The sequence below is a fragment of the Herbidospora sakaeratensis genome, from assembly GCF_001570525.1.
Classification (GTDB): domain Bacteria; phylum Actinomycetota; class Actinomycetes; order Streptosporangiales; family Streptosporangiaceae; genus Herbidospora; species Herbidospora sakaeratensis.
Window position 1 is genome coordinate 113,026 of the sequence record NZ_BBXC01000019.1, and the last position, 54,087, is coordinate 167,112.

Sequence of the window (54,087 nt, forward strand, 5' to 3'; positions counted from 1 at the left end):
TCAGGTCGGGGTCGATGCCCTCGGAGAGGAGGGCGAGGCCGGCGTTGGCGTCGACCAGGTTCCAGCGCTGGTCGACGACGACCGCCGGGTGGGGCTCGTGGCCGGTGAGGACCTGCCGGATGGCCGCCTGAATGGCGGCCATCCGGGGGTTGGAGAGAGAGGTCTCGCCGTAGACCGGGGCGAAACCGGCGGACAGCAGCAGCCGGTTGCGTTCCCGGAGCGGCAGGTCGAGGCAGTCGGCGATGCGGAGGATCATCTCGCGGCTGGGACGGGCCCGGCCGGTCTCCAGGAAGCTGATGTGCCGGGTGGAGACGTCGGCGGCGACGGACAGGTCGAGCTGGCTGAGCCGGCGGTTCTCACGCCATCCGCGGAGCAGGGGGCCGACTGAGGTCATCGTCACGTCTCCGAACCTAAGCACTGACAGGTCATCTGGGCGATTACCCGGCGGGTAATCACGACCAGCGGAAGAACCGGACGGCCACGATCGCCGCGACCACGCCCCATGCGGCCATCACGACGATGTGCAGCCACTCGGTGCTGCCGGTGGACAGCACCTCGACCAGCGCGGCGCCGAAGGCCCCCGACGGGGTGAACTCGGAGATGGTCCGCAGCACGCCGGGCATCAGAGCGTGGGGCACCCACATGCCGGCGAAGAAGAGCGAGGGGAAGAACACCGCCATGCCGAGCCCCTGGACGATCCGTGAGGTGGGCGCGAGTCCGGCCAGCAGCAGCCCGATGGCGAACGACGACACCATGCCCAGCAGGAGCACTCCGGCGAAGGTGAGGGGCGCCTTGGGGAACGGGACGTCGTACACGAGATTGGCCAGGACGAGGATGAGCACGGTGGTCAGCACGGCCATGGCGACGTTGAGCACCAGTTGCACGCCGAGCACGGTGGCGGGGCTGACCGGCGTGGTCGACATCCGCTTCAGGATGCCGCGCTCCCGGTAGGTCACCAGCACGGTCGGCAGCAGCGAGAACGCGCAGGTCAGGACCGACAGGATGATCATTACTCCGGGGAGGTGGGTGTCGATCGGCCGCAGGCCGCCGAGAGCCGGGTCGGGGTCCATGAAGTCGGGGATCGTGCCGCCGAGGATCAGCGTCAGGGCGATGGGCAGGCCGACCGCGAAGAAGATGACGGCGGGTTCGCGCAGGTAGAGCTTGGTCTCGACCGAGGTCAGGCGGCGGACCTGGGGGGCGGTGATGGCCATGTCGGGCAGAGCTCCTTCGGTGGTGGGGATGGTCATTCGCCGGTGAGGGCGAGGAAGGCGTCGTCCATCGAGCTGGTCTCGGTCTTGAGGTTGGAGATCGCCGAGTCGGGCAGGGCCGTGACGATCGCCCGGAGCACGTTCTGGTCTCCGGTCACGGTCACGTGGCCGGCCTCGACGGTCACCGAGTGCACCTCGGGCAGCGACTTGAGGCTCTCCACCGGCGCGGTCGTCCGGAAGGTGATGCGCTGCACGCCGCCCGTCCGCGAGATGAGCCCGGCCGGGGTGTCGACGGCGAGGACCGTGCCGTCGGCGATGACCGCGACCCGGTCGCAGAGGCGTTCGACCTCTTCCATGAAGTGGCTGACCAGCAGCACGGTCACGCCGCGCTCGCGGATCCGGCTGATCAGCTCCCAGGTCTCACGCCGGGCCTGCGGGTCGAGGCCGGTCGTCAGCTCGTCCAGGATCGCGATCTTGGGGTTGCCGACCAGGGCCAGCGCGATCGACAGGCGCTGCCGCTGGCCGCCCGACAGTTTGGCGAAGCCCACCTTGGGGTCCAGCCCGACCTCGTCGAGCAGCTCGGTCACCGAGGCGGGGTTGGCGTAGAAGGAGGCGTACAGGTCGAGGGCCTCGCCGACGCGGAGCTTGTCGGGCATGATGCTCTCCTGGAGCTGCACCCCGACCTGCTGCTTGAGGTCGGCCGCGACGTGGATGGCGCCGCCGTCGGGCTTGCGCAGCCCTGCCACGCACTCGACGGTCGTGGTCTTGCCGGCGCCGTTGCGGCCGACGATCCCGTAGATCTCGCCCTCTTCCACGGAGAACGAGACGTCCTTGACGGCGACCTTGGCGCCGTACTGCTTGCGCAGGTTCTGAACCGTGATGATTGCCATGCCGAGAACGCTAGAAATCCGCGAGCTCGGAGGTAATGCGTCTGGTGACCCATCCGGGGTGGAGGAAACCCCACCCCCCCTCGGGCGGCTTCGTCCACTCCCCTCCGAGGCTGCGCGCGGTCACACTGAAACGCATGAAGCAGGTCAGATCGCTCGGTTACGGGCTCGCGCTGTCGGCGTTGGTGGTCGTCCAGATCCCGGTCGCGCTGGTGTCGATCCTCGGGGTGCTGGTGTCGACCGTCCTGGGCATGGTGTTCCTGCTCGAACCGTCGGTACGGCTGATCCGCTTCATGGCCGGCATCGACCGGCACCTGATGCGCCGCTGGGTGGGGGTGGAGATCCCCACCCCCTACCGCCCCAAGCCGCCCGCGCTGGTGCGGGCCCGCGACGGCTACTACCACCACAAGGGCAAGCGCTACCGCACGGCGACCTCGCCGCACATCGACCGCATGCTGGCCTGGGTGATCACCGACCCGGCGACCTGGCGTGAGCTGGTGTGGATCATCCTCGACCCGTGGACCCGGTCGGTGCTGGCCCTGGGCCCGACGTTCGTCATCGGCTGGGGCATCTGGCTGACCCTGTCGGAGGGCCTGTACTGGGGCCTGGCCCTCTCCGTCGCCGCCTTCTTCCTCGCCCCCGCGGCGCTGAAGAACTATGGCCTGTACGCCCTGGCCCTGCTCGGCCCCACGGCCAACACCCAGCTCGTCGGGCAGGTCAACAGGCTCAACCAGGTCAGGGCCGACCAGCTCGACCTCCAGGCCGCCGAGCTCCGCAGGATCGAACGCGACCTCCACGACGGCGCCCAGGCGCGCATGGTGGCCGTCGGCATGACGATCGGCGCGGCCGAACAACTCGTCGACAACGACCCGAACGCGGCGAAGGCGCTGCTGGCGAAGGCCCGGGAGTCGTCGGCGACCGCCCTGCAGGAGCTCCGGCAGCTCGTCCGGGGCATCCACCCGCCCGTGCTGGCCGAACGGGGGCTCGGCGACGCCATCCGGGCGCTCGCCCTCGACAGCCCGCTCAAGGTCAAGGTCCACGCCGACCTGCTGGAACGGCCCGAGTCGCCGGTCGAGTCGGCGGTCTACTTCGCCGTCAGCGAGTTGCTGACCAACGCGTCGCGGTACGAGGCGTCCAAGGTCACCATCGACATCAGCCGGCGTGGCCGGGCGCTGCGGGTGACGGTGACCGACGACGGGCCGGGTGGGGCGAAGGCCACGCCGGGAGGGGGACTGGCCGGCATCGAGCGGCGGCTGGCGGCCTTCGACGGGGTGCTGGCCCTGTCGAGCCCGCCCGGCGGCGGCACCACCGCGACCATCGAGGTGCTCGACGCGCTCCCCGGTGACGAGGAGCTCGAACCGGTCAACGCGCTGCCGAAGGGCTGGCGCGGCCTGGTCTACGCACTGTGCTGGAGCCTGTGCTGGTTGCCGCTGTTCCCCCAGGGCCTGGTGGCGACGTTCATGTTGATCTTCCAGCCGGACGAGCGGTCGTGGTTCCTGGCCCTGTACATGCCGCCTCCCTACCAGTGGCCCACGGTCGCGTTCATGATCGCGCTCGGCGCCACGATGCTGGCGACCGGTATCCGGCTGAACCCGACGCCGGGCAAGAGTCCGGGCGTATGCTGACCGATCATGAAGGTCGTACTCGCCGAAGACCTCCACCTGCTCCGCGAGGGCCTCGTCCACCTGCTCCGCGCCCATGAGTTCGACGTGGTCGCCGCGGTCGAATCAGGCCCCGAACTCCTGACGGCCCTGGTCACCCACCGCCCCGACGTCGCCGTCGTCGATGTACGGCTGCCGCCCACCTTCACCGACGAAGGGCTGCAGGCCGCGCTGGCCGCCCGCAAACAGGTCCCCGGATTACCGGTGCTGGTGCTCTCGCAGCACGTCCAGCAACTCTACGCCCGCGAACTGCTCGCCGACGGCACCGGCGGCATCGGCTACCTGCTGAAAGACCGTGTCTTCAACACCGAGCAGTTCATCGACGCGGTGCGGCGGGTGGCCGGCGGCGGCACCGCGATGGACCCCGACGTGATCGCCAAGCTCATGGTCAGCAACGCCCGCAACGAGCCGATCGCCCGCCTCACCCCACGCGAACGCGAGGTCTTGGAGCTGATGGCCGAAGGACGCTCGAACGCCGCGATCGGCCAGCGCCTGTTCCTCAGCGAGAGCGCCGTGGGCAAACACACGGCCAGCATCTTCGGCAAACTCGATCTGGCCCCGAGTGACGACGACAATCGGCGGGTATTGGCCGTTCTGGCGTATTTGAACGGGCGGTGATGGTCGGGTTTTGTCGGTAGTGATGGGTAGCGTGTCGTCACTGCCAGTGGTGAGGTCGGAGGTCAACGGTGAAAGTCCAGGTCAACCGCGATGTGCTGGCTGAGGCCGTGGGCTGGTGCGCCCGCATCCTGCCGACCCGTCCGGCGCTGCCGGTGCTGACGGGCCTGCTCCTCGACGCCTCCGGCGACCTGCGCATCTCCGCTTTCGACTACGACGTGTCGGCCAGGGCCGACGTCGACGCCGCGGTCGCCGAGCCGGGCCAGGTGCTGCTGCCCGGCCGGGTGCTCGCCGAGATCGTCCGCAGCCTGCCCGGTGACGTGGTCGACATCACCACCAGCGGCAACGAAGCGGTGCTGACCTGCGGCAGCGCCGAGTTCGGGCTGCTGACCATGCCGGCCGACGACTTCCCCACCCTGCCGCCGATGCCGGCCAAGGTCGGCGCGGTCGGCGGCGCGTTGTTCGCCTCGGCCGTGGCCCAGGTCGCCGTGGCCGCCAGCCGCGACAACACGCTGCCGATGCTGACCGCGATCAGGGTCGACACCGACGGCGTCAACATGACGATGGCGGCGACCGACCGCTACCGCATCGCCGCCCGCGACTTCCTCTGGCACCCCGAGACCGAAGGCACGTCCCACGGCGCGATGATCCCGGCGAAGGTCCTGGTCGACGTCGCCAAGTCGTTGCGCGTCGGCGAGGTGAGCGTCTGCCTCGGCGGCAACGTGGCCGGCTTCGAAAGCGCCGGCAAGTCGACGACGGTCCGGCTGCTCGACGAGCAGTTCATCGACTACCGGTCGAGGCTCGACGGGAACTGGGGCATCAAGGCCACGGTCAGCGTCCAGCCGTTCCTCGAGGCGATCCGCCGCGTGGCCCTGGTCGCCGGGGCCCATTCGGCCGTACGTCTGTCGTTCTCCCAGGGCCAGGTGCTGATCCAGGCCGCGGGCGACGAGATCGGCCGGGGCGCCGAGGCGATGCAGGCCGACCTCGACGGCGACGACATCCTCATCGCCTTCCAGCCGCACTTCCTGCTCGAAGGGCTGGCCGGGGTCGAGACCGAGCAGGCGGTGATCCACCTCGACTCGCCCACCCGCCCGGCGCTGATCACCGACGCGGGCGACGACCCCGCCTTCCGCTACCTCGTGATGTCGTTGCGGATCAACTAGTCGAGCTCGCCCGTCTCGGTGAGGGCGATCAGGATGTGCTCCATGCACGCGTGCCCCGCGTGCTCGGCCGCCGTGGCGTCGCCCGAGGCGATCGCGCGCAGAATGCCGTCGTGGGGGATGTAGTTCTGCTCCAGCGACCCGCCGGCCGCCGCGATGCTGGTGCGCAGCGCCGCGGAGAAGTCGACGTAGAGGTCGATCAGCACCCGGTTGTGGGTGGCCTGCACGACCGCGACGTGGAAGGCCAGGTCGGCCTCGACGAACGCGTCGACGTCGCCGGAGGCCCAGGCCTGCTCGCGCCGGGTCAGCGCCGCCTGGATGTTGACGATGTCGGCGTCACTGCGCCGGGTCGCCGCCAGCCGGGCCGCCTCGACCTCAAGGGCCCGCCTGACTTCGAGGATCTCCAGCTGCTCGGCCGCCCGCAGCCGCCGCGCCATCGCGCCGGACAGCTCACTGATGGCCCTGACATACGTGCCGTCGCCCTGACGGCAGTCGAGCAGCCCTGCGTGGGTCAGCGCCCGCACGGCTTCACGAACCGTGTTACGCCCCACGCCGAGCTGCTCGGCCAATACGGTCTCGGTCGGGATCTTGGCGTTCAGCTTCCACGAGCCCGAAGTGATCTGCTCTTTGAGCTGGTCGATCACCTGGTCCACGAGAGACGCCCGCTGCGCCGTACGCAGACTCACAACAGTCCGCCTCCTAAGGGGAAACCAGTCATCCCATGAGTCAATGACTGGTCGACCCTAATTATTCCAGAGCTTCGGACACAAATCCGAAGCTCTGGGAGGCTTATCGCGTCAGTACCGCAGGTGTGACGATGCCGGGCATGTTCGCGTGCACGCCCACCGCTTCGAGCGCTCTGCGGTATGCCTTCGACTGGTCTTCGCGAGATCCGGCCTGACCCCACAGATCGCCCAGTTCACGCCAGGTGCGGGCCGCCTCGCGGTCGGGCGCGGGCCCGGTCGCGGAGAGCAGGTCCTGCGCCTTGCGCAGCTCGGCGGTCGCGCTTTGGGACCGTGCCAAATGGACTTCCGCCAGTACGAGGTAGGCAGTCGCGGGAATCGTGCCCCGGATGCCGACCAACTGGTCGAGAGCGCGGTTGGCCAGTTCGGCGGCGCCTTCGGTGTCACCCGAGCGCAGCCGCACCGACGACATCACGATCAGGCTGCGCGCATGGTCGAGGTGTTCGGCCGGGAAGGCGCCCAGCACCGAACCGGCGGACGCCGCGAGGGCGTTGGCGCGGTCCAGATCGGCGTCTTCGGGGTGGGTGGCTGTGATCTTCGCCCAGGTCATCGCGATGCGGGCCATCCGGACCGCCATGCGCGACGGCCGACCGGCCGCGATCGCGTCCTCCGCGAGCTGCACCGCGAGCGCCGAGTCCTCCCCTTCTGCGGCGGTCACGCTGGCCTGCCAGAGCGCGAGGATCTCGGTCGTTCGGTCTTCGACCTGCGGCAGCCCATTGGCCACAAGGACGCGGTCGACGAACGGAAGTCCGGTCTCGGTCTCGGCGAGCGCCGCGGCGAGTTCCACGGCGAGTTCGCCCTGGGTCACCCCGAGCGCCTCGACGCGGCTCAACGCGTGTGCACCCAGGTCGCGGGCGCGGGCGAGGTCGCCGGCCCGGTGGTAACACCGGCAGAGGGCGACGGTCAGGGGCAGTGCGGCCAGGCGCTCGGGGTGGGCGCCGGCCTCCCGCCGCAGTCGTTCGTAAGCCTCGACGGCCCGGCCGATGCGGCCCTGCGCCTCAAGCGCGCGGGCCCGGCCGAGACGGGCGTGGGCGGCGAGCATGGCGTTGTCCTCGCCGGCCGCCTTGACGATGTCGCTGAATCGGTCGGCCGCCATGGCCGGGTCGCCGTGGTGCAGCTCGAGTTCGGCGTGCCGGAGGCCAAGCTCGGTGTCGATCCGCTGACGCGGCTCTATTCCATGAAGGAGGAACTCCGTCGTGCAGCCGAGTCGCTCGGCGAGAAGGCGGGCGACGACGGGCGTCGGCGTTCGCTTCCCCGATTCGATGAGAGAGACGTAGCTGTCGGACAGATCGGGCCCAGCGAGCTGGGCCTGGGACATGCGCCTGCTCAGTCGCAGCGCTCGGACGCGGTCGCCTATGGTTCCCTGACTCGGCATCTGTTCTCTCAGGGCAGGGGATTGGTCAATGGTCCCGCCATGATGGCACGAAGCTGTCGAATCGGGTAACCCTCCCGTCAAGAATCCCGAGGGCGAACTATGTTCGCGCCTCGGGAATCCTCGCTGGAAAGCGGCATAACGGACGTTAGTCGTCCGAGTCGTCCTTGTTCGGGAAGATCATCTGGCAGACCTCGAGGTATAGCGTCTCGGGATACGGAATGTAAGGGACCGTCCGCAACGCCTGGTCTTGACCGGCCGATTCCATGACGAATTCCCCGTAGCCGAGAATCCTGCCCATGAGGTCACGCTGGAAGCTCATGTCGGTGACCTTGCCGAGGGGCATCATGGCCACCTTGCGGGTGATCAGCCCGGTGGCCAGCATCATGCGCTGAGAGGTGACGACGAAGTAGTCGACCGACCACTCCGCCACCTTCCACACGAAGCGGATCAGCAGCAGGAGCCAGGCCCACCAGATGATGACAAGGGCCTGGCCGCCGCTTGCGGGGCCGAGCCACTGGCTGGCGAGCCCGGCGATGATCAGGCCGCCGAAGATCTCGGCGACCGGTCGGAGCAGCACGGCCGGATGGCGGCGAACCATGATGACCTGATGCTCGTGGGGAAGTAAGTAGCGGTTGACGGAGGACGGGGCGGAGTCCCCGTGGGTGACTAGTCTCATGACAGTCGCGCGAAGAATTGGGCGACTGAGTTGGCGCCGTTGACGACCCCGGTGACCGCGCCGGTCACGGTGTCGGCGGCGTCATGCGGCCGCGACAACAGGTAGAAAGCCACCAGAGCAACAGCTCCCCACTTGAGAATCTTCTTGACCTGCACTGCGGTCACCACTCCCACTGAGTCATAGATTACCCAGGCACCTGGTTCGGTAAAGCGCTTAAAGCCGGAACTACCGGCCTCGCTATGACTCCGTCGCGGTAGCGAGAACCTGGAGGTGCCGGCGCGCGATGCGCTCCACCAGCCCGGGATAGGCGTGACCCGTCACTTCCACGGCCCCATGGTGGGCGGCCTGAATACAGCGCGTGACAGTGGAGGCCGGGTGAATTCCGGCGAACTCGTCACGGAGCATGGCCTCGACCTGCTCATACTGACTCATGGCTCTCCCTGGTGCGCGCCCCACGTAACACCGAGTGACGCTAAAGAGACGTCGTCACTACTGTACGTACCCGAGCAGTCACCAAGTGTAACTAATCAGGCGACACCGTAGAGCCGGTCTCCGGCGTCGCCGAGGCCGGGGAGGATGTAGCCCTGGTCGTTGAGCCGCTCGTCGAGGCCCGCGGTGACGAGCTTGATGGGGTGGCCGGAGTCCTTGAAGACCGCGTCGAGGTGGGCGATGCCCTCCGGGGCGGCCAGGAGACAGAGCGCGGTCACGTCGACGGCGCCCCGGGCGAAGAGGAACTGGATCGCGGCGGCCAGGGTGCCGCCGGTCGCGAGCATCGGGTCGAGCACGAAGCACTGCCGGCCCGACAGGTCGTCGGGCAGCCGGGTGGCGTAGGTGGAGGCTTCGAGGGTCTGCTCGTTGCGGATCATGCCGAGGAAGCCGACCTCGGCCGTGGGGAGCAGCCGCATCATCCCGTCGAGCATGCCGAGGCCCGCCCGCAGGATCGGCACTACCAAAGGTGTGGGACGAGACAGACGTACACCCTGAGTGGGAGTGAGCGGCGTCTCCACGGTCACCTCGGTGACGCGCACGTCCCGGGTCGCCTCGTAGGCGAGGAGGGTCACCAGTTCGTCGGCCAGCCGCCGGAAGGTCGGCGAGTCGGTCCGCACGTCACGAAGGGTCGTGAGCTTGTGCGACACGAGCGGGTGGTCAACGACATGGGTCTCCATGGGACAAAAGGTACCGTCAACCGGAACAGACATCCGAACCCGCCCGGCGGTTTTGATCACAATTTGCGCGACAACCGGACGGGGGTGTCGCGCGTCTGAAACCATTACGGCCGTGATGACCGCGTCGGTGGAGATCAGATGACAGACGAAGACGTACTTGACTTCGCCATCGTGGTCTACCGCGAAGACGACCAGTGGGAAGCCGAAATGCTCCCGGTGGCGCTCACCTCTGACCTCCGGGGCCTGCTCCAGGCGCTGCGCCAGCAGCCCAGCAACGCCGGAACGATTGGCCTGGTCGCCGTTGGGGATGACTTCTTCGTGGCATTACGGGTCTTCGGCGAGCGGGTGAGCGTCTTCCTGTCAGACATCACCGCGTCGTGGGAGTGGCCGCTGGCGCGGCAGGTGCTCGACTTCATCGACGTCCCGGTGCCCGAGGAGGAGGAGCTCGACAGCGTGTTGCCCGCGGGCGACCTGTCGGTCTTCGCCGACCTCGGCCTCGACGAGATGGAGCTGGGGGCCCTGTCGGGCGACCGCGACCTCTACCCCGACGAGGTGCTGTTCAGCATCGCCGCCCGACTCGGATTCCGCGACCCCTTCGAACGCGCCGTCGACGCCATCATCGGCTAAAAACCTCGGGACCTCGCCATGCCCACGCGAACCAATCTCTTCGCCGCCGCTTTCCTGCGCACCAACGGCCGATGGTCGGGGGCCGAGGTCGACCTGTCCGAGGCCGAGATCGCCGACGACGTCGGCGACGCCGTGAGCGAGGCCCTCGCCCTGTCGGGTGAGGAGCTCGTGCTGCTCTGCGTCGAGGTCGAAGACGAGTGGTTCGCCCTCGTGCGCTACGAGGGCGACCTCGACCCCCGGGTGTTCCTGTCCGACGCCCAGGCCGGGGCGACCGACCCGCTCGGCGAGTTGTTCGCCGAGCTGGCCGGCATCGCGGTCGACAAGGAGACGCCCGACCTCGGGGTCCGCCCCGGCGGCGACTTCGAGCTGCTGGCCGACTTCGGGCTGCGCGCCGAGGAACTGCTGGAGCTGAGCGTCGAGGAGGGCATGCTGCCCGCCGACGTCCTGTCGGTCGTCGCCGAGCGCCTGGCCTTCGGCGAAGAGCTCGACCGGCTCAGGTGATCTTCTCTGTACGACCAGGTGATGGGCCTGGCCCTCGCCGAAGCCGTGGAGGCTTCGCAGCGGGGTGAGGTGCCCGTGGGCGCCGTCGTCGTGTCCGGCGACCGGGTGCTGGCGCGGGCCTCGAACGCGCGGGAGTCGTCCGGCGATCCGACCGCGCACGCCGAGATCCTGGCGCTCCGGGCCGCGGCCGCGGCGCTGGGGGAATGGCGGCTGACCGGGTGCACCCTCGTCGTGACGCTGGAGCCCTGCACGATGTGCGCCGGGGCCGCCGTGTTGTCCAGGGTCGACCGGATCGTCTACGGGGCCGTCGACGAGAAGGGCGGCGCCGTCGGGTCGTTGTGGGACGTGGTGCGCGACCGGCGGCTCAACCATCGGCCCGAGGTGGTCATGGGCGTCCGCGAAGAGGAATGTTCTGGGTTGCTTTCGGCCTTCTTCGCCGCGAGGCGCGAGCAGTGACCATTCTCCGGTAAGCTGCTCTGCGGTGGTGTCTCCTAGTGGCCGATGGAGCGCGCCTCGAAAGCGCGTGTAGGGCAACCTACCGTGGGTTCAAATCCCACCACCACCGCCACGCATACGAAGACCCGGTGTGATCATCACACCGGGTCTTTTGTTTCCGTCTCAGAGTTCGAGCACCCGCGCGTGCAGCACCGAGCGCTGGTGCAGCGCCGCGCGCAGGGCCCGGTGGAGCCCGTCTTCCAGGTAGAGCTCGCCCTCCCACTGCACGACGTGTGGGAAGAGGTCGCCGTAGAAGGTGGAGTCCTTGGCCAGCAGCGAGTGCAGGTCGAGGTTGGCCTTGGTGGTGATGAGCGCGTCCAGTCTGACCTGGCGGGGCGGAATCTGCGCCCACTCGCGATGTCCGAGACCGTGCTCGGGATAAGGGCGTTCGTCGCCGACCAACTTAAAGATCACGCTATGTAGTTTATGAGACGAAGGTGGCCAGGGTCAGATCGACCCGGAGAACGTGTCACATCGTGCGGGATCCCCTGATTTGTAGCCGTTCGTGAACCAGGTGACCCGCTGCTCCGAGGTGCCGTGGGTGAACGCGTCGGGGTTCACCTGACCGCCGCTCTTCTTCTGGATGGAGTCGTCGCCGACCGCCGCGGCGGCGTCGAGCGCCTCCTGGATGTCCTTGTCGGTGAACGCGTTGGCGAAGAAGCCGGTGTCGACGGCGTTCTTGGCCCAGACGCCCGCGTAGCAGTCGGCCTGGAGCTCCACCCGGACCGACCCGCTGTCGGCCCCCTCGCCGCCGCTCTGCTCCAGGGTGCCGGTGAGGTTCTGGACGTGGTGGCCGTACTCGTGGGCGATCACATACGACTGGGCGAACGGGGTGTTCGCCGCGCCCAGTTGGGATTCCAGTTGGTTGAAGAAGCTCAGGTCCAGATAGACGTACCGGTCGACCGGGCAGTAGAAGGGCCCCACGGCCGAGTCGGCCGCGCCGCACTCGGTCTGCACGCCCTGCTCGAAGAGCGCCGTCTTGGCCTTCTGGTAACCGTCGACCTGCGTGGCCCAGTAGTCCTGCAGGCTGTTGACGACGCCGACGACCCGGCACTGCTCGTCCTGGTCGGCGTCCGCGCCGGTCTTGCACTTCGCACCGAGATCACTTGACGGCTGGACGCCGGGGTTCTCCGCGCCTCCCCCACCGGTGATGTCACCGGGGTTGATGCCGAAGACGAGGGCGACGATCAACGCGATGATGCCGGCCGCGCCACCGCCGATCGCAAGCCCGCCACCGGGGATCCCGCCCCGGCCACGGTTCTCGACCTGAGACGAGTCGAGTTGCGCTTGGTCATCGAAATCCATGGGCGCGCTACTGCCCTCTTGGCGGCCGATCATGCGGGCCGTCGCGGCCCTGGTGAGCGCGGCCGGTTGGCGCCGGGTGCGGTGATCAGCCGAGGGCGGTGGGCGGTGCCGGCCGGGCGGAGCCGTAACGGAGAAAGAAGAAGGAGCAGGTCGGTTGTGACCTGCTCCTTCTGGTGGCGGAGGATAGGGGATTTGAACCCCTGATCGGTTTCCCGAAACACGATTTCCAATCGTGCGCCCTAGGCCAACTAGGCGAATCCTCCGCCGAGAAGTTTACATGACTTGGCGCATGCGCCGTCCTTCCATTCGGAGGGCTGGGCACAGGTGGTTCGGCTGGCGGCTAGACTGTCCTCGGACCCCTCGCGCGGCGTCATCCTGTGAACCTCCCCAGGGCCGGAAGGCAGCAAGGATAAGCGGGCTCTGGCGGGTGTGCGGGGGGTTCTTTGCTTCCGGTTCTGCTCTCCCCGAGGAGACCGTTCATGAGTCTCGCGCTCTACCGCAAATACCGTCCTGGGACGTTTGCAGAGGTCAAAGGGCAGGAGCACGTCACCGACCCGCTCCGCCAGGCCCTCAGAAGCGGGCGCGTGAACCATGCCTACCTCTTCAGCGGTCCTCGCGGGTGCGGCAAGACGTCGAGCGCGCGGATCCTCGCCCGGAGCCTCAACTGCGAGCAGGGGCCGACGCCCGATCCCTGTGGCGTGTGTGAGTCGTGTGTCGCGCTGGCCCCTACCGGGCCCGGGCACCTCGACGTGATCGAGATCGACGCCGCTTCTCACGGTGGTGTCGACGACGCGCGTGACCTGCGCGAACGTGCCTTCTTCGCGCCCGTGTCGGCGCGGTTCAAGATCTACATCATCGACGAGGCGCACATGGTGACCCGCGAGGGTTTCAACGCGCTGCTGAAACTCGTCGAGGAGCCTCCTCCCCACCTGAAGTTCGTCTTCGCGACGACCGAGCCCGAGAAAGTCATCGGGACGATCAAGTCGCGCACCCACCACTACCCGTTCCGGCTGATGCCTCCGGCGACGCTGAAGGCGTTGATGGAGGAGATCCTCGCGTCGGAGTCGGTGCCCTACGAGCCTGCCGCGCTGCCTCTGGTGGTCCGCGCGGGGGCCGGCTCGGCCCGCGACTCGTTGTCGATCCTCGACCAGCTTCTGGCCGGCGCCGACGAGAACGGGATCACCTACGCGCGGGCGGTGTCCCTGCTCGGTTACACCGACGGCGACCTGCTCGACGAGATCGTCGGCGCCTTCGCGCGGCGTGACGGCGGGCAGGTGTTCCAGGCGGTCAACCGGGTGATCGAGGGTGGTCACGACCCGCGCCGCTTCGCGACCGACCTGCTGGAGCGGTTCCGCGACCTGGTGATCCTGGCGAACGTGCCCGAGGCGGCGGCCAACGGCCTGCTCGACCGGCCCGCCGACGAGCTGGAGCGCCTGCAGGGGCAGGCGGCCGCGATGGGGCCCGCCGAGCTGACGCGGGCGGGGGAGATCTTCAACGCGGGGCTGACGGAGATGCGGGGGGCGGCGTCGCCCCGGCTTCTCCTGGAGCTGATGTGCGCCCGCATCCTGCTGCCGGCGGCCGAGGGCGGCGAGGCGGCGATGCTGACCCGCTTGGAGCGGCTGGAGCGTGACGGGGTCGCGGGCCATCCGGCGGCGGTGAGCTATGCGGCCGGGCCGTCGGCGGCCCACGGCGGCACCGGCCATCATGGCCAGGCTTCGCAGGCGGGGGTGTATCAAGGTCAGACGCCGCCGGCAGGGACGTATCAGGGGCAGACCGCGCCGTCTGGGGCGCAGGCTTCGCAGCCCGGCGCTCACCAGAACCAGGCGGCTCCACAAAACGCCACCAACCCGGCCCAGGCGCCGCACTCTGGCGCTGACCTGGGCCACGCGTCGCAGCAGGAGGCTCATCAAGGCCGGCCTGGCGCGCAGCAGGACCATGGCTCGGCTCAGCCGACTGGGGCATCGCACGGTCAGGTCGGCTCGTCCGAGGCCCAGCCCGGGGCAGGGCAGGTCAACGGACAACCCCGAGCGGCCGCAGGTGGCTCGCAGGCCGCCGACGAGTGGCCCGAGACGGTCAAGCCCGGTTCGGGCGGACCCTCGGCTCAGGCCGCCGCTCCCCCGGCCGACGACTGGCCCGCGGCCGTCAAGCCCGGTTCCGGTGGCCGGCCCGCTGACGTTCCCTCCTCGCCGCCGCAGGCCGAGGCTCCGCAGGCCCCGCAGGCGACCGCCGGGGCGGGTGCTGTGGCGCAGGTGTGGCCGCAGGTGCTGGAGGCGGTCAAGAACCGGCAGCGGGTCGCCTGGATGATCCTCAACGCCCAGGGGCGCCTCCTCGGGGCCGAGGGCAACGTGGTGACGGTCGGGTTCGAGAAGCCGGGCGACGTTCAGGGCTTCCTGAAGGGCAAGCGCGACGAGGTCGTCGCCGCGGCTCTCGGCGATGTGCTCGGGGGGCGCTGGCGGGTCGACGTCGTCGTGGGCGGCACCGGGGGCGGGCAGGCCGCGCGTCCGGCCCAGCCGTCTCCGCCGCCGGCCCCGCCGGTCCAGCCCGCGCAGCCGGTGCAGCAGGCTCCGGCCGCCCAGCCGGCGCCGACCCCCCCTCCTGCCCGGGAGGCCGCCCCGGCGCGCAAGCAGCCCGAGAAGGCCGCCACCGACGAGTCGTGGCCCGACGCGCCGACCGACGAGTTCGAGCGTCCGGCTCCGCAGGCCGACTACGAGGCCCCGCCGCCCAGAGCGGCGGCGCCCCGGAAGGCGGAAACCACCGCGCCCGCCCGGCAGGCCTGGCCCGACGCGGTGCCGTCGCGGGCGAAGAAGTCGGAGGTGGACGACGTCGACCCCGACAACGACGCCGACGTCGACACCGACGGCCTATCGGGCCTGGCGCTGCTCCAGAAGGAACTGGGCGGCCGGGTCATCCAGGAGATCGACCACTCCTAGCCGCTGATCCCCCGTACGACGTCCATCAGGTCGTCGGCGGTCAGCGGGTTCTCGGTGATGCGTACCGTCAGCGCGACCCCGGGTGAGTCGAGCCAGAAGGCCTCGGTCTCGGTCGCCAGGCCGGGGGTGCCGTCTTTCGAGAACTCCTTCAGGTTCCAGCCCTCGCGCTCGTCGTATTCGGTCAGGAACTCGCGCAACGACGGCAGGTCGGTCAGGGCCTCGCCGCGCAGCACGGCGACGCGGAGGTCGGCCTGGTGGCCGTCGGGTGTCTCGCGTTCCCAGACGCGGGTCGCGAAGGTCACGTCTTCCCATTCGGACTCGAAGTCGCTCACCGAGGAACCGGCCGCCGCCGGGACGTGGGTGATCGCGAAGCCGTCGAGGACGCCGCCGTCGCGGCCAGCGGAGCCGCCGGCGGGCGCCGACAGCATGAGGAGGCCGGCCATCAGGAGCGTGCCGATCATCGAAGGTTCTCCCTAGAAGGAGTGGGTGAGGCGGACCGACGCAGCCGCGTGGCGGTGGTCGTCCGCCGGGACGATCGACATGATGCGCTCCAGGATCGCGACGTCGTCGTGGCCTCCGCTGGTCTGTGCATAACTCCAGAGGTGCGTCGCGGATCCCTTGCCCAGGATCTCGGACCTCACGCGGGCTTCCAGTTCGTTCCTTTCGCGGCGGATCTCGAAGGACTCGGACCGGGGCAGCAGCGGGCCCTGGTAGTGATTGACGACCGTGTCGAGGTCGCCTGTGGACAACGCCCTGCGGACCGTCTGGAGGTCGGTGTCGACCTCGCCGACCAGGCGATACGGCTTGGCGGCCACGGCACCAGGGAGTTGTGCGCGGAGCCGGTGGATCTCCGCCCGGATGGTCACGGGGTTGCCGTCGTCGCCGTACAGGAAGAAGGAGAGCTGTTCGGCCGTCAGGCCGCGCGGGTGGGTGGCCAGGAGGGTCAGGATCTCGGCGTGGCGCAGGGAGAGGGGCACGCGCCGGCCGCTGTATTCGGCGAAGGGGGTGCCGCCGAGGAGGGTCAGCGACAGCGGGGGCGGGGCGCCGCGGCGGCAGTCGACCAGGTAGGAGTCGCCGAGGAACTCCAGATCGCCCACGCGGCCGTCGGGCAGCACGACCCGGCCGCCCTCGGACGGCAGTGAAACACGTTCCCCCTGGAACCGTCCTCCGGCGATGACCCGGCCGCTGCACGAGACGAGCAGGCCCGAGCGGGTGGCGTGGCGGGTGCGGATGCGCTCGTCGTTCTCCCGCATGCGCAGGGCGAGGTGGCTCTCGGCGAGCTGGGCGGCCGCGCCGACCAGGGCGACCGTGGCCGGGGGCAGGGAACTGGCGATGCCGCTGATGTCGACGCAGCCCAGCACCGTGCCCGTGTCGGGGTCGACGATCGGGGCGCCGACGCACGACCAGCCGTGGAGGACCTCGATGTGGTGCTGCTCGCCGTAGACGCTCGTCGGGACGCCGGCCGCCAGCGCGGTGCCGATGCCGTTGGTGCCGACGGCCGACTCGGCCCAGGCGAACCCGTCGGTCAGGCCGATGCGGTCGCCCTGGCGGAGGACCTCGTGGTGGCCGTCGCGCCAGAGGATGTTCCCCTCGGCGTCGGTGACCACCATGATGTGGGCCGCCTCGTCGGCGATCTGCAACAGCGTGTGGCGGAGGAGGGGCATCAGCTCACGCAGCGGATGGGCGGCGCGGGCGGCCGAGATGTCGGTGCGGTCGTAGACCAGTGGGGCCGCAAGGACGCCGGGGTCGACCCCGGCGGCGAGTGAACGCCGCCATGACGCCGAGATGATCGTCTCGCGTGATCTCACAGGCCCCAACCCTCCCGGATGCTGATCCACAATCTCCAGGAGTAACCGATTGATCGCAACCTGCATGCAACGTTCCGGTGACTACGTTTGGTTCCGCCACTCCGGGCCGCGGCCGACCCGGGGCGGTAAGGCCGGGTCTCGGACGCTTGGAGGGGGGCCGGGACCCGGCCAGGGCCGCACCAATGAACACGCTCGGTGCTCCGGTGTCAGATGAGCGGCAAACACCGTAGGCTCGGTCGGGACGAACTACGTCGCCGGTCGCTGAGGAGCGCACGATTGTGAACCCAGAAGTCAACCTGCAGCAGTTGCTGGAGCAGGCTCAGCTGATGCAGCAGCAGCTCGTCTCGGCGCAGCAGGAGCTCAACGACGCCGAGGTTCAGGGGAGCGCGGGCGGGGGCCTGGTCGTGGCGACCGTCAACGGCAGTGGCGAGCTGCTCGAACTGAAGATCAGCCCGAAGGTCATCGACTCCGGTGACGCCGCCGAGACGGCCGAGACCGTCGCCGATCTGGTCATCGCGGCCGTGCGCGACGCCGTCCGCGCCGCCGGCGAGCTCCAGCAGGAGAAGCTCGGCCCGCTGTCGCAAGGCCTCGGTCAGCTCCCAGGTTTCTGAATATGTACGAAGGCGTCGTCCAGAACCTGATCGACGAGCTGGGCCTGCTGCCCGGCGTCGGTCCCAAGAGCGCGCAGCGCATCGCGTTCCACCTGCTGTCGGCCGATCCGGCCGACGTCAAACGGCTGGCCCACGCCCTTCTCGAGGTCAAGGAGAAGGTGCGGTTCTGCCGCGTGTGCGGCAACGTGGCCTCCGAGGAGGAGTGCCGGATCTGCCGCGACCAGCGTCGCGACCCCCACGTCATCTGCGTGGTCGAAGAGTCGAAAGACGTCGTGGCGATCGAGAAGACGCGCGAGTTCCGGGGGCGCTACCACGTGCTGGGGGGCGCGATCAGTCCCATCGACGGGGTCGGTCCCGACGATCTGCGGGTCCGCGAGCTGATGACCCGGCTCGCCGACGGCGAGGTGACCGAGCTCATCCTCGCCACCGACCCCAACCTCGAGGGCGAGGCCACGGCCACCTATCTGGCCCGGCTCGTCAAACCGATGGGTTTAAAGGTCACTCGGCTGGCCAGCGGTCTGCCCGTCGGCGGCGACTTGGAGTACGCCGACGAGGTCACGTTGGGCCGCGCTTTCGAAGGACGGAGACTGCTGGATGTTTGACGACGAGTGGAAGGACCTGGCCGACCGGGTCGCCGGGCACGCCCAGAACTACCTCGACGGCCTGACCAGGCTGGCGGGCGGCGAGGGCGGCAACGCCATCCTCCCGCTGCTGCTCGTGGAGGTCGCCCAGGTCAGCCTGGCCGGTTCCCAGCTCGCCGCGGTGCACGACGTGATCCTGCAGGGCAACGTCGAGCCCGCCCTCAGCGAAGATCCCGACATCGATCCGCTGCGGGTGGCGCTGGCGGCCCGGCTGGGCCCCGTCGACGACTACGCCGAGGTGTTCGACCCCTACAAGGACACCACGGTGACCCCCTACCGGCTCTCCGACGACCTGACGGCGGTGGCGGCCGACCTGATCCACGGCCTGCGCCACTACAAGGCCGGCCGGCCGCTCGAGGCCATCTGGTGGTGGCAGTACTCCTACTTCAACACCTGGGGCAACCACGCCGGCGCGGCCCTGCGGGCCCTGCAGGCGCTGGTGGCCCACACGCGGCTCGACGTGGCAGAAGAGGTCACTGCGGTCTGAGGTTGTCCACATGCTGGGCTAACTCAGTTGGCCCTCTGGGGTGCGTAGCTAAACTGTGAACTCCACGTCCTGATTCGTTCGGAGAGATCCAGTGGCGCTCGTTGTCCAGAAGTACGGTGGTTCGTCCGTCGCCGATGCCACGAGCATCAAGCGTGTCGCGCAGCGGATCGTCGCCACGAAAAAGGCGGGCAACGAGGTCGTGGTCGTCGTCTCCGCGATGGGCGACACGACCGACGAGCTCCTCGACCTCGCCCAGCAGGTGTCGCCGCTGCCTCCGGGCCGCGAGCTCGACATGCTGCTGACCTCGGGCGAGCGCATCTCGATGGCGCTGCTCGCGATGGCGATCGCCAACCTGGGTCAGGAGGCGCGCAGCTTCACCGGGTCGCAGGCCGGTGTGATCACCGACTCGATCCACGGCAAGGCGCGCATCATCGACGTGTCGCCCGGCCGCCTGCGCGACGCCCTCGACAAGGGCCACATCGCGATCGTGGCCGGGTTCCAGGGTGTCTCGCAGGACACGAAGGACATCACGACGCTCGGGCGCGGTGGTTCCGACACGACCGCCGTCGCCCTCGCCGCGGCCCTCGGGGCCGACGTGTGCGAGATCTACACCGACGTCGACGGCATCTTCACCGCCGACCCCCGGGTCGCCGCGAAGGCGCGCAAGATCCCGCGCATCTCGTACGAGGAGACCCTCGAGATGGCGGCGTGCGGCGCGAAGATCCTGCACCTGCGCTGCGTGGAATACGCGCGGAGGTTCAACCTCCCCATCCACGTCAGGAGCTCGTTCAGCACCAAGGAAGGCACCTGGGTCACCTCCGACCCCGCGACCGAAGGAACCGAAGTGGAGCAGCCCATCATCTCCGGCGTGGCACACGACCGGAGCGAGGCCAAGATCACCGTTGTCGGCGTGCCCGACAAGGTCGGAGAGGCTGCCGCCATCTTCCGCACGCTGGCCGACGCCGAGATCAACATCGACATGATCGTGCAGAACGTGTCGGCGGCGGCGACGGGCCGGACCGACATCTCCTTCACGCTGCCGACCAGCGACGCCCCCACGGCGCTCACGGCCCTGAAGAAGATGCAGGACCAGGTGGTCTTCGAGACGCTCCTGTTCGACGACCAGATCGGCAAGGTCTCGCTGATCGGCGCGGGCATGCGCTCCCACCCGGGCGTCACCGCCAAGTTCTTCGGCGCGCTCGCCGACGCGGGCGTCAACATCGGGATGATCTCCACCTCGGAGATCCGCATCTCGGTCATCGTCGACCAGGACCAGGTCGACGCGGCGGTCAACGCCGCACACTCGGCGTTCAATCTCGACGCCGACCAGGTTGAAGCTGTGGTTTACGGAGGAACCGGCCGATGAGCACCAAGCCCACCCTCGCCCTCGTCGGCGCGACCGGCGCCGTCGGCACCGTCATGCGCGAGATCATCTCCGGGCGTGACGACGTCTACGGCGAGATCCGCCTGGTCGCCTCGGCCCGTTCGGCCGGCAAGGTCCTCCAGGTCCGCGGCGAGGACGTCGTCGTCCAGGCGCTGACCCCCGAGGTCTTCGACGGCGTCGACATCGCGATCTTCGACGTGCCCGACGAGGTGTCGGCCACCTGGGTGCCGATCGCGGCCGAGCGTGGCGCGACCGTCATCGACAAGTCGGGCACCTTCCGCATGAACCCGCAGGTCCCGCTGGTGGTCCCCGAGGTCAACCCGGGCGACGCCGCCAACCGGCCGCTGGGCATCGTCTCGACCCCCAACTGCACCACCCTGTCGATGATGGCCGCCATGGGCGCCCTCCACGAGGAGTTCGGGCTCAAGGAGCTCGTCGTGGCGTCCTACCAGGCCGTCTCGGGCGCGGGGGTCGCCGGTTCCGCTCGTCTGTACGACGAGGTCGAGGCCCTGGCCGGAGACCGCACCGTCGGCACCACCGCCGGTGACGTGCGCAAGGTCCTGCAGAACAAGCTCGGCGACGGCGACGACACCTTCCCGGCGCCGGTCGCGTTCAACGTCGTGCCGTGGGCGGGCTCGCTCAAGGAAGACGGCTGGGCGTCCGAGGAGCTCAAGCTGCGCAACGAGTCGCGCAAGATCCTCGGCATCCCCGAGCTGAAGGTCTCCGCCACCTGCGTGCGCGTGCCGGTGATCACCACCCACTCGCTCGCGGTCCACGCGACCTTCGAGCGCGAGATCACCGTGGCCGACGCCCACCGGATCCTGGAGGCGGCGCCGACCGTCGTGCTGGTCGACGACCCGGCCAACGGGCTCTACCCGATGCCGATCGACGTCGTGGGCACCGACCCGACCTACGTCGGCCGGGTGCGGCAGGCCCTCGACTTCCCCAACACGCTCGACCTGTTCGTGTGTGGCGACAACCTGCGCAAGGGCGCGGCCCTGAACGCGGCCGAGATCGCCGAGCTGATCGTCGCCACCGAATACACCGCCTAGCGGAACAGGATGTCCCAGTGGTCGCTCTCCCGGGCGAACAGGTCCTGCTCGGGAGAGACGTACAGCTGGGAGCCGTCGCCGCGTTTGCCGTTCGGTTCGAGCTTGCGGGTGATGTAGCGGTCGAGGCAGCGGCTGGGAGCCAGATCGATCTTCCAGCCGTTGCCGTGGCTGTAGGTGCCGACCGCGTGCCCGGTCTCGGTGCCGCCCGTCACGATCAGCCGGCAGCCCGACATGCGCTTCAGCTCGATCGTCTTCAGCAGGGTGCCGAGCCTGACGGTGTGCAGCGACGTACACGTCGGGCGGTTCTTGTCGACGCAGTTGCCGGTCGAACGCCAGCCGAGGCCCGCCTTCCGTATTCGGTTCATCGCGTAGTTGTGGTGAAGGCGGGTGTTCATCGCGCGGCGCCAGGTCCAGTAACGGACTTTCAGCACTCCCGTACGGAATGCGGTGCGCACCCCCTGAGGCGCTTCGACGGGGCGGAAGGTCAGCTCCGGTCTGGCGCGTTGGGCGTCGGCGGCGGCCGTCTGGCCGGGGAGGGTGACCAAGGCGAGAACGGTCAACCCGGTGACACTCCAGCCGGTCGTGCGTTGGGTCATTCTACTTCCCCCATTACTCTCCGTAGCGCGGTGGGGGAGCTTGATCAATGGCTTAACTCCCACGCCCGGGGGTGAGCCACCCTCGGAGAGGCGGAGTGTTTGGGGTAACTCGGCCATCATCTGGTGGGTTCATGACCTGACGGGGGCTGGAGACGTACAGTGACCGATGTGCCCAGGTCGAGCAGGGATCTCATCGTGGAGACCGCGCTGCGGCTTTTCCGCGAACGGGGGTACGACGCGACGACGATGCGCGCGATCGCGGCCGAGGCGGGGGTTTCCGTCGGCAGCGCCTATTACTACTTCGCCTCCAAAGAGCAGCTGATCCAGGCCTACTACGACCAGGCCCAGTCGGCCCACGAGGCGGCCAGCCGGGAGATCCTCGCCCGGGAAAGGGCCTTCGCACCCCGGCTGCACGGCGTGCTCGGCGCGTGGGTACGGGTTTCCGAGCCCTACCACGCGTTCGCGGTGAAATTCTTCAAGCACGCGGCCGAGCCCGACAATCCGCTGAGCCCTTTCAGCGCGGAATCGGCTCCGGCGCGCGATTCCTCGGTGGCGCTCTATCGCGAGGTGGTCGAGGGCTGCGCCGACCGAATGGACCCGGAATTGCGGGCCGAACTGCCCGAACTCCTGTGGTTGTTGTCGATGGGAGTGGTGCTTTTCTGGGTGCACGACACCTCGCCCGGATGCGAACGCACCTATCGGCTCATCGACCGCAGCGTGCCCTTGGTCGATCGTTTGGTCGCGCTTTCCTACCTGCCGGGTTTGCGTGGTGTGACACGAGATTTCATCGAGGTGGTCCGCGAATTGCGGGAATGATCTGATTACTCTCAGTCACATGGTATGGGTCTTCGGGTTTGTGGCGATTGTCGTGGTGGCCCTGTTCGCGGTGCTGACGTGGCTGCGCCGCAGCGGACGTTCCGACGAGGAGGGCGGCGCCGGGCCCATCGACTTCGCGGTCAACCTGGCCCTGGCGGTGTTCCTGGTGGTCGTGGCCTACGCCGTGGTGCTGTGCCGCGACGCCATCTCGGCGTCGGGGGCCGACGTGCGGGCCGAGTCGGAGAGCCTGGTCGAGCTCTACTGGGCGGTGGCCCCGTTGCCGCAGTCGGCTGAGGTGCGGGACTTGGTGCGGGCGTACACGACCCAGACCGTGGAACTCGACTGGCCCCGCATGCGCGAGGCGTCGCTCGACGCGCGGACCGGGGTGACGCTCGACTCGCTGCGGACGGCGATGCTGAAGTTGCCCGCGACCGACTCCGAACTGCGCGCGGAGGCGCTGGCGCGCGCGGCGGAGGTGTCGCACGCGCGGACGGTCCGGGCTGACAACGCGACGTCGGGCCTCGAATCGGTGTTCATGGTGTCGATGGTCGTGTCGGGGTTGCTGGTGATCGCCCTGCCGTGGGCGCTGCGCCGCCGACCGACTCTGCCGTCGGTGATCGCCGACGTGGTGCGGGTCGCGACGGTGGTGACCGGGATCGTGGTGATCCACCTGATCTCGCAGCCATACGGGATCGAGGGCGCGGTGGACCCCGGGCCCCTCAAGGAGGCCCAGGTCCGTTTCGACGAGATCGACCGCCTGCTCCCTAGCGGCGGCGCCGCCTGAGCACCCCTCCGGCCGCGACGGCGATCACGGCGGTGAAGAGGACGACCACGACCGACTGTCGGTCGGTCGGGCGATGCGTGCTCGCCGCCTGACCGATCCGCTTCCGCGCCCGCGCGATCGCACCGTCGGCCAGCGGGACGGAGTTGATCTGCACCGGCGCGGGGGGTGCCGGCGCTTGGGCGGGGGGAACGGCTGGGCCAGGCGGAGCAGCCGGGTCCGATGCCGAACTGGCCGCCGGACCTTCGGCGGCGTCGGCGGCAGGGCCGGCCGGCGGGTCGGCACCGGGATCCGCGGCGGGATTAGCGCCGGGATCCTGAGCAGGGGCGGGCGGGGGCTTGGCGGCAGGGTTGGAAGCCGGTTTGTGGGTAGTTCCGGCCGGAGGTCCAACAGCTGGGTTGGTTGCGGGTTCGGGGACAGGCGCGGGAGCGGTCGGGTTGCCCGGTGCCGGCGCTTCGGCGGGTGGGTTGTCGCTGGACGAGTTCTGCGCAGGCGGATTCGCCGGTTCCGCAGGGCGATTCGAGGACTCCCCGGAGCTCGGCCTATTGGGGGCCTGCAGTTCCTTTGCCTGTACGGGCTGGGCAAGCGCCTTTTGATTCATGGGGTGGCTGGGTGCGCGATCGGGCGCGCTGGCTTGGCCTTGGGGCGATGCCTTCTGCACAGGAACTTCGGTGGACGCTCCTTCCGCAGTATCCACAGCCGGTCTGTCCACAGCCGGCTTGTCCACAGCGGGGTTGTGGGCAGTTGGCTTATGCACAGGCGGCGTGGCCGCAGCGGATGAGGTCGTGTTCGAGATGTTCGCCACTGGGTTGTGTGCGGCACTTCGATCCACGTCCGGTACATCCACAGCAGTTGTACCTGTGGCCTCTGTATCCACAGGCGGCCTATCCAGCGGGGCGGTATCCACAGCTGACTTGTGCACAGCAGGCTTGTCCACACCGGGCTTTTCCACAACAGGCTTGTGCGGGGTGGGCTTTTCCACAAGCGGCCTGTTCGCGGCGGGCCTATTCACCATGGGGTTGTTCAAGGTGGGCCTGTCCACAACTGGACCGGTCAGAAGAGGCTTCTCCAAAGGTGGCTTGTGCACGGCTGGCCTGTCCACGCTGGGGATATCCACGCTGGGGATATCCACGCTGGGGATATCCCCAGTGGGGGCTTCCCCGGTGTGGTTTTCCACAGCACCCGTGTCCACAGCGCCATTTTCCACAGGGGTTGTCTCCACGAGGTGCGCCATGAACACGGCGATCGGGATCTTGATAGCCAGCGGCTTCGCAGGCGGGATCCGGATGACGACAGGCAGGAGAGTCGTAGGAGCCAAGGTGGCAGGAAGGTACACGAGTGTGTTCGCCGGCACCCGGACCAAGGCGAGCGGTCTGACCAGCACCGGAATCGTCACCGGAACCGCCAGGAACGTAGTCGTCGGCTTGCGGACCACCGGGAGCCAGACCCACCGGGAATCCCTGGTCGACGGCGGTCGGGTCGGCGGCAGGACCGCTCGGGGCAGCCGGATGGTTTCGCTTCGTTCGCAGGTCACCTCGGCCCAAGGGCCGCGCACTTCCGCGTGACAGGACGTTCTCACTTCCACCGGGATATCTGCCATTTCTTCGTTCTAGCAGGTCAGAGGGCATTTACCTGACGTACCGAACGGTTGGTATGCTCGTGCCCTCAAACCGAAGAGCCGGGAGGGCACTGTGGCGCGCTGGGGAATCACCATCCCGTTCGCGGGGAGCGGTCTCGATCGGGAGCTGATCGCCGAGTTGCCTTCCCTCGGTTACACCGACGCCTGGTCGGCCGAGGTCAACGGGAACGACGGATTCACGCCGCTGGCTCTGGCCGCCGAATGGGCTCCGGAGTTGAGGCTCGGCACGGCCATCGTCCCGGTCTCCACTCGGGGGCCCGGGCTGCTGGCCATGACGGCGGCGACGGTCGCCGATCGGGCGCCGGGGCGGTTTCTGCTCGGGATCGGGGCGTCGTCGCCGGCGATCGTCGAGCGGTGGAACGCCGGGGAGTTCGTGAAGCCGTTCGCGCGCACTCGTGACACATTGCGGTTCCTCCGGGCGGCGCTCAACGGGGAGAAGGTCAGCGAGACCTACGAGACGTTCGCCGTCAAGGGGTTCAAGCTGGAGCAGGCGCCGAAGACGCCGCCGAAGATCGTGCTGGCGGCGCTTCGGCCGCGCATGCTTCGGCTCGCCGCCGCCGAGGCCGATGGGGCGATCACCAACTGGTTGTCTCCGGGTGACGTACAGAAGGTTCGGGGAGAGATCCGCGACGAGACCGAGCTGATCGCGCGGCTCTTCGTCATCGTGAGCGACGACGCCGATCGGGTCAGGGCCGTCGGGCGCCGGATGATCGCGGGTTATCTCACGGTGCCGGTGTACGCGGCGTTCCACGACTGGCTCGGGCGGGGTGAGGTGCTGCGGCCGATGCACGAGGCGTGGGCGGCGGGTGATCGGGCGGGGGCGTTGAAGGCCATTCCCGACGAGGTGGTCGACGATCTGATCATCCACGGCACGGCGGAGCAGTGCCGGGCGCGGGTGAACGAGTACGTTCGGAACGGCCTCTCCACGCCGGTTCTGGCACCGCTTGACCTCGGTGACCAGCCGATGGACCAAACGGTTAGGAATCTGGCCCCGCAGTAACGGAACCAACGCCGCAAAGTCCTCCGTTATCGGGGCAAATGGCCGGGCAGGGAGGCAATCATGGTCAAGGCACGACGGGCGGCGCAGGCGTACAAGGCCTACCAGGACATCTCCAGGCCCGGCAGCCCCGGGCTGGGCGCCCGCATCCGCGCCCTGCCCCGCATGCTGGCCGGCGCGATGCGCGGCGACTACCGCGAGCTCGGCAAGGGCAAGCTGGCCCTGATGGGTGCGGCGATCCTCTACATCGTCAGCCCGGTCGACGTGGTTCCGGAGGCGCTGTTCCTGGCGCTCGGCGTGGTCGACGACTTCGGTGTCTTCCTCTGGCTCGCGACCTCACTGCTGGGCGAGAGCGGCCGCTACGTGGACTGGGAGCGCAGGAACCTCGCCCTGGCCCCCGAACCGGGAGCCGACCGCCGCCGCCGAATCTAGGGAAGCCGACGCGTCATCTCCCGACCGGGCCGATGTGACCAGACGGCCGGTCCTAGGAAGCCGGTGCGCATTCTCCGAGCGGGCCGACGTGACCAAATGTCGCCGGTCCTAGCAGAAGTCGCTGCGCCGTCTTCTCGACGCGGCCGACGTGACCAGAAGAAGCCGGTGCGCCATCTCCCGACCGAGCGGACGTGACAAGGTGCCACGGAAGGCCAGACCGTGCCAGTCTTTGATCCGGTTGATGCAGGGTTCGGAGGCGGTGCGTTGCCAGATCCGGATCGTGAGCATTGGGGCGGCCGCCGCGTGAGCCGCGATTCTTTGCGGTGGGCCGCCTGGTCCTTCTTCTCCGGGCGCCAGGAGAAGTCGGTGCCCGTGACGCTTCTCCCCTGCGCCCGAGTCCCTGGAGGGGTTGCTAGATCTCTTCCATGCGCAGCCACGCCCGAGACGGCAGCGGATGCCCGAACAGCCGGGCCGCGTTCCCGTAAGCCACCCGTGCGATGTCCGCAGGAGGCAGATTGCCCAGCCGTCTCGCGACCGAGTGTTGCGTGTCGGGCCACGACGACTCGGCGCGCGGGTAGCCGCTCTCCAGGAGGACGTGTTCCATCCCCACGGCCATGCGCACCCCGCTCAGCGCGGTGTCGTCCAAGGTGCCGAAGAAGAAGTTGCGGCGGAGGACCTCGCTCGGGCGGAGGCCGCCGTCCCAGGCCGATTCGCTCGACACCGGGTGGTCGAGGGCGTAGTCGGCGCGTTCGGCCAGCATGGGGAGCCAGCCCACCCCGCCCTCGACGATGAGGATGCGCAGGCCGGGGAAGCGCAGGGGGATGCCCGACCACAACCAGTCGGCGCAGGCGAACATCGCCGTCGACGGCATCAGGGTGGTGATCGCCTCTATGGGGGTGTCGGGGGAGGGCACGGGGGCCCATGACGACGCGCCGGTGTGGAGGCAGACGACGGTGCCGGTCTCTTCGCAGGCGGCCAGGAACGGGTCCCAGTGGCCGCTGTGGATCGACGGGAGGCGCAGGCGGGTGGGGAACTCGGGGAACACGACGGCCTTGAAGCCGCGGGCCGCGTTGGCCTTGATCTCCTTGGCGGCGACCTCGGGGTCGGGCAGCCACGGGAGCTGGAGGGCGATCACGCGTTCGGGGTAGGTGCCGGCCCACACGTCGACGTGCCAGTCGTTCCAGGCCTTGACCAGGGCTAAGCCGAGGTCTTGGTCGCGGGTGCGGGCGAAGGCGACGCCCGCCTGGGTGGCCAGCATGCCGGGGAAGTTCAGGGCCGCCCAGATTCCGGCACGGTCCATATCCTCGATGCGCGCGTCGACGTCGTAGCAGCCGGGGCGCATGTCGTCGAAGCGGACCGGGTCGAGGGTCCACGCCTCGCGGGGGCGGCCGGCGCCGACGTCGATGCCGGCGGCGGGGTAGGTCGCGCCGCCGTAGCGCCACACCTGGTGGCCGCTGTCGGTGTCGACGACTCTGGGGGCCGCGTCGTGGTATTTGGACGCGAGGCGGTTCTCGAAGAGGTCGGGCGGCTCGATCACGTGATCATCGACTGAGATGATCACAAAATCCCGCCGCCTCGGCTCAGGGTCGGGAAGCAGCGGGGTACTCACAGCATTCAACGTTAGGGCCAAGGAATAACGCCAAACAAGCTGGCAGGTCTCCGGTTGGTATCCGTTGGTTCAGGTCGCGGCGTGGCTCGTCGCCTCAGCCGCCCCACCATTATCAGTACTTTCACGCCGGTCGTGAAGCTCTCGCCGGATCAGGAGGATCCAGCCGCCGATCGCCACCCCGATGAACAGCCACCACTGCACTCCGTAGGCCAGATTGAGCCCTCCGCCACCACCCGATTCCGGGGCGGGCACGGGTTCGGGGGCCTTTTCCGCGATCGGCTGCTGTTCGATGAGGTCGACGTAGCCGCCGTAGAGCGGTGAGCCGACCAGGCCGGCGATGGGGCGGTCGTCGATCAGCAGGACCTGGCCCGCCGGAAGGCCCTTGCGGTCGATGATGCCGGTCGTCTCGGTGGTCTCGGCGGGGCGCAGCCGGCCCGTCAATGTCACCTCGCCGCCAGGGGGCGGCGGCACGTCGGGCAGGGTGTCGATGGTCGCGCCGGCCTTGACCCAGCCTCGGTTGACCAGCACGGCGCCGTCGGCGGTCTTGAACGGGGTGAGGACGTAGAAGCCGACCTGGCTGTTCTGGGTGCGCCTGCGGACCAGCAGCTCGTGGGCAGGGTCGTAGGCGCCGGTGGCGGTGACCCTGCGGAACTTGTCTTTTTCCGGTACGGCCCCGCCCACGCTCGTCAGCGCCCCGACCGGCACCGGAGGCGCGGCCAGATTCACGGCGTTGCGGTCTTCGGCGGCCGAGCGGTCTTCCCACCGGCCGAACTGCCACCGGCCGAGGAAGACGAAGGCCGGGATCACCAGCAGCACGACGACGTGAAGCGCCAGCCAGCGAGGGGTCAGCAGGAACCGGTACACGCCCTAAAGACTAGGGACCCTAGGCGGTGCCCTTGACGCGGGATCCCGGTCCGGGCAGCGCGACGGTCTCGCGGGGGCCGCTCACGTGGTGCCCGTCGGCGCAGCGCAGCTCCAGCGTGACGGGGGCGCCGCAGTCGCGGTGGGTGACCAGGAGCGACGGGCCCTCGGGGTCGGCCAGGTAGCGGTCGCCCCAGTGGAGCAGCGCGACCAGGATCGGGAAGAGCTCGCGGCCCTTGTCGGTCAGCCGGTATTCGTCGCGCTGGCGCTGGCCGGGCTCCTGGTAGGGGACCTTGCGCAGGGTGCCCTCTTCGATGAGCTTGGCCAGCCGGGCGCTCAGCACCTGACGGGGGGCGCCCGTGTTGGCCTGGATGTCGGCGAAGCGGCGCACGCCGCCGAAGGCCTCCCGCAGCACCAGGAAGGTCCACTTCTCGCCGAGCACCGAGAGGGTGCGTTCGATGGAGCAGTTGTCCAGCCGGAAGGCGCTTCGCGGCGGATCGGTCATGGCACGCATCGTAAATCATCACTTCCTCGTTCCATCTGAGTCTACTTGACATACCCAGCTCGGCAAGAAACCCTGAGTCCATGCAGAGAACTCAGGTGGACGTCCGCCCCGCGGGGCCGGGCGACGCGGACGGGGTGCGGAAGTTCCTGCTCGACCTCTCGCTGCACACGCAGACGCATCGCTTCTTCGCCGGGCTCACCCGGCCGACGAACACGCTGATCGGGGCCATGCTGGCCAGGGACGAGCGCCGCGACGCCTTACTCGCCACCGTCGACTCGATGGTGATCGGGCACGCGATGGCGTACCGGAAGGGCGACGAGGCCGAGATCGCGGTGGTGGTGGCGGACGCCTGGCAGAACCAGGGTGTCGGCTCCCGCTTGATCAGGGAGCTGGTCGCCCGCGGGGTGGGGATCCGGTGGCTGACCATGGACGTCATGGGGGAGAACCGGCGGGTGCTGGCCATGATCAACAGGGCCTGGCCGGAGGCCGAGATGGCCGTCGAACACGGGTCGGTTCAGGTCAGAGCGAGCCTCGCATTTGCAGAACAAAGCTCTGTTGGGCCACCATTGACGGTGTGAAGAGCGCGAAGATCGGTCGAGACGGGCGAACCAGAATCATGGACGGCGCCCTGCGCCGGTTCAGCCAGGACGGCGTCTCCGCCACCACGCTCGCCAGCCTCCGCGAGGAGAGCGGCGTGAGCGTAGGTAGTTTCTATCACCATTTCGCCAGCAAAGAGCACGTGTTCGGGGTGCTCTACGCCGAAACGCTGGCGATGTACCAGGAAGCGTTCATCACCCGGCTTCTCGCCAACGACGACGCCCGCGCCGGCATCGAGGCGATCGTCGCCTTCCACATGGAGTGGTGCGGCGAACACCCCGAGCGGGCCCGGCTGCTGATCAGCGAACGGCCGCCCCGGCGTGAGGAGCCCGGCGGCGACGAGGTCGCCGAGACGCGGCGGGCCTTCTTCCGCCAGGTCGCCGACTGGTGGAAGCCCCACATGAAGTCGGGCACGCTCAAGACGGTCCAGTCGACCATGTGTTACGTGTTGTGGCTCGGCCCGGCCCAGGAGATGTGCCGCCTGTGGTTCGCCGGCGCCCACCAGCCGTCCGACGAGGAGATCCGGTCGCTGGCCGAGGCCGCCTGGGCCAGCCTCAGCGGCTGAGCACCCGCCAGGTGCGCTTGTCGAGGGAGATCTCCAGCCGCAGGTCGTGCCGCTGGCGGCGCATGCCCGGCACCGCGATCGTGCGGTTCACCGCGTAGCGGCCCCGGGCCGGGTAGCCGAAGCCCAGTTCCCCCGGCAGCACCCGCAGGTCGTCGCGGTTCCCGCAGGCCGGGCACGTCCACGAGACCAGGTCGCGGCCGCGGTTGTAGTCGTGGCAGGCGCCGAAGTAGTCGTCGGGCCGGAACCGCGAGCCGCACGCCAGGCACGGTATAAGCATGGCAAACTCCCCGAAGAGGTTGTCCGGGTCATACGCCCGCCTGCTTGACCGCTGCTTGCAAAGCGCTTACGGCGCTAGATTGCTCTGTGTGGACGCACCATCTGACCTGCTCATACGGCTTCGCGATCGATTCCTGGAGATCGGCTACACGATCGACGGCGTACGCGAGAGGCTCGGCGACACGGCGGCCTCGGCGCTGGCCCGTGAGGAGCTCGTGCCGGCCCTGCGCGCGACGCGTGACGGCGACTCGCTGGGCACCCTGATCCGCCTGTGGTGGCTGGGGGTGCCGGTCAGCACGGCCGCCGCCGATCTGCCGCTCCAGGAGCTGCTGCGCAGCGGGCTGCTGATCAAGGTGGGCGACACCGTCCAGGCGAACGTGCACATCCAGCCCTGGGAGACCGGCGGCTACGTGGTGTCCGACCGCAAGGTCCGGCCCGGCGACCCGGCGCTGCGGCGTGACCACGTGGTCGGGGCGGGCGGGGCGTCGGCGAACCTCGCGCAACTTGTTTCACGTGAATCCGTCGACCGGGCGCTCGACCTCGGGACCGGGTGCGGGGTGCAGGTGCTCCATCTCGCCGAGCGGGCCCGCGAGATCACCGCGACCGACGTGAACGCCCGCGCGCTGCACCTCGCCCGGCTGAGCTGGGGGTTGTCCGGCGTCGCCGACGTCGAGACGCGCAAGGGCTCGATGTTCGACCCGGTCGGCGGTGAGCGCTACGACCTCATCGTGTCCAACCCCCCGTTCGTGATCTCCCCGGCCGGGCGGCTGACCTACCGCGAGACCGGCTACCGGGGCGACGAGTTCTGCCGCGACCTCGTCCGGCTCGCGCCCGCCCATCTGGCCGCCGGTGGCACCTGCCACCTGCTGGCCAACTGGCTGCACGTGCGCGGCGAAGACTGGCGCGACCGCGTCGGCGGCTGGCTCTCGGCGACCGGCTGCGACGGCTGGGTGGTGCAGCGCGACGTGCAAGATCCGGCCGAATACGTGGAGTTGTGGCTGCGCGACGCGGCCGAGCAGGGCACCCCGGCCTACCGCGACCGCTACGACGAGTGGCTGGAGTGGTTCGAGGAGCAGGAGGTCGAGGGCATCGGGTTCGGCTGGATCACCCTCAACGACTCGGGTTCCCTCGATCCGGTCGTACGAATAGAGCAGCTCACCCACCAGGTCGAGCTCCCCGTGGGGGCCTACGTCGGCAGGGTGCTCGACGCGATCACCACCGCCCACCGGCTGAGCGACGACGACCTGCGCGACGTCGCGCTGACCCTGGCCGAGGGCGTCATCGAGGAGCGGGTCGGCCCGCCCGGCGCCGACGACCCGTCGGTGATCCGGCTCCGCCAGACCCGGGGCCTGCGCCGGACCGCCGACGTCGGCACCGTCGAGGCGGCGCTGGCCGGGGTCGTCGACGGCGAGCTGAAGACCGGCCCGCTGCTGGCCGCCATCGGCGAGCTCACCGGCATACCGGGCTTGGCCGACACCGAGAGCGTGCGCCGTCTGGTGGCCGAGGGGTTCTTCGCAATCGGGCGTTGATCGATCGTCAAGCGCCGCGTAAGAGAGTGAAACCGGGCGGGGAACCCGGGGGTAGGGACCCCGCCCGGCCCGGCCGGTCGTTTTCAGAGAGGCGGCTGGCGATCACCCGAGGCGCACCGTGTGGATCCCACCGGGCCCCCTAACGCGCCGGGTGAGAGCGGCGACCGGCCGGGCGCGTCCACGTTCTACGCGAGAGGAAACCCCAGGTGATCAATCACGTCCGGATGACCAGGCTCGATGACGAACTAGGTCTCGACGCGATCGGCGAGCAACTTCCGGACGTCGTCCGCCTCGGCCGAACCGAGCCGGATGAAAAGGTCGAGGGCCTTCTCTAGCGCGTCGCGGCTGCGCGTGCGGCTGCCGAGCCCGCGCAGCGCCTTGCCCAGCGCGGTCAGCGACTGGGCCTCCCCGTAGGGATGGGTGATCTCCCGGCTGACCTGGAGGGCCTGCTCGGCGTGCCGGGCGGCCTCCTGGAAACGTTCGGCCTTGGTGAGGGTGGTGGCGAGCCGGTTGCAGACGCGCTGCTCCCAGACCTTCTGGTTGCTGGCGCGGAAGAACTCCAGGCATTCGGCGTGGTGGACGACGGCCTCGTTCAGGCGGCCGACGTACGACAACACCACGCCCAGGTGGTAGCGGGCCCTGGCCACGCCGGGGCCGCTGCCGATCTCGCCGAAGATCTGCAGACCCTGCTCCGAGACGGCGACCGCGTCGGCGGCCCGGCCGAGCAGCAGCAGGTCGCGGGCCGAGTAGCTGAGCACCAGCGCCTCGCCGGCCAGGTTGCCCAGTTCGCGGTAGACCTTGGCGGCCCGGCCGAACCAGTCGAGCGCCTCCGGGTGCCTGCCGAGCCGGCCGGTCACCACGCCGAGCGCGTTGTAGGTCTCGCCGAGCAGCGCGTGGTCGCCGGTGCGTTCGGCGATCTCCAGCGAGTCGCGGAACTCCTGGTCGGCCTCGGCCAGCCGGTTCACCCCGAACAACATCCGGCCGCGCACGTAGCGGGCGCGCAGCCGGGCCGGGTCGCCGCCGGCCTCGATCAGGGCGCGGGTGCGCAGGTCGAACTCGCGGGCGAACGCGCCGGCCTCCAGCAGCGGTTCCATCGCGACCAGCAGGTCGGCGGCCGCGGGCACGTCGGCGCGCTCCTCAGCGACCTGCCCGAGCAGGGCGAACAGGTCGTCGGCCTCGGCGGCCAGCCACGCCACCGACTCGTCGGCCGACCCGAACGTGTGCCCCCGGACGCCGATGACCGTGAGGTTGTCGGCGACCTTGCTGCCCTCGTACGCCAGCCGGTGGGCCGCGCGGGCCGAGCCGAGGTAGAAGCCGAGCAGCCGGCGCAGCGCCTCGCGGCGGGCCTCGGGGGTCTCGGCGTCCTCGGCCTGGCGGCGGGCGAACAGGCGCAGCAGGTCGTGGAAGCGGTAGCGGCCCGGCGCGGGCGCTTCGAGCAGGCTGACGTCGACCATCGACTCCAGCACGTCCTCGGTCTCCACCGGGTTCAGGTCGAGCACGGCCGCCGCGGCCGGGGTCGAGATGTCGGTGCCGTTGGGCAGCGACAACAACCGGAACGCGCGGGCCTGGCGCGGGTCGAGCTGGCCGTATCCGAGGGCGAAGGTGGCCGAGACGGCCAGGTTGCCGATCTTCAGTTCGTCGAGGCGGCGTCGTTCGTCGGCCAGCCGGGGGACCAGCGAGGCGACCGTCCACGACGGGCGGGAGGCCAGCCGGGCGGCCACGATCCGGACCGCCAGCGGCAGGAACCCGCAGGCGGCGACCACGTCCATGGCGGCGGCGCGTTCGGCGGCGACGCGTTCGGCCCCGGCGACGGCCGAGAACAGGGTCAGCGCCTCGTCGGGCTCCATCACGTCGAGGTCGAGCAGCTTCGCGGCCGGGAGGTCGGCCAGTTTGCCCCGGCTGGTGATGAGCGCGGCGCAGCCCGGTGCGCCCGGCAGCAGGTGCTCGACCTGGTCGGCGTCGCGCGCGTTGTCGAGCAGCACCAGCATGCGCCGGTCGCCCAGCAGCGAGCGGAACAGCGCGGCGCGGTCGGCCAGGCCGTCGGGGATGACGTCGACCGGGATGCCGAGCGCACGCAGGAACGCCGCCAGCGCGGTCTCCGGCGACGTCGGTTCGCGGCCGTATCCGCGCAGGTCGGCGTAGAGCTGGCCATCGGGGAAGGTGTCGTGCAGCAGGTGGGCGACGTGCACGGCCAGGGTGGTCTTGCCGACGCCGCCGATGCCGCAGATGGCCGCTATGGGCACGCCGTCGGTCGCGCCCAGCTGGTTGAGCAGCCGGTTCACCAGGGCCTTGCGGCCGGTGAAGTCGGTCACGGCGGCCGGGAGCTGCGCGGGTTTCGGCATCTCGACGACGGGCTGGGGTTCGGCCGGCTCGTCCGGCGGGAGCCGTACAGAAGCCTGCTGTTTCACGAAGCTCAGCGTCGGGTCGGCGGCCAGCACACGACGGTGCAGGTCGGTCAGTTCCGCGCCCGGGTCGATGCCGAGTTCCTCGATGAGGGCGTTGCGGGTGTCGGTGAAGACGTTGAGCGCCTCGGCCTGCCGACCGCAGCGGTAGTAGGCGAGCATGAGCTGGGCGCGCAGCCGCTCGCGCAGCGGATGGTCGGCGGTCAGCACCATCAGCTCGGAGATGACCTCGGCGTGCCGGCCGAGGGCGAGGTCGAGCTCCATCAGCGTCTCGACGGCGGAGATGCGGCGTTCGAGCAGCCGTTCGCGCTGCGACTCGGCGTAGGGGCCGACGGCGCCGGCGAGCGGTTCGCCGCTCCACCAGGCGAGGGCCTCGCGTAACGTCTCGGCGGCCCGGTCGAGCTCGCCCGCCTTGCGGGCCGACTCGCACGCGTGCGCCGCCTTCTCGAACCGGGCCAGGTCGAAGGCGTCGTCGGGCAGCCGGAGCGCGTAGCCCTTGCCGACCGAGGTGAGCAACTGCGGTGGTGTACGGGGAGAACGATCGGGCTCCAGCGCCGTGCGCAACCGGGAGACGTAGGTGCGCAGCGCGCCCAGCGCTCGGGGCGGCGCCTCCTCACCCCAGACGGCGTCGATGAGCTCGTTGGGGGTGACCGCGCGGCCCTCGCGCAGCAGCAGCATCGCCAGGATGGACCGCTGGAGCGGAGTGCCGAGATCGAGCTCGGCGTCGTCTCGCCAGGCTCTGACGGGTCCAAGTACCGCGAAGCGCAGCTGACCACTCATCAGGAGCCCTCTTCGTACCAATCGGAAGTTTCGCTCGAATGATACGACGTCAGGCCGCTCGCAATGAGGTCTCAAGGACGGTGAAAGTCCCGTGCAGGCAGGGCGACCTATCAATGAGGCGTACCCGGAAACGGGGTCGTCCTCAAAACCCTGGAGTATCCAATGCGCATCCGCAACGTGCTCGGCGTCGTCGCCACCGCCACCGCCCTCACCATCGGCATGGGCGCGGTGGCCTCCGCCGCCAACGCCGCCCCCCTCTCGTCGAACGACTGGGACTACGACGACGACTGGGGCTACTACTACAGCCAGAACGGCAAGGCCAAGGCCAAGGGCTGGATCGACGTCGAGTACGACCACGAGGAGTCGAACACCGTCCGCATCGGCGGCAAGCTCTTCGACCGCGACTACCGGACCGAGCACCAGGGCGGCAAGTGCGGCTACGTCGCCTTCCGCTACGTCTCCTGGGACGACGAGGAGGACGACTGGTCCTCCAGCTACAAGACCTACAAGCAGTGCGGCACCGACGGCTGGAAGAACATCAAGTTCACCCGCCACGACGTGGCCCAGGTCGAGGTGAAGGTCTGCCAGGTCGGCCTGCACCACAACTTCGCGACCAAGTGCGGCTCCTGGCACGAGATCTACAACGCGTGGGACGACGAGTTCGGCTACACCATCTGATCTTCCACCGATCCATATAGATAGGGGACAATCGCTGCAAAGCGACTGGTGACACGTCACTTGGACAGCACTTCCGCAGCAACGTAAGACGACAGCGGCCGGTGCGGGCGATGGTCACCCGGACACGCAGCGGCCCGCCCTCCGGCATGGGGGCGGGCCGCTCGTTCCGTTTCGGCTCGAAGTAATGGCTGGTCAGGCGGCGTGCGCGTAATCAAGACGCGCTTGGATCCGTTCTCGTACCGCCGGCCATTCAGAGCGCAGGATCGAGTAATACGCCGTATCTCGGACCGTGTTGTCGGCGCCTCGGCTGTCCGCTCGCCGCACACCGTCGAGGTGTGCGCCGAGGGCCTCGATGGCGGCCCGGGATCGGTTGTTGCGTACGTCTGCCTTGAGAGTTATCCGGTGGACCTGCCACGTCTCGAACGCGTGGGAGAGCAAGAGATACTTGGCCTCCCGGTTCACACCCGTGCCCTGGGCGGAGGCGCCCAGCCAGGTGTAACCGATGTCCGCGACCGACGGGACCTCGCCCACCACGCCTTTGGCGCCCGGCGGCCAGGGCATGGGGCCCTGCCAGTACTCCAGGTGCATCAGACGGGTGGCACCGACCACGCGGTCGGTGTGCAGCCACCGGATGGCGAAGGGCATCGTGCGGCCCTCCGCCTGCTCAGCCAGAGCGGCCTCGACGTACGAGACCATCTCCTCCCGGCCTGCGGGAACGCGAGTAAACGAGTACGTCGCGCGGTCCTCGCTCGCCGCGGCGACCAGGTCGTCGACGACCGCGAGGGTGAGCGGTTCCAGGCGCACGAAGCGCCCGGACAGGGTGACAAAAGCGGGCATGAGCACATGATGGGGTCTGGACGACATGTCTGGTGCCAAATGACACACGACATCTTGTGGAACCCCAGGTTGAGCGCCCACCATAGCCATAAAACCGCAGGTCAGAGGTGTTTCTTTACGGCTTCGCCACGGTCGCCGAGGGTAAAGATTCGACAAAGATCGTCAACGCGCCGGAGCGGGCGCCAGGAACATCCCCCTTCGTGCTCTCGACGGCTCCTTCGTGGTCAGTCCGCCGAGGGCTTCCTCCAGGTAGTCGAGCGATTCGGCCACCCACGGGAGCGACAGCGGATCCGTTCCGTGCAGCGCCGCCAGACGCTGTTCGGCGGTCTCGCCGTACAGCAGCGAGGTGGCCACCCGGACGCGCGCCGAACGGGGCTCGTCGCCGAACGCGGTGCCCGGCAGCACGCCGACGCCGTGGCGGTCGAGCAGGGTCCGGGCCAGCTCGTCGGAGTTGTCGAAACCGGGGATCTGCGGATAGAGGTAGAAGCCGCCCTGCGGCACGTCCACCTTCGCGCCCGCGCGCGCGAACCGGTCGGCGACCGCGCGGGCCACGGTGGCGTGCAGCCGCCGCGAATCGTCGATACGTTCCACGATCTCCTCGGGCTCGGCGAACGCGTACGCGGCGGCGTGCTGCACCGGCGCGGCCGGGGCCGACCAGATCTCGCTGGCCACCGCGAGCAGCCGCTGGCGCAGCGCCCACCCGTCGGGCGTGTGCGGCAGCCGGGCCACGCCGATCCGCCAGCCGCCCAGCGCGAGCGACTTGCTCAGGCCGCTGGTGATGACGGTGCGTTCGGGCGCCACGTCGGCCGGGCTCAGGAACGGGGTGGCCCGCGGGTCGTGGACGAGGTCACGGTAGATCTCGTCGGAGATGATGACCAGGTCGAGCTCGCGGGCGGCCTCGGCCAGCCGGCGCACCGTCTCCGGCCGGGCCAGGCGGCCGGTGGGGTTGTCCGGGAGCGTGACAAGCACCGAGCGGACCGTACGGCCCTGCGCGCGGGCGTGCAGCACCGCCGACCTGACCTGGTCGGGGTCGGGCACCCCGCCCTCGCCGGCCGCGGTGGGCACCAGGATCGGGCGCACCCCCACGATCTCGGCCTGGGCGGCGTAGCTCACCCAGCTCGGCATCGGCAGCACCATGTCCCCGGGAGACCTCCACTCGCCCGGGTCGGCGCCGATCGCGACCAGTAGGCCGAACAGCAACGACTTGCTGCCCGGTCCGCAGACCACCAGGTCGGGGTCGGTCGGCAACTCGCGCCGCGACCAGTAACCGGCCGCCGCCTCACGCAGCGCGGCCAGGCCCGCGACCTCGCCGTAGCCGTTGCTGCCCCCCGCGTCGGCGAGCCGGGCCAGCAGGGCGGGGTGCACGGGCAGCCCGGCCTCGCCGAAGGCCAGGTGCAGGACCCGCTCGCCGGACCTCCGTCTTCGGGCGATGTCTTCGTTTGCGGCCAGAGTCGCCGAAAGTGTGACGTGCATACTGATTCCTCCTGAATGCTGTGGAACGTACCCACCTTGTGTGGGTACGGGCATCAGGACAAGCGAGGCTTTTCGGTGCCGGGCATAAGGAGATCCGATGCTGGATCTGCGGCGTTTGACGTTGTTCTGCGAGTTCGCCCGGAGGGGCAGCATCGCCGCCACGGCCGCGTCCCTCGGCTACAGCGCGTCGGCGGTATCGCAGCAGCTCGCGGCCCTGGAACGGGAGGCCGGAGCGGCCCTCATCGACCGGACCAGCCACAGCGCCGAGCTCACCGACGCGGGGCGGCGGCTGGTCGTGCACGCCGAACGCATCCTGGCGATGGTCGAGACGGCCGAGTCCGACCTGTCGGCACATGCTGGGACTCCAACTGGGCGGGTCATCATCACGGCGTTCCCGACCGCCGCCGTCGCCTTCGCACCCGCGCTCGCCCAGTCGTTGCGGCGGCACAAACAACTCGCACTGCGCTTGTCGCAGAGCCGGTCGGGACGCGGCATGCGCGAGGTCGAATCAGGCGAGGCCGACATCGCGCTCGTCGACGACTGGTGGGGACGGGTGCGGCGGCGCGAGACCCTCACCGTGTTCCCGTTGCTGCGCGACCCGCTCGTGCTCGTGGTGCCGCGCAAACACCGGCTGGCCAACCTCGACGAGCCGGTCGACCCGGCCGAGCTGCGCGACGAGGCGTGGATGGCCACACCCGAGGGGGAGCCGTCCCGCACCGCCGTCGACCGGCTGCTCACCGAGGTCGGCGGCGCGCCGCCCGTGGCTTGGGAGTTCGAGGGTCTCGGTACGATCCTGAGCCTGGTCGCCAAGGGGATCGGGATCGCCGCGGTGCCCGCCCTGTGCCTGGCCGCCGGGGTCCGGGGCGTGGTGGTCAGGGAGTTCCCCGGGGAACCCGTCGAGCGGGTCATCACCGCCGTGGCGCGCGAGTCGTCGGTGCACCGGGCCTCGGTGGCCGCCTCCCTGCGGGCGCTGCACGTCGCGGCCCGATATCTGGCCAGTGATCTCGGCTATCTGTCCACCACGAACGGGTTCGCCGACTAGGTTTGGCCGGTGCCGTCGTACACACTCGAACGCCTGCTCACCACGGGCAACAACAAGATCGTCGCGGGGGTCGACGAGGTCGGCCGGGGCGCCTGGGCCGGGCCGGTGTCGGTGTGCGCCGTGGTGACCGACTTCAGCGAACCGCCCGAAGGGCTGACCGACTCCAAGATGCTCGCGCCCGGTCGCCGCGAGGCGATGGTGTCGGTGCTGGAGTCGTGGGTGGTCGGCTTCGGGCACGGCGAAGCCTCCGTCGAGGAGATCGACACTCTGGGGATGACCGAGGCGCTGCGCCGGGCGGCCCGGCGGGCGCTGGAGGCGTTGCCGGTGAAGCCCGACGTCGTCATCCTCGACGGCAAGCACGACTACCTCGGCGCGCCGTGGCCGGTGCGCTGCGAGATCAAGGGCGACCTCAACTGCGTGTCGGTGGCGGCCGCGTCGGTGCTGGCCAAGGTGCGGCGCGACCTGTTCATGGCCACCCTCGACGACGACGTCTACGGGTTCGCCGAGAACGCGGGCTACCCGTCGCCGGCCCACCAGGCCGCGCTGGCCGAACACGGGCCCGGGGAGCACCACCGGCTGTCGTGGTCCTACCTCGACGACCTGCCGAAGTGGCGGCACCTGAAGCGCCACCGCGACCCGGCGGCGGGAGAAGGACAACTCAGCCTCTGGACCTGAGCATCTCCTTCAGTTCGCCGATCTCCTTGAGGGCTTCGCGCAGGAGTTTCTCGGTGTCGTCGCCGGTGTCGAATCGGCGGCCGAACCAGCTCGCCAGCGTCGCGGTCACCACGCCCAGCAGGGCCACGCCGCCGAGCATCAGGGCCGCGCCGATGAGGCGGCCGTCGGGGGTGACGGGATAGGTGTCGCCGTAGCCGGTGGTCGTCATCGTCGTGACGGCCCACCAGGTGGCGTCGCCGAAGGTCAGGATGGTCGCGCCGGGGGCGTCGCGTTCGACGCGCAACACCGCGAGGCTGGCGGCCAGGCCGAGCACGAGCGTGGTCGTGGCGGTGAAGGTCAGCACCCTGCGCTGGAAGCCGAGCCGTCGCTGCAGCATCCGCAGCGGCATCATCAGCGGCAGCAGGATGACGAACAGGTCGAGGACGTTGGCCTTGGCGAACGCCTTCTTGTCGGCGGCCCGCGCGAACCTGACCGCGTATTCGGTCAGGAACAACAACCAGCAGCCGAGCTGGGCGAGCCAGCAGGTCAGCTTCCAGTCGTAGGGAAGGTGCGGGAAGAGGATCGGGGTCGCGTACGCGACCAGGAAGACGCCCGCGAAGACGAGCAACCGCCACTCGGCCCTCATGGCGGTCAAGTCTAGGCGGGCGTCTCTGTTTTACCTGGTCAACGCGCTACTAGCAGTCGACGAGTTCCGGCTGCTGGTTGAGGATCTGGGCGCGCGCGGTGGTGAAGTCGGCCAGTTCGGCGGTCGCCGACGGGTCGAACACGGCCACCCGGTGGCAGTTCTGGAACGCCAGCTTCACCTGGAAGTGGCGTTCCAGCGCGCCCCGCATGGCGTCACTGGCGAGGCAGCGCAGCAGCTGCCCCCGGGCCGCCTCGTCGGGCGGCGGGACCTGGTTGTCGGCGAACGTCGCGCCCGACTCGGTCCTGGTTCTGACCAGCTCACTGATCAGCTCCCACGCGTACGGCAACGAGTCGCGGACGCAGGCCACGAAGGCCGCATCGTCCACGTCACCGGCCCTGGCCTGGTCGAGCAGATCGTTCGGAACGGTCAGCGACATGAGGCTTTCTCCTCTCGGTTGGGGCATTCATGACGTTACTTCTGGCAAGTTCACGACGCGAGCTACGGTCGGCCTGCGGCCGCCCGCATCTCGCTTTCCAAGGCGACGCTCCCGAAAATGAAGCCGGGGTCGATCTGGTCGGCCAGATCGCAGCCCGTCGCCCTGTCCGCCCAGGCGCGCGCGTTGCGCAGGTGGAACTCGTGCGCCTGACGGCCGAACTTCGCCCAGTCCTTCTCGGCCGCGTCGACTCGGTCGAGCAGGGTCTGGAGGCCGGCGAGGTTCCCGGGCTCCAGGTCGTCGAGGGTGAAGGCACGGCCCTGTTCCATGGCCCGTACGGCCGGGCTGTGGTCGAGGCAGGTGAGCAGGTCGGGGCCCACCTGGTCACGCAGGAACGCCCGGTCGTCGGCGGTCTGGACCTTGTTGCCGACCACCGCGATGGCGACGTCGAACTCGGCGGCGTACTCCTGGTACTGCCGGTAGACGCTGACCCCCTGGCGGGTGGGCTCGACCACGAGGAAGGTGACGTCGAACTTGGTGAACATGCCGCTGGCGAACGAGTCGGCCCCGGCGGTCATGTCGACCACGACGTACTCACCCGGGCCGTCGACCAGGTGGTTCAGGTAGAGCTCGACCGCGCCGACCTTCGAGTGGTAGCAGGCGACGCCGAGGTCGTCCTCGCCGAACGGGCCGGTCGCCATCAGCCGCAGGCCCTGGACCTCGACCGACGGGAAGAACGGGTCGTCGAGGGTGAGCAGGCGCGAGCCGCGGCCGGGCGGGGTCGTCTTGACCATGACCGAGGCCGAGGGGATGCGCGGGTTGTCGCCGCGCAGGTGGTCCTTGATCTCGGTGAGCATGCCGCCCAGCGGGCGGGGCTGCTCGGCGCCGAGGACGAGCGCCAGATGCTGGTTGATGTCGGCGTCGATCGCCACGACCCGGGCGCGGGTGGCCGCGTAGCGGGCGAACAGTGAGGAAAGGGTGGTTTTGCCGCTGCCGCCCTTGCCGACGAAGGCAACACGCACGGGTGATCTCCTGATTACGACGATGAAAATGATTGTCGTAATCAGTGTGCCATGGACCGTCAGGTCTGCGTGGGCGAGTAGGCCCGAAAGACCCGCAACAACGTGGGCCGCAGGCGATCCCATTCGGCGACGGTGGTCGTCCACGTGAGCACCGTTGTCGTGGTTTCGGTGGAGATGACGCGCCGATATTGGTGGTACGTCTCCCCCTTCACCAGGTGTGTGTCTCGCGCGTTACGAACCTGGCGCCAGGTGAACTCCCAATCGGCCGCCGACCCCAGCCTCGACCCGACGGTCTTCAGGCGCAGTTTCGTGTACGCCTCCACGTTGGGATAGAGGAACGCCTCCGCCTCGTGGAGGGCGGCCAGCGGATCGGTGCCGACCTGGTTCGTCACCTCTATCGACAGATGGCCGCGCTTACGGGGGTCGACCCACCAGACGGAGTACTCCCCGACCAGGCGCTTCCACGTGCGCGGCGCCATCGCGTGCCAACCGGCCGGGGAGTCGTACGGGACCAGCTTGAACCTCAGCGCGTCGACCGGCGAGGGCGACGGAGACGGCGCCGCGACGGGCGCGGAGGTCGGGCCGGTCGCGGCCGTGCGGGTGGTGATGACGGTCGACTCGGGACGTAACAGCGCCCACCCGCTGACCGCCCCCGCGACCACCGCGACGGCCGCGCCGACCGCGATGAAGCGCATCCGCCCGCTGCCCCTCACCGGCTTCGGCTCGGGCGGGGCCGGCGGCGGCTCGAACGCCGCGAGCAGCCCGTCGGCCGCCTCGTGCGACGGACGCCGCTTCGGGTCACGCGCCAGCAGCGCCGCCAGCACCGGCCGCAACTCCTCGGGCGCGGCCGACACGTCGACGTCCTTCGCCGGGGTGCGCGGCTTCTCCTGCGGCAACACCGGAGGCTTGCCGGTCACCGCGAAGTAGAGCGAGGCGCCCAGCGACCACAGGTCGGCGGACTCCCTGACCGGCGCGTCGGGATCGGTCCGTTCCGGCGCCCGGAACGTGGCGGCGGACCGCGCCGAACTCCACGACTCCCCGTGCGCGGGCGACCGCTCGCCCACCCGCTTGGCGAACACCGGATCGGCCGCCACCGCCCCCACGCCGAAGTCGGCCAGCACGACCCGCCCGTCGTGCCCGACCAGGATGTTGGCCGGCCGCACGTCGCCGTGCCTGATCCCGGCCGCGTGGGCCACCGTGAGGGCGGCGAGGGCGGTCCTGACGACGTACGCGGCCTTTGGCACCTCCAGCGGCCCGTCACTGGCCACGATCCCGTCGAGCGAGCGGGACCGGGCCAGCTCCATGACGACGTAGAGCGTGTCGTCCTCTTCGGCGACGTCGAAGACGGAGGCGATGCCGGGATGCCGCAACCGCTCGGCCTGCCGCGACTCCCGCGCGATGCGCTGCTGCAACGCGGTCAGCCGGCTCTCCCGCAGACCGGAGGGGAGCAGCACCTCCCGGACGGCCACGGGGCGGTCGAGCAGGTCGTCGTGGCCTTCCCAGACGATGCCCGTGTTGCCCTGCCCGAGCGCCCGGACGAGCCGATAACGCTTGACGACGAGCTGCCCCGGACTACCCATCAGAGCCTCCCGATGCCTTCGGCGATGGAGAGATCGGGCGCATCAGAGATCTCCGTTTCATCGGGCATTGCATGTGATGCTGGGGTGGCGAACGTCGCGGTCCGAGGAGGGCGGCCATGCGGAGGTCGTTCAAGTTCTTGCTGCGCCCCACCGTCAAGCAGGCGGCGGCGCTCGCGGCCTGCCTGGAACACCGCCGCACCGCCTACCGCAGGGCGGGTGTCACCATCCGGTAGGGCGACCAGTCGGGGGAGTTGAAGCACATCCGCGCCGACGACCCCGACGGCCAGCGCCGGTGGCCCAAAGACGGTGACGGATGTCGATGGGACTCCGAACCCCGTCACCCCACCGCCACCTACGTGCGGTTGAAGGGGATCGGGCAGGTCCGCGTTCACCGGCACCGGCGCGTGCTCGGCACGGTGAAGACGATCGGCGTGAAGCGGGAGGGTCGCCGCTGGTACGTCGTGTTGTCGTGCGACGACGTGCCCGCGGAGACCAGGCCCGGCACCGGCGCCGTCGTGGGGATCGACATGGGCGTCGCCTCGCTCGTCACCACCAGCGACGGCCGCGACCTGGACAATCGGCGTTTTCTGGCCGCGTCGGCCGACCGTCTCGCGGCGGCACACCGTGACCTGGCCCGCAAGAAACCGGGATCGAAGCGTCGCGGCAAGGGCGCAGTGGATCCCCGCCACACCTCCCGCACGTGCGCACGGTGCGGGCACTGCGCCAGGGAGAACCGCCTCACCCAGGCCGGGTTCCGGTGCGAAGCGTGCGGGCACACCGCGCACGCCGATGTGAACGCGGCCGAGAACGTCCTCAGGGCAGGGCTTGCCCTTCGCGAGGCTGCGTAAGCGGCTTAGCGAGAAGCCGCTCCCCGCAGGGAGTGGAGGAGTCACCAAAGCCTGCCTCTGCACCGGGCCCGACACACCTGGAGTGGGAGTCTTCCATAACTATGGGGCGTAGGTGAGGTATGTGTCACAGGGTCGGCAAAGACCCACCGGCGAGGTGGGCCAGGGTGACTCCGGTGAGGACGCGGGTCTCGTTCTCGCGCAGCGCCGCCCAGACCTTCTCCAGGGGTTCGGAGGCGCCGAAGAACGTCTCGTTGTCCTGGGGCACCCCCTCGATCACCACGATGACCTCGGCGAGGGTGATCTGGTCGGCGGGGCGGGCGAGCCAGTAGCCGCCGTCGGGGCCGCGCTGGCTGTGGATCAGTCCCGCGCGGCGCAGTTGCAGCAGGATGTTGTCCAGGAACCGGCGGGGGATGCGCTGAGCGGTCGAGATGCGCTCGGCCGGGACGGGCCCCGGAGGGGCGGCCGCGAGTTCGGCCGCCGCCCGGAGCGCGTAATGGGTGCGTGCCGACAGGCGCATGCCTGTCAGCCGATCCGCTGGTCCAGACCCCAGCGGCGACGCAGCGCGTTGTCCGCCGCGCCGAAGAGCACGTCGACCACGATGCCGATGAGCAAGATGATGATCATCGTGGCCAGCAGGCGGGCCGAGTCGGCCAGCTCTCGGGCGTAGTGGAGCTGCTCGCCCAGTGAGGGCTGGTTGGCGATGATCACCAGGATCTCGCCCGCCATCAGCGACCGCCACGCGAACGCCCAGCCCTGCTTCAGTCCCGCCAGGAACGACGGCAGTGAGGCGGGCAGGATCAGGTGCCGATAGAGGGAGATCCCCCGCAGGCCGAGCACGTGCCCGGCGCGCAGCAGGATCGGCGGCGTGTAGTCGACGCCGGTGATGAGACCGTTGGCGATGGACGGGGCCGCGCCGAGCACGACCACGAAGGTGATCGCGTTCTCGGTGAGGCCGAACAGCAGGATGGCGAGTGGGAACCAGGCGATCGACGGCATCGTCTGGAGGCCGGTGATCAGCGACCCGAACGCCGCCCGGAGCAGCTTGACCCGGGAGACGGCCCCGCCGATGACCACGCCGACCAGGATGGCCAGCAGGAAGCCCGAGACGGCCCGGCGCATCGTGGTGGCGACGGCGTGCCAGAACTCGCCCTCGCCCAGGCGGTTCCCGAGCTCGCCGAGGGCGGTGACGGGGCCGGCGAAGACGTATTCGGGCCAGAACCCGGCCAGGACGACCGCTTCCCAGATGGCCAGCACGATCGAGATGGCCAGCAGCATGGGCCACAGGCGGCCCCAGATCGCCGCCGGGATGTTGCGCTTGGCCTTGACCTGGATTTCGAGCGCGTCGAGCCCGGCGATCTGGGCGTTGAGTTTGTCAGGGGCGTCAACCGACATTCCCGGCCTCCTTCTCGTGGGCCGGCTTGCTCACCTGGGCGTGGCGGCTGACCTCTTCCTTCAGCCGTACGGTGATCTCGCCGGCCAGACCGGCGACGTCCGCCGACTCGGTGCGGCGCGGTCGTTCGAGCTTGACCGGGTAGTCCTCGATGACGGTGCCCGGGCGGCTGGACAGGAGAACCACCCGGTCGCCGAGGCGGACCGCCTCCCGGACGTTGTGGGTGACGAACAGGATCGCGAGGTTGCGCTCGCGCCAGATGCGCTCCAGCTCGTCGTGGAGCAGGTCGCGGGTCATCGCGTCGAGGGCGCCGAAGGGTTCGTCCATCAGCAGGACGTCGGCCTCCTGGGCGAGCGCGCGGGCGAGGGAGACGCGCTGGCGCATGCCGCCCGAGAGTTCGTGGGGGCGCTTCTTGGCGAAGCCGCCGAGGTGGACGACGTCGAGGAGCTCGGCCGCGCGCTCCTTGCGCTGCTTGCGGTCGAGCTTGCGCAGGGCGAGCTCGATGTTGCCGGTGACGGTGAGCCAGGGGAACAGGGCCGGTTCCTGGAACATCATGGCGATCTGCTTGCCGCCGGTCTCGATGGTCCCGGCGGTCGGCCGGTCGAGGCCCGCGACGAGGTTGAGCATGGTGCTCTTGCCGCATCCCGACGCGCCGAGGAGACAGACGAACTCGCCCTGCGCCGCTGAGAGGGAGACCTGGTCGAGGGCGAGCAGGCTGGTGGCGCCCCGGCCGTACACCTTGGAGACGGCGTCCAGCCGGACGGCGGGCGCGGGGCCCTCCGTCCGGCCGTGGCCGAGCTCCTGGGTAGGAGCTGTCACTTGTCGCTCACCGCCGTCTCGCCCTTGGCGGACAGGATCCCGTTGAGGGTGGTGAGGTCGTAGATGCCGTTCAGGTCGAGCGGCTTCAGCAGGCCCACCTTGATGGCGTGGTCGGCGCTGCCGACCAGCGAGGAGGCGATCGGGTCGTTGGTGAACGTGATGTTCTTCAGCGCCGCGTCGAGCACCTCGGGCTTGAGCGGCTTGCCGGTCAGCTTCTCGAGCTGGGCGTTGACCGCCGTGGCCGCGCCGGCCGGGTCGGAGTTGATGAAGGCGGTCGACTCGACGTGGCCCTCGATCAGCTTCTTGACCAGGTCGGGGTGCTCCTTGGCCCACTCCTGCCGGACGATCAGGTGGGTGATCACGAACTGCTTGTTCGGCCACAGGTCGCGCTCGTCGATCAGGATCTTGCCGCCGCTCTCCTGGATCAGGCGGCTGGCGAAGGGCTCGGGCACCCACGCGCCGTCGATGTCACCGGTGGCGAAGGTCTGCAGGGTCAGCGAGTTCTCCTGCGGCACGATCGACACCTCGCCGCCGCCCTTGGTGTCGGTCTTGATGCCCTTCTCGTCCAGGTAGTAGCGCAGCGCGACGTCCTGGGTGTTGCCGAGCTGCGGCGTGGCGACCTTCTTGCCCTTGAGGTCCTCGATCGTGTTGATCTCGGGTTTCACGACCAGGTAGACGCCCCCCGACGCCGCCCCGGCCACGATCTTGATCGCCTGGCCCTTCGACTTCTCCCACGCGTTGATCGCGGGGTTCGGGCCGATGTACGTCGCGTCGATGGCCCCCGAGAACACCGCTTCGATGGCGGCGGGACCGGCGTTGAAGGTGCTCGTCTTGAGGGTGACGTCGTCGCCCAGAGCCTTGGTGAAGTAGCCCTTCTCGACGCCGACGAGGGCGGTCGAGTGGGTGATGTTGGGGAAGAACCCGAGCCGGAGCTCGCTCTTCTCCGCAGGTGCCCCGCCGGCGGGAGCGGAGGCGCCCCCTTCGGCGGTCGTACCGCCCCCGCCGCAGGCGGCCGCGAGCGAGGTGACCATCACCGCGGCCAGCGCGGCGACTACCCCGCGAACCCTGCGAGCCTTCATACGCTTCTCCCTGATTCCTACTTAATAAGTCGGGTTAGGTAGTATTAAAGAGCGATCCAAGATTCCCGTCAAGCCCGGTAGGTTTTTGGACATGCAATGAACGTCTAGGAGATGTCTATATACTTCCCGTGAATATGAGGGGACGATGTGTGCGCCTTATAAGCTTTCAGGACACCGTTGGATCGGAGGTGAGGGGCGTGACCGTCGCCTACGACGGGCAGGACTACGCGTTCGATCGTGGCCCCTACGAGGTCGCGGATCTGGATCGCATGCCGAGGGACGCGCGCTACGAGCTCCTCAAGGGATGGATCCTGATGTCGCCCTGGCCGATCGTGCCCCACGAGACCGTGGCGGAAAATCTCAGAGACCTCCTGAGGTCTGCCATCAACACGGCCGCAGCCGATCTCGTCGTCCGCGGGCCGACCGACGTCCTCACCGAGCACGGCCTTCTCATACCTGACGTCGCGGTGATCGATCAGACGGCCGTCGAGCGGTCGACCCGGCAGATGGGACGAGGCCACGAAGCGCGTGACGTGAGACTGGTCGTGGAGATCGTTTCGCGAGGTAGCGGTAGCGAACGCACCGACTGGTACGAGAAGTTCGACGAGTACGCCGCTTCGGGGATTCCCGAATACTGGATCGTCGAGTTCGAGCCGGCGTTGTGCATCACTCGCAACAAGCTCGTGTCCGGACACCGCACCTATGAGCGGGTGGAAAGGGTCTTCGCCCGGCATCTGTTCGAATCGGAAGCGCCGGTTCCCATCGAGTTCGACCCCGCTGTGCTTTTCGAGGTCACGTCCTAGGCGCAGGATTCGTCGAGGTCGATCGGCTTGTCGGCCTTCGCCTTCGGCTTGGCGGCCGGGGTCGCCGCGACCGGACGGGCGTCGTCGCCCAGAGCCTCGTCGACCTTCTGCCTGATCAGGTCCCAATCGGGGTTGCCCGTTCTGATGAGGGGCGGCACGAACTGGAGGCTGGTCAGGTCGGCGTCCTTGACCTTCGGGGCCAGGTCGATCAGGTCGGGCACCAGGCTGCGCGGGATGTCGGTCGACACGTAGCGTTTGGTCACGTCCGCGATGCGTTCGAAGCCGCGGAGCACCTTCAGCGGGTCGGCCTGGTCGGCCACCGCGTTCAGCAGGCACTTCTGGCGGCCCATGCGCTGGTAGTCGTCGCTGTCGGTGCGGGAGCGGCCGAACCACAGGGCCTGGGTGCCGTTCAGGTGGTGGGTGCCGGCCTTGATGAGGCCCTCGCGGTAGGCGCCGAACACGATGTCGTGCTGGACCTTCACCGTCACGCCGCCCATCGCGTTGATGATCTGGGCGAAGCCCCGCATGTCGACCATCGCGTAGTAGTCGACGTCGAGGCCGAGGATGTCGCCGACCGTCGACTTCAGCAGGTCGGCGCCGGACTTTCCGTGGTCTTCGCCCCACTGGAAGACCTCGTTGAGCAGCGCGGCCGGCGGGTAGTCGTCGATGGGCACGTTCTGCAGGTTGCGCGGCAGGGAGAACAGGACCGACTCCCCCGTACGGGTGTCGACCGACGCCACGGTCATGCTGTCGGTCCGGGCGCCGGGGCGGTTCTCGGCCGAGTCGGCGCCGACGAGCAGGATGTTCAGGCGTTCGCGGCCGGCCCAGGGGTCGACCACCGGGGTCACCACCCCGGTCTCCGTCAGGGGCGCCGGGTCGTCGGCGACGAAGACCGTGCTGACGACCTCGTTCGACACGTACGCCAGCCGTGACGCGTAGCCCAGCGGCGCGGCCACCAGCACGCAGAGCCCGGCGACGGCGAGCAGGGGCAGGCCGAAGCGCACCCGCCGGGGGCGGATCACCAGCCACGACCAGACGATGACCGCCGCCCACGCCACCGCCAGCACGACCCCGGCGGCGACGACGACGTCGAGCCGCCGCAGCGGCAGCGTCGGCGCGTTGCCCACGACGGTCGCGGCGGCCGTGAGCAGGGTCAGCCACACGGCCGCGAGGGTCAGGCCGGTGCGGGTGCGGCCGGTCCAGATGTGCGCGACGCCCCACAGGAGCGTCGAAGCGAGCGTCAGGGTGAGGGCCCTGCGCAGGCTCCGGTTTTCGCGCATGACGTCCCGTATGCCCTGTTCGATACGGGTTTAACGTGTCGTGCAGGTGTCGTGGGTCGCGTCGAAGCCCTCGACGTCCTCGATGCTGGTCTTCGGTTCCTTGAGGCCCTGGTAGTCGGCGCCGAGCACCAGCACGACCTGCTGCGTCGTGCCGTTCTTGACGTTGAAGGTGGTCGACTTCAAGAGCTCGCGGAAGACACGCGCCGCGCGCGTCTGGCCGTTCGGGGTGTACTTCACGAACGTCTTCGCGTAGGGCTTGGGCGCGTCCTCGACGCCGAGGATGTGGTAGCCGCGCTGTTCGAGGATCGCGGCCACGTTGGTGGCCAGGCCCGAGCGGCCCGAGCCGTTCTGCACGACGACGTGGATCTGGCTCTTGGGGATCTTCTGCTCGCCCGATTCGAGCTTCGAGGTCAGCTGGTCTTTGGCGACCATCGTGAACAGGCCCTTGGCCTGGGGCTGCGTCCACTCGACCCGGCCGGGGCTGGTCAGCGAGTAGTGCCACGGCGTGGTGATGAACCGGATCGAACCGGCCTTCAGGCCCTCGGCGCTCAGCGCCAGGTCCTTCAGCACCGACGGGGTCAGCTCGGGGTCGGTGGTGATCGACTTGGTCACCGCGTCGAGCAGGGCGAGCAGCGCGCCGGGGTTGGCGAGGGTCTCGCCGCTCATCGCCTTCTTCGCCATCGAGGCCAGGAACATCTGCTGGCGCTGGATGCGGCCGATGTCGGAGCCGTCGCCGAGGCTGTAGCGGGCGCGCACGTAACCGAGGCTCTGTTCGCCGTTGAGGGTCTGCTTGCCGGGCGCGAGGGTCAGCAGGGCCTTCTTGTCGCTGATGCCGGGTTCCGGTACGCAGACCGGCACGCCCCCCAGCGCGTCGACCATGGCCTTGAAGCCGGTGAAGTCGACCTTCACGTAGTGGTCGATGTGGATCTTGGTGAGCGTCTCGATCGTCTTCCAGGTGCAGCCGATGCCGCCCGAGTTGAACGACTCGTTGATCATGCCGACGTGGGCGTTCTGGCCGGGGAAGCCCTTCCGGGCCCGGCAGGCCGGCAACTGGACGAGGGAGTCGCGCGGGAAGCTGATCAACGTGGCGCCGTCACGCTTGGGGGAGATGTGGGCCAGGATGATCGTGTCGGTGCGCTCCCCGGCGAAGGAGCCGTATCGGGCGTTCGCGCCGTTGCGCTGGTCGGAGCCCACGATGAGCACGTTCAGCGCCGGGTTGATCTTGTCGGGCCGGGCGCCGAGATCGGCCGTCGGGATCGACTCGTGCTTGACGTTCGTCGTGACCTTCACATAGCCGGTGACCACGAAGCTCACCGCCCCGACCACCACGCCCATGACGGCCGCGATCAGCACCTGCACCCACGCCACCCACAGGCGGCGGGGCCGCTCCTGGATCGGCGGCAGCACCAGCTCCGGACGCACGTCGACCTGACTCAACGCCCAACCCCCGGGAAAACGGTCCGGGGGCCACCCCCCGGTCAACCGCAGCAAAGTGTAACGACGAATCCCCTAATGCCCGGCCGAAACCGGCGGTCCGGTGCTTCCGCGAGGATTCAGACTGGCCGCCCGGTCTTCGAACGAACCGGGCTCGGAGCCGTCGATCAGGTCGAGCAGCATACGCGCGGCGTGCGCCCCATAGGCCGGGATATCCCTGGTCAGGGCGGTCAGCGGGGGGCGTACGACCTGAGAGAGGGGCGAGTCGTCCCAGGCCACGATCGACAGGTCGGCGGGCACGGCCAGGCCCATCTCCTGGGCGACGGAAAGGCCGGCGACGGCCATGATGTCGTTGTCGTAGACGATCGCGGTGGGCCTGACCCGCGACGACAACAACCGCCGGGTGGCCCGCGCGCCCTCCTCGCCGGTGTAGTCGGTGTGCACGACCGGGCAGTCGTCGAGCCCGGCGCAGGCGAGCGCGAACTCGCGGTCGCGCAGCGTGGTGTGCACGAGTTTCGGCAGGCCCGCAATTCGGGCGATGCGCCGGTGGCCGAGGGCGGTGAGGTAGTCGACGGTCTCGCGTACGGGAGCGCCCTCGTCGGACCAGACCGGCACCAGCGTGCCCGCGCCCGACGGGTCGCCGATGACGACGACCGGCATGCCGAGTTCCTCCATGACCGGCACGCGCGGGTCGTCGACGTGGAGGTCGACCAGGAACGCGCCGTCGATGCGGCCCTCGCCCCACCAGCGCTGGTGGACGGCGATCTCGCCGTCGTGGTCGCCGACGACCTGGAGCATGAGCGCGAAGTCGCGCGCCGACAACTCGGCCTCCAGGCCGCTGATCAGCTCCATGAAGAACGGTTCCATGCCGAGGATGCGGGCCGGACGGCACAGCGTCAGGCCGATCGCGTTGGCCCGGGCGCCGTTCAGGGCGCGGGCGGCGCTGTTCGGTCGCCAGCCGATTTCATCGGCTATCGCAAGAATGCGCTGCCGGGTGGACTCCGATACACCGGGCTGCCCGTTGAGCGCATAGGACACCGCACCCTTCGAAACCCCCGCCTGACGTGCGATGTCAGAGATCGTCGGTCTTTTCACGAACCCACCCCGTCGTGCGACTTAACTGGTTCAGCTTATATCAGCCTATTGACACCCCCGTCATGCGGAATTTACGGTCTCGGTACTTATCCGGTTCAGCCATGAATCACGCATTGGGATCTCCCTTGGGAGCGCTCCCAACACGTCGGCCGGGGGCTCCCACCGGCCGACCCATCGGGGTTGGCCAGTTTGTGTGTGGATGCAAGGAGTAGAGACGATGCGGAACCGCGCTACCCGGTTTCTGATCCCTATCGTGGCCGCGGGCTTACTCGCGGCCGCGTGTACGAGTGGCGGCACCCCCACCCCCGCCCCGGGAGCGTCGGCGCCGGCCGCTCCGGCTCCCGCCGCCGAGGGCGGCGCCTTCCCGCGGAACGAGACCCTCTACACCAGCGGCACCCAGTGGGGGCCGCCGGCGAACTTCAACCCCATCCGTGAGTGGGACTCCGCGACCGGCACCAAGGGCCTGGTCTACGAGACGCTGTTCCACTTCGACCCGGTCGCCGGGAAGCTCACCCCGTGGCTGGCCCAGAGCGGCGCGTGGGTCGACGACACGACGTACGAGGTCAAACTGCGCCAGGGCATCACCTGGTCGGACGGCAAGCCGTTCACCGCCGACGACGTCAAGTTCACCTTCGAACTCGGCAAGATGGAGACGGTCCCCTACCACAACCTGTGGAACTGGCTCTCGGGCGTCGAGGCGCCCGACGCGTCGACCGTGCGGTTCAGCTTCTCCAAGGCCAACTACCAGCAGTGGGACTTCAACATCTACAGCCGGTCGATCGTGCCCAAGCACATCTGGGAGGGGCGGGCCGAGAAGGACGTCCTGGACGGGATCAACGAGAACCCCGTCGGGACCGGCGCGTACAAGTACCACAGCCACGACCAGGACCGCGTCGCGTGGGTGAAGAACGACACCTGGTGGGGCAAGGCCCAGCTCAACCTCGACCCGAAGCCGAAGTACATCGTCGACATCGTCAACTCCTCCAACGAGGTGGCGATGGGCCTGCTGCTGCAGAAGGGCCTCGACCTCTCCAACAACTTCCTGCCAGGCGCGGCCAACCTGGTCAGCGGCAACTTCGGCATCACGACGTTCTACCCCGAGCCGCCCTACATGCTCTCGGCCAACACCGCCTGGCTGGTGCCCAACACCACCAAGAAGCCGCTGGACGACGCGGCGTTCCGCAAGGCGCTGGCCACCTCGGTCGACGTGAAGAAGATCGTCGAGGGCGTGTACGGCAACCTCGTCAAGCCCGCCAG

The 54,087-nt window shown here is 69.3% G+C and carries 59 protein-coding genes, 2 tRNA genes and 1 other RNA gene (2 of these 62 cut by a window edge); 28 read left to right on the plus strand and 34 right to left on the minus strand.

Features of this window, described 5'->3' with window-relative positions; all coding sequences use genetic code 11:
* The 3 genes in view from AW271_RS29885 to AW271_RS29895 are tightly spaced (at most 58 nt apart) and all read right to left on the minus strand, a layout consistent with a single transcriptional unit that may run on beyond the window.
* Positions 1-394: the 5' portion of a helix-turn-helix domain-containing protein gene (locus tag AW271_RS29885; RefSeq protein WP_062340947.1), read on the minus strand. It extends 377 nt beyond the left edge of the window; 394 of the gene's 771 nt are visible here — the first part of the coding sequence; the start codon lies at positions 392-394; its stop codon lies off the left edge, out of view.
* Positions 395-452: 58 nt separating this feature from the next.
* Complete coding sequence (locus AW271_RS29890) at positions 453-1,211, minus strand: ABC transporter permease (RefSeq protein ID WP_062341037.1); 759 nt, start codon at positions 1,209-1,211, stop codon at positions 453-455.
* 32 nt (positions 1,212-1,243) lie between these two features.
* Complete coding sequence (locus tag AW271_RS29895; protein ID WP_062340948.1) at positions 1,244-2,098, minus strand: ABC transporter ATP-binding protein; 855 nt, start codon at positions 2,096-2,098, stop codon at positions 1,244-1,246.
* A 134-nt stretch (positions 2,099-2,232) separates the two neighbouring features.
* Between AW271_RS29895 and AW271_RS29900 the strand changes: the two genes are divergently transcribed.
* From AW271_RS29900 to dnaN, 3 genes are all read left to right on the plus strand, one after another.
* Positions 2,233-3,720 carry a sensor histidine kinase gene (locus AW271_RS29900; protein WP_062340949.1) on the plus strand — a complete coding sequence of 496 codons (1,488 nt, stop codon included), beginning with the start codon at positions 2,233-2,235 and terminating at the stop codon, positions 3,718-3,720.
* A gap of 6 nt (positions 3,721-3,726) precedes the next feature.
* Positions 3,727-4,374, plus strand: a complete 648-nt coding sequence (locus AW271_RS29905; RefSeq protein WP_062340950.1) for a response regulator — start codon at positions 3,727-3,729, stop codon at positions 4,372-4,374.
* Between the two features lie 68 nt (positions 4,375-4,442).
* Positions 4,443-5,534: a DNA polymerase III subunit beta gene (gene dnaN / locus AW271_RS29910; protein ID WP_062340951.1), complete on the plus strand. Its 1,092-nt coding sequence runs from the start codon at positions 4,443-4,445 to the stop codon at positions 5,532-5,534.
* Here dnaN and AW271_RS29915 read toward each other — a convergent pair.
* From AW271_RS29915 to upp, 6 genes are all read right to left on the minus strand, one after another.
* Positions 5,531-6,217, minus strand: a complete 687-nt coding sequence (locus AW271_RS29915; protein ID WP_062340952.1) for a FadR/GntR family transcriptional regulator — start codon at positions 6,215-6,217, stop codon at positions 5,531-5,533. The two genes, dnaN and AW271_RS29915, sit on opposite strands and share 4 nt — an antisense overlap.
* 103 nt (positions 6,218-6,320) lie before the next feature.
* Complete coding sequence (locus AW271_RS29920; RefSeq protein WP_062340953.1) at positions 6,321-7,649, minus strand: helix-turn-helix domain-containing protein; 1,329 nt, start codon at positions 7,647-7,649, stop codon at positions 6,321-6,323.
* Positions 7,650-7,794: 145 nt separating this feature from the next.
* The gene (locus AW271_RS29925) at positions 7,795-8,325 is read right to left on the minus strand and encodes a PH domain-containing protein (protein ID WP_030452650.1); all 531 of its coding nucleotides are present in this window, start codon (positions 8,323-8,325) and stop codon (positions 7,795-7,797) included.
* Complete coding sequence (locus AW271_RS40935) at positions 8,322-8,489, minus strand: hypothetical protein (RefSeq protein WP_157519910.1); 168 nt, start codon at positions 8,487-8,489, stop codon at positions 8,322-8,324. Before AW271_RS40935 ends, AW271_RS29925 begins: the two co-directional genes overlap by 4 nt.
* A gap of 73 nt (positions 8,490-8,562) precedes the next feature.
* Positions 8,563-8,757: a three-helix bundle dimerization domain-containing protein gene (locus AW271_RS29930; RefSeq protein ID WP_062340954.1), complete on the minus strand. Its 195-nt coding sequence runs from the start codon at positions 8,755-8,757 to the stop codon at positions 8,563-8,565.
* A 95-nt stretch (positions 8,758-8,852) separates the two neighbouring features.
* The gene (gene upp, locus AW271_RS29935) at positions 8,853-9,491 is read right to left on the minus strand and encodes a uracil phosphoribosyltransferase (RefSeq protein ID WP_062340955.1); all 639 of its coding nucleotides are present in this window, start codon (positions 9,489-9,491) and stop codon (positions 8,853-8,855) included.
* A 138-nt stretch (positions 9,492-9,629) separates the two neighbouring features.
* On the opposite strand from upp, the gene AW271_RS29940 reads away from it, so the two are divergent.
* The 4 genes from AW271_RS29940 (at position 9,630) to AW271_RS29955 (ending at position 11,187) form a co-directional block, all read left to right on the plus strand.
* A complete protein-coding gene (locus tag AW271_RS29940) occupies positions 9,630-10,118 on the plus strand; it encodes a tRNA adenosine deaminase-associated protein (protein WP_062340956.1) in 489 nt (162 codons plus the stop codon).
* Between the two features lie 18 nt (positions 10,119-10,136).
* Positions 10,137-10,619, plus strand: coding sequence for a tRNA adenosine deaminase-associated protein (locus tag AW271_RS29945; protein ID WP_062340957.1), 483 nt, complete (start codon positions 10,137-10,139; stop codon positions 10,617-10,619).
* Between the two features lie 21 nt (positions 10,620-10,640).
* Positions 10,641-11,075, plus strand: a complete 435-nt coding sequence (gene tadA, locus AW271_RS29950; RefSeq protein WP_062340958.1) for a tRNA adenosine(34) deaminase TadA — start codon at positions 10,641-10,643, stop codon at positions 11,073-11,075.
* Positions 11,076-11,099: 24 nt separating this feature from the next.
* Positions 11,100-11,187, plus strand: a tRNA-Ser gene (locus AW271_RS29955).
* A 50-nt stretch (positions 11,188-11,237) separates the two neighbouring features.
* Here AW271_RS29955 and AW271_RS29960 read toward each other — a convergent pair.
* The 3 genes from AW271_RS29960 to AW271_RS29970 all read right to left on the minus strand — a co-directional run bounded on the left by AW271_RS29960 (position 11,238) and on the right by AW271_RS29970 (position 12,682).
* Positions 11,238-11,528: a type II toxin-antitoxin system VapB family antitoxin gene (locus AW271_RS29960; protein ID WP_030452656.1), complete on the minus strand. Its 291-nt coding sequence runs from the start codon at positions 11,526-11,528 to the stop codon at positions 11,238-11,240.
* Between the two features lie 33 nt (positions 11,529-11,561).
* On the minus strand, positions 11,562-12,419 hold the full coding sequence (gene ypfJ / locus AW271_RS29965; protein WP_062340959.1) for a KPN_02809 family neutral zinc metallopeptidase: 858 nt from the start codon (positions 12,417-12,419) through the stop codon (positions 11,562-11,564).
* A 174-nt stretch (positions 12,420-12,593) separates the two neighbouring features.
* Positions 12,594-12,682 (minus strand) — tRNA-Ser (locus AW271_RS29970).
* Between the two features lie 87 nt (positions 12,683-12,769).
* On the opposite strand from AW271_RS29970, the gene ffs reads away from it, so the two are divergent.
* Both ffs and AW271_RS29980 read left to right on the plus strand, forming a co-directional pair.
* An RNA gene (gene ffs / locus AW271_RS29975) (signal recognition particle sRNA small type) lies at positions 12,770-12,867 on the plus strand.
* 31 nt (positions 12,868-12,898) lie between these two features.
* On the plus strand, positions 12,899-15,349 hold the full coding sequence (locus AW271_RS29980) for a DNA polymerase III subunit gamma and tau (RefSeq protein ID WP_062340960.1): 2,451 nt from the start codon (positions 12,899-12,901) through the stop codon (positions 15,347-15,349).
* Here AW271_RS29980 and AW271_RS29985 read toward each other — a convergent pair.
* Both AW271_RS29985 and AW271_RS29990 read right to left on the minus strand, forming a co-directional pair.
* Positions 15,346-15,810 (minus strand): hypothetical protein, encoded by a 465-nt coding sequence (locus AW271_RS29985; protein WP_062340961.1) that lies wholly within the window; start codon positions 15,808-15,810, stop codon positions 15,346-15,348. The genes AW271_RS29980 and AW271_RS29985 overlap by 4 nt on opposite strands.
* A 12-nt stretch (positions 15,811-15,822) precedes the next feature.
* Positions 15,823-17,157, minus strand: a complete 1,335-nt coding sequence (locus tag AW271_RS29990; RefSeq protein WP_062340962.1) for a helix-turn-helix domain-containing protein — start codon at positions 17,155-17,157, stop codon at positions 15,823-15,825.
* Positions 17,158-17,435: 278 nt separating this feature from the next.
* On the opposite strand from AW271_RS29990, the gene AW271_RS29995 reads away from it, so the two are divergent.
* The 5 genes from AW271_RS29995 to AW271_RS30015 all read left to right on the plus strand — a co-directional run bounded on the left by AW271_RS29995 (position 17,436) and on the right by AW271_RS30015 (position 21,332).
* A complete protein-coding gene (locus tag AW271_RS29995) occupies positions 17,436-17,768 on the plus strand; it encodes a YbaB/EbfC family nucleoid-associated protein (protein WP_030452662.1) in 333 nt (110 codons plus the stop codon).
* Between the two features lie 2 nt (positions 17,769-17,770).
* Positions 17,771-18,370 carry a recombination mediator RecR gene (gene recR, locus AW271_RS30000; protein ID WP_030452663.1) on the plus strand — a complete coding sequence of 200 codons (600 nt, stop codon included), beginning with the start codon at positions 17,771-17,773 and terminating at the stop codon, positions 18,368-18,370.
* Positions 18,363-18,896: a DUF5063 domain-containing protein gene (locus tag AW271_RS30005; RefSeq protein WP_062340963.1), complete on the plus strand. Its 534-nt coding sequence runs from the start codon at positions 18,363-18,365 to the stop codon at positions 18,894-18,896. Before recR ends, AW271_RS30005 begins: the two co-directional genes overlap by 8 nt.
* A gap of 91 nt (positions 18,897-18,987) precedes the next feature.
* Positions 18,988-20,262, plus strand: coding sequence for an aspartate kinase (locus AW271_RS30010; protein ID WP_062340964.1), 1,275 nt, complete (start codon positions 18,988-18,990; stop codon positions 20,260-20,262).
* On the plus strand, positions 20,259-21,332 hold the full coding sequence (locus AW271_RS30015; protein WP_062340965.1) for an aspartate-semialdehyde dehydrogenase: 1,074 nt from the start codon (positions 20,259-20,261) through the stop codon (positions 21,330-21,332). The genes AW271_RS30010 and AW271_RS30015 overlap by 4 nt, the downstream gene beginning before the upstream one ends.
* Here AW271_RS30015 and AW271_RS41680 read toward each other — a convergent pair.
* Positions 21,329-21,928: a hypothetical protein gene (locus tag AW271_RS41680; RefSeq protein WP_218008212.1), complete on the minus strand. Its 600-nt coding sequence runs from the start codon at positions 21,926-21,928 to the stop codon at positions 21,329-21,331. The two genes, AW271_RS30015 and AW271_RS41680, sit on opposite strands and share 4 nt — an antisense overlap.
* Positions 21,929-22,123: 195 nt before the next feature.
* Between AW271_RS41680 and AW271_RS30025 the strand changes: the two genes are divergently transcribed.
* Positions 22,124-22,744, plus strand: coding sequence for a TetR family transcriptional regulator (locus AW271_RS30025; RefSeq protein ID WP_245653276.1), 621 nt, complete (start codon positions 22,124-22,126; stop codon positions 22,742-22,744).
* A 19-nt stretch (positions 22,745-22,763) separates the two neighbouring features.
* Positions 22,764-23,528 carry a bestrophin-like domain gene (locus AW271_RS30030; protein ID WP_157554754.1) on the plus strand — a complete coding sequence of 255 codons (765 nt, stop codon included), beginning with the start codon at positions 22,764-22,766 and terminating at the stop codon, positions 23,526-23,528.
* Here the strand turns inward: AW271_RS30030 and AW271_RS40220 are convergent.
* Positions 23,509-23,682, minus strand: a complete 174-nt coding sequence (locus AW271_RS40220) for a hypothetical protein (RefSeq protein ID WP_157554756.1) — start codon at positions 23,680-23,682, stop codon at positions 23,509-23,511. The genes AW271_RS30030 and AW271_RS40220 overlap by 20 nt on opposite strands.
* Positions 23,683-25,216: 1,534 nt before the next feature.
* Here AW271_RS40220 and AW271_RS30040 point away from each other — a divergent pair.
* Both AW271_RS30040 and AW271_RS30045 read left to right on the plus strand, forming a co-directional pair.
* The gene (locus AW271_RS30040; protein WP_062340968.1) at positions 25,217-26,164 is read left to right on the plus strand and encodes an LLM class F420-dependent oxidoreductase; all 948 of its coding nucleotides are present in this window, start codon (positions 25,217-25,219) and stop codon (positions 26,162-26,164) included.
* Positions 26,165-26,224: 60 nt separating this feature from the next.
* Positions 26,225-26,593, plus strand: a complete 369-nt coding sequence (locus AW271_RS30045) for a YkvA family protein (protein WP_062340969.1) — start codon at positions 26,225-26,227, stop codon at positions 26,591-26,593.
* A gap of 412 nt (positions 26,594-27,005) precedes the next feature.
* On the opposite strand, the gene AW271_RS30055 is transcribed toward AW271_RS30045, so the two are convergent.
* From AW271_RS30055 to AW271_RS30065, 3 genes are all read right to left on the minus strand, one after another.
* Positions 27,006-28,154 (minus strand): amidohydrolase family protein, encoded by a 1,149-nt coding sequence (locus AW271_RS30055; protein WP_245653277.1) that lies wholly within the window; start codon positions 28,152-28,154, stop codon positions 27,006-27,008.
* Positions 28,155-28,271: 117 nt separating this feature from the next.
* Positions 28,272-29,066: an SURF1 family cytochrome oxidase biogenesis protein gene (locus AW271_RS30060; protein ID WP_062340972.1), complete on the minus strand. Its 795-nt coding sequence runs from the start codon at positions 29,064-29,066 to the stop codon at positions 28,272-28,274.
* 19 nt (positions 29,067-29,085) lie between these two features.
* Positions 29,086-29,568: a winged helix-turn-helix transcriptional regulator gene (locus AW271_RS30065; protein ID WP_062340973.1), complete on the minus strand. Its 483-nt coding sequence runs from the start codon at positions 29,566-29,568 to the stop codon at positions 29,086-29,088.
* A gap of 80 nt (positions 29,569-29,648) precedes the next feature.
* Here AW271_RS30065 and AW271_RS30070 point away from each other — a divergent pair, with 80 nt between their 5' ends.
* Both AW271_RS30070 and AW271_RS30075 read left to right on the plus strand, forming a co-directional pair.
* On the plus strand, positions 29,649-30,146 hold the full coding sequence (locus AW271_RS30070) for a GNAT family N-acetyltransferase (RefSeq protein ID WP_062340974.1): 498 nt from the start codon (positions 29,649-29,651) through the stop codon (positions 30,144-30,146).
* Positions 30,143-30,730: a TetR/AcrR family transcriptional regulator gene (locus AW271_RS30075; protein WP_062340975.1), complete on the plus strand. Its 588-nt coding sequence runs from the start codon at positions 30,143-30,145 to the stop codon at positions 30,728-30,730. The genes AW271_RS30070 and AW271_RS30075 overlap by 4 nt, the downstream gene beginning before the upstream one ends.
* Here the strand turns inward: AW271_RS30075 and AW271_RS30080 are convergent.
* The gene (locus tag AW271_RS30080; protein WP_062340976.1) at positions 30,720-31,007 is read right to left on the minus strand and encodes a hypothetical protein; all 288 of its coding nucleotides are present in this window, start codon (positions 31,005-31,007) and stop codon (positions 30,720-30,722) included. The two genes, AW271_RS30075 and AW271_RS30080, sit on opposite strands and share 11 nt — an antisense overlap.
* Positions 31,008-31,095: 88 nt before the next feature.
* Between AW271_RS30080 and AW271_RS30085 the strand changes: the two genes are divergently transcribed.
* Positions 31,096-32,535 (plus strand): N5-glutamine methyltransferase family protein, encoded by a 1,440-nt coding sequence (locus AW271_RS30085; protein WP_245653278.1) that lies wholly within the window; start codon positions 31,096-31,098, stop codon positions 32,533-32,535.
* A gap of 245 nt (positions 32,536-32,780) precedes the next feature.
* On the opposite strand, the gene AW271_RS30090 is transcribed toward AW271_RS30085, so the two are convergent.
* Complete coding sequence (locus tag AW271_RS30090) at positions 32,781-35,717, minus strand: AfsR/SARP family transcriptional regulator (RefSeq protein ID WP_062340978.1); 2,937 nt, start codon at positions 35,715-35,717, stop codon at positions 32,781-32,783.
* A 162-nt stretch (positions 35,718-35,879) separates the two neighbouring features.
* Between AW271_RS30090 and AW271_RS30095 the strand changes: the two genes are divergently transcribed.
* Positions 35,880-36,395 carry a hypothetical protein gene (locus tag AW271_RS30095; RefSeq protein ID WP_062340979.1) on the plus strand — a complete coding sequence of 172 codons (516 nt, stop codon included), beginning with the start codon at positions 35,880-35,882 and terminating at the stop codon, positions 36,393-36,395.
* 192 nt (positions 36,396-36,587) lie between these two features.
* Here the strand turns inward: AW271_RS30095 and AW271_RS30100 are convergent, their stop codons facing one another.
* Positions 36,588-37,232 carry a GNAT family N-acetyltransferase gene (locus AW271_RS30100; protein WP_062341040.1) on the minus strand — a complete coding sequence of 215 codons (645 nt, stop codon included), beginning with the start codon at positions 37,230-37,232 and terminating at the stop codon, positions 36,588-36,590.
* 162 nt (positions 37,233-37,394) lie between these two features.
* Positions 37,395-38,705, minus strand: a complete 1,311-nt coding sequence (locus AW271_RS30105; RefSeq protein ID WP_062340980.1) for a pyridoxal phosphate-dependent aminotransferase — start codon at positions 38,703-38,705, stop codon at positions 37,395-37,397.
* Positions 38,706-38,802: 97 nt separating this feature from the next.
* Between AW271_RS30105 and AW271_RS30110 the strand changes: the two genes are divergently transcribed.
* Together AW271_RS30110 and rnhB are read left to right on the plus strand one after the other, a co-directional pair.
* On the plus strand, positions 38,803-39,747 hold the full coding sequence (locus AW271_RS30110; RefSeq protein ID WP_062340981.1) for a LysR family transcriptional regulator: 945 nt from the start codon (positions 38,803-38,805) through the stop codon (positions 39,745-39,747).
* 9 nt (positions 39,748-39,756) lie between these two features.
* The gene (rnhB, locus tag AW271_RS30115; RefSeq protein ID WP_062340982.1) at positions 39,757-40,422 is read left to right on the plus strand and encodes a ribonuclease HII; all 666 of its coding nucleotides are present in this window, start codon (positions 39,757-39,759) and stop codon (positions 40,420-40,422) included.
* Here the strand turns inward: rnhB and AW271_RS30120 are convergent.
* The 4 genes from AW271_RS30120 to AW271_RS30135 all read right to left on the minus strand — a co-directional run bounded on the left by AW271_RS30120 (position 40,406) and on the right by AW271_RS30135 (position 44,082).
* Positions 40,406-41,047 (minus strand): potassium channel family protein, encoded by a 642-nt coding sequence (locus AW271_RS30120; RefSeq protein WP_062340983.1) that lies wholly within the window; start codon positions 41,045-41,047, stop codon positions 40,406-40,408. The two genes, rnhB and AW271_RS30120, sit on opposite strands and share 17 nt — an antisense overlap.
* 49 nt (positions 41,048-41,096) lie before the next feature.
* The gene (locus AW271_RS30125; RefSeq protein ID WP_030452687.1) at positions 41,097-41,483 is read right to left on the minus strand and encodes an SCO5389 family protein; all 387 of its coding nucleotides are present in this window, start codon (positions 41,481-41,483) and stop codon (positions 41,097-41,099) included.
* A gap of 62 nt (positions 41,484-41,545) precedes the next feature.
* Complete coding sequence (locus AW271_RS30130) at positions 41,546-42,502, minus strand: ATP-binding protein (protein WP_062340984.1); 957 nt, start codon at positions 42,500-42,502, stop codon at positions 41,546-41,548.
* A gap of 59 nt (positions 42,503-42,561) precedes the next feature.
* Positions 42,562-44,082, minus strand: a complete 1,521-nt coding sequence (locus AW271_RS30135) for a serine/threonine-protein kinase (RefSeq protein ID WP_062340985.1) — start codon at positions 44,080-44,082, stop codon at positions 42,562-42,564.
* 116 nt (positions 44,083-44,198) lie between these two features.
* On the opposite strand from AW271_RS30135, the gene AW271_RS42605 reads away from it, so the two are divergent.
* Together AW271_RS42605 and AW271_RS30140 are read left to right on the plus strand one after the other, a co-directional pair.
* Positions 44,199-44,315, plus strand: a complete 117-nt coding sequence (locus AW271_RS42605; protein ID WP_245653279.1) for a helix-turn-helix domain-containing protein — start codon at positions 44,199-44,201, stop codon at positions 44,313-44,315.
* Positions 44,316-44,333: 18 nt separating this feature from the next.
* Complete coding sequence (locus AW271_RS30140) at positions 44,334-44,930, plus strand: RNA-guided endonuclease InsQ/TnpB family protein (protein ID WP_245653280.1); 597 nt, start codon at positions 44,334-44,336, stop codon at positions 44,928-44,930.
* A 124-nt stretch (positions 44,931-45,054) separates the two neighbouring features.
* Here the strand turns inward: AW271_RS30140 and AW271_RS30145 are convergent, their stop codons facing one another.
* From AW271_RS30145 to AW271_RS30160, 4 genes are read right to left on the minus strand one after another with little or no spacing between them, the layout of a single operon-like run.
* Positions 45,055-45,447 carry an RrF2 family transcriptional regulator gene (locus AW271_RS30145; protein WP_062340986.1) on the minus strand — a complete coding sequence of 131 codons (393 nt, stop codon included), beginning with the start codon at positions 45,445-45,447 and terminating at the stop codon, positions 45,055-45,057.
* A gap of 5 nt (positions 45,448-45,452) precedes the next feature.
* Positions 45,453-46,322, minus strand: coding sequence for an ABC transporter permease (locus AW271_RS30150; RefSeq protein ID WP_062340987.1), 870 nt, complete (start codon positions 46,320-46,322; stop codon positions 45,453-45,455).
* Positions 46,312-47,139: an ABC transporter ATP-binding protein gene (locus AW271_RS30155; protein ID WP_062340988.1), complete on the minus strand. Its 828-nt coding sequence runs from the start codon at positions 47,137-47,139 to the stop codon at positions 46,312-46,314. The genes AW271_RS30150 and AW271_RS30155 overlap by 11 nt, the downstream gene beginning before the upstream one ends.
* On the minus strand, positions 47,136-48,218 hold the full coding sequence (locus tag AW271_RS30160) for an ABC transporter substrate-binding protein (RefSeq protein WP_062340989.1): 1,083 nt from the start codon (positions 48,216-48,218) through the stop codon (positions 47,136-47,138). Before AW271_RS30160 ends, AW271_RS30155 begins: the two co-directional genes overlap by 4 nt.
* A gap of 197 nt (positions 48,219-48,415) precedes the next feature.
* Here AW271_RS30160 and AW271_RS30165 point away from each other — a divergent pair, with 197 nt between their 5' ends.
* On the plus strand, positions 48,416-49,021 hold the full coding sequence (locus tag AW271_RS30165) for a Uma2 family endonuclease (protein WP_169806412.1): 606 nt from the start codon (positions 48,416-48,418) through the stop codon (positions 49,019-49,021).
* On the opposite strand, the gene AW271_RS30170 is transcribed toward AW271_RS30165, so the two are convergent.
* The 3 genes from AW271_RS30170 to AW271_RS30180 all read right to left on the minus strand — a co-directional run bounded on the left by AW271_RS30170 (position 49,018) and on the right by AW271_RS30180 (position 52,830).
* Positions 49,018-50,301: an LCP family protein gene (locus AW271_RS30170; protein WP_062340991.1), complete on the minus strand. Its 1,284-nt coding sequence runs from the start codon at positions 50,299-50,301 to the stop codon at positions 49,018-49,020. The two genes, AW271_RS30165 and AW271_RS30170, sit on opposite strands and share 4 nt — an antisense overlap.
* 30 nt (positions 50,302-50,331) lie before the next feature.
* Positions 50,332-51,738 carry an LCP family protein gene (locus AW271_RS30175; RefSeq protein WP_062340992.1) on the minus strand — a complete coding sequence of 469 codons (1,407 nt, stop codon included), beginning with the start codon at positions 51,736-51,738 and terminating at the stop codon, positions 50,332-50,334.
* 72 nt (positions 51,739-51,810) lie between these two features.
* Positions 51,811-52,830, minus strand: coding sequence for a LacI family DNA-binding transcriptional regulator (locus tag AW271_RS30180; RefSeq protein WP_062340993.1), 1,020 nt, complete (start codon positions 52,828-52,830; stop codon positions 51,811-51,813).
* Between the two features lie 253 nt (positions 52,831-53,083).
* Between AW271_RS30180 and AW271_RS30185 the strand changes: the two genes are divergently transcribed.
* On the plus strand, positions 53,084-54,087 hold the 5' portion of the coding sequence (locus AW271_RS30185) for an ABC transporter substrate-binding protein (protein ID WP_245653281.1). The gene runs 718 nt beyond the window's last position; 1,004 of the gene's 1,722 nt are visible here — the first part of the coding sequence; the start codon lies at positions 53,084-53,086; the stop codon falls past the right edge of the window.

What these genes read in the sequence shown, in the direction of transcription:
- AW271_RS29905 (WP_062340950.1), top strand. Translation starts at nt 3,727, where the DNA reads ATGAAGGTCGTACTCGCCGAAGACCTCCACCTGCTCCGCGAGGGCCTC.
- AW271_RS29900 (WP_062340949.1), top strand. Translation starts at nt 2,233, where the DNA reads ATGAAGCAGGTCAGATCGCTCGGTTACGGGCTCGCGCTGTCGGCGTTG.
- AW271_RS30100 (WP_062341040.1), bottom strand. Translation starts at nt 37,232, where the DNA reads ATGCCCGCTTTTGTCACCCTGTCCGGGCGCTTCGTGCGCCTGGAACCG.
- AW271_RS30090 (WP_062340978.1), bottom strand. Translation starts at nt 35,717, where the DNA reads ATGAGTGGTCAGCTGCGCTTCGCGGTACTTGGACCCGTCAGAGCCTGG.
- tadA (WP_062340958.1), top strand. Translation starts at nt 10,641, where the DNA reads ATGGGCCTGGCCCTCGCCGAAGCCGTGGAGGCTTCGCAGCGGGGTGAG.
- AW271_RS29920 (WP_062340953.1), bottom strand. Translation starts at nt 7,649, where the DNA reads ATGCCGAGTCAGGGAACCATAGGCGACCGCGTCCGAGCGCTGCGACTG.
- AW271_RS30105 (WP_062340980.1), bottom strand. Translation starts at nt 38,705, where the DNA reads ATGCACGTCACACTTTCGGCGACTCTGGCCGCAAACGAAGACATCGCC.
- AW271_RS29940 (WP_062340956.1), top strand. Translation starts at nt 9,630, where the DNA reads ATGACAGACGAAGACGTACTTGACTTCGCCATCGTGGTCTACCGCGAA.
- AW271_RS30070 (WP_062340974.1), top strand. Translation starts at nt 29,649, where the DNA reads ATGCAGAGAACTCAGGTGGACGTCCGCCCCGCGGGGCCGGGCGACGCG.
- AW271_RS30150 (WP_062340987.1), bottom strand. Translation starts at nt 46,322, where the DNA reads ATGTCGGTTGACGCCCCTGACAAACTCAACGCCCAGATCGCCGGGCTC.
- AW271_RS42605 (WP_245653279.1), top strand. Translation starts at nt 44,199, where the DNA reads ATGCGGAGGTCGTTCAAGTTCTTGCTGCGCCCCACCGTCAAGCAGGCG.
- AW271_RS30160 (WP_062340989.1), bottom strand. Translation starts at nt 48,218, where the DNA reads ATGAAGGCTCGCAGGGTTCGCGGGGTAGTCGCCGCGCTGGCCGCGGTG.
- ypfJ (WP_062340959.1), bottom strand. Translation starts at nt 12,419, where the DNA reads ATGGATTTCGATGACCAAGCGCAACTCGACTCGTCTCAGGTCGAGAAC.
- AW271_RS41680 (WP_218008212.1), bottom strand. Translation starts at nt 21,928, where the DNA reads ATGACCCAACGCACGACCGGCTGGAGTGTCACCGGGTTGACCGTTCTC.
- AW271_RS29980 (WP_062340960.1), top strand. Translation starts at nt 12,899, where the DNA reads ATGAGTCTCGCGCTCTACCGCAAATACCGTCCTGGGACGTTTGCAGAG.
- AW271_RS30080 (WP_062340976.1), bottom strand. Translation starts at nt 31,007, where the DNA reads ATGCTTATACCGTGCCTGGCGTGCGGCTCGCGGTTCCGGCCCGACGAC.
- AW271_RS29930 (WP_062340954.1), bottom strand. Translation starts at nt 8,757, where the DNA reads ATGAGTCAGTATGAGCAGGTCGAGGCCATGCTCCGTGACGAGTTCGCC.
- AW271_RS30095 (WP_062340979.1), top strand. Translation starts at nt 35,880, where the DNA reads ATGCGCATCCGCAACGTGCTCGGCGTCGTCGCCACCGCCACCGCCCTC.
- AW271_RS30005 (WP_062340963.1), top strand. Translation starts at nt 18,363, where the DNA reads ATGTTTGACGACGAGTGGAAGGACCTGGCCGACCGGGTCGCCGGGCAC.
- AW271_RS30170 (WP_062340991.1), bottom strand. Translation starts at nt 50,301, where the DNA reads ATGCGCGAAAACCGGAGCCTGCGCAGGGCCCTCACCCTGACGCTCGCT.
- AW271_RS30145 (WP_062340986.1), bottom strand. Translation starts at nt 45,447, where the DNA reads ATGCGCCTGTCGGCACGCACCCATTACGCGCTCCGGGCGGCGGCCGAA.
- AW271_RS30065 (WP_062340973.1), bottom strand. Translation starts at nt 29,568, where the DNA reads ATGACCGATCCGCCGCGAAGCGCCTTCCGGCTGGACAACTGCTCCATC.
- recR (WP_030452663.1), top strand. Translation starts at nt 17,771, where the DNA reads ATGTACGAAGGCGTCGTCCAGAACCTGATCGACGAGCTGGGCCTGCTG.
- AW271_RS29925 (WP_030452650.1), bottom strand. Translation starts at nt 8,325, where the DNA reads ATGAGACTAGTCACCCACGGGGACTCCGCCCCGTCCTCCGTCAACCGC.
- AW271_RS30135 (WP_062340985.1), bottom strand. Translation starts at nt 44,082, where the DNA reads ATGGGTAGTCCGGGGCAGCTCGTCGTCAAGCGTTATCGGCTCGTCCGG.
- AW271_RS30045 (WP_062340969.1), top strand. Translation starts at nt 26,225, where the DNA reads ATGGTCAAGGCACGACGGGCGGCGCAGGCGTACAAGGCCTACCAGGAC.
- AW271_RS30015 (WP_062340965.1), top strand. Translation starts at nt 20,259, where the DNA reads ATGAGCACCAAGCCCACCCTCGCCCTCGTCGGCGCGACCGGCGCCGTC.
- AW271_RS29895 (WP_062340948.1), bottom strand. Translation starts at nt 2,098, where the DNA reads ATGGCAATCATCACGGTTCAGAACCTGCGCAAGCAGTACGGCGCCAAG.
- upp (WP_062340955.1), bottom strand. Translation starts at nt 9,491, where the DNA reads ATGGAGACCCATGTCGTTGACCACCCGCTCGTGTCGCACAAGCTCACG.
- AW271_RS30110 (WP_062340981.1), top strand. Translation starts at nt 38,803, where the DNA reads ATGCTGGATCTGCGGCGTTTGACGTTGTTCTGCGAGTTCGCCCGGAGG.
- AW271_RS29890 (WP_062341037.1), bottom strand. Translation starts at nt 1,211, where the DNA reads ATGGCCATCACCGCCCCCCAGGTCCGCCGCCTGACCTCGGTCGAGACC.
- AW271_RS30125 (WP_030452687.1), bottom strand. Translation starts at nt 41,483, where the DNA reads ATGTCGCTGACCGTTCCGAACGATCTGCTCGACCAGGCCAGGGCCGGT.
- AW271_RS30120 (WP_062340983.1), bottom strand. Translation starts at nt 41,047, where the DNA reads ATGAGGGCCGAGTGGCGGTTGCTCGTCTTCGCGGGCGTCTTCCTGGTC.
- AW271_RS29985 (WP_062340961.1), bottom strand. Translation starts at nt 15,810, where the DNA reads ATGATCGGCACGCTCCTGATGGCCGGCCTCCTCATGCTGTCGGCGCCC.
- AW271_RS30030 (WP_157554754.1), top strand. Translation starts at nt 22,764, where the DNA reads ATGGTATGGGTCTTCGGGTTTGTGGCGATTGTCGTGGTGGCCCTGTTC.
- AW271_RS29945 (WP_062340957.1), top strand. Translation starts at nt 10,137, where the DNA reads ATGCCCACGCGAACCAATCTCTTCGCCGCCGCTTTCCTGCGCACCAAC.